54 protein-coding genes and 1 other RNA gene are annotated in these 55,827 nt (G+C 64.7%); 19 read left to right on the forward strand and 36 right to left on the reverse strand.

All coding sequences use genetic code 11. The features are described 5' to 3' along the window. Nucleotides 1–156 precede the first annotated feature (156 nt). The 6 genes from ACJJVR_RS08225 to ACJJVR_RS08250 form a co-directional block, all read right to left on the reverse strand. Nucleotides 157–1,137, reverse strand: coding sequence for an aldo/keto reductase (locus ACJJVR_RS08225; protein WP_405403695.1), 981 nt, complete (start codon nt 1,135–1,137; stop codon nt 157–159). A gap of 35 nt (nt 1,138–1,172) precedes the next feature. Beyond that, on the reverse strand, nt 1,173–2,408 hold the full coding sequence (gene manD / locus ACJJVR_RS08230; protein WP_405403696.1) for a D-mannonate dehydratase ManD: 1,236 nt from the start codon (nt 2,406–2,408) through the stop codon (nt 1,173–1,175). Nucleotides 2,409–2,448: 40 nt separating this feature from the next. Further along, nucleotides 2,449–3,294: a sugar phosphate isomerase/epimerase family protein gene (locus ACJJVR_RS08235; protein WP_405403697.1), complete on the reverse strand. Its 846-nt coding sequence runs from the start codon at nt 3,292–3,294 to the stop codon at nt 2,449–2,451. A 2-nt stretch (nt 3,295–3,296) separates the two neighbouring features. After that, the gene (locus ACJJVR_RS08240) at nt 3,297–4,181 is read right to left on the reverse strand and encodes a carbohydrate ABC transporter permease (RefSeq protein WP_405403698.1); all 885 of its coding nucleotides are present in this window, start codon (nt 4,179–4,181) and stop codon (nt 3,297–3,299) included. Further along, nucleotides 4,181–5,098, reverse strand: coding sequence for a carbohydrate ABC transporter permease (locus tag ACJJVR_RS08245; protein ID WP_405403700.1), 918 nt, complete (start codon nt 5,096–5,098; stop codon nt 4,181–4,183). Before ACJJVR_RS08245 ends, ACJJVR_RS08240 begins: the two co-directional genes overlap by 1 nt. A gap of 67 nt (nt 5,099–5,165) precedes the next feature. After that, complete coding sequence (locus ACJJVR_RS08250; RefSeq protein WP_405403702.1) at nt 5,166–6,470, reverse strand: ABC transporter substrate-binding protein; 1,305 nt, start codon at nt 6,468–6,470, stop codon at nt 5,166–5,168. A gap of 369 nt (nt 6,471–6,839) precedes the next feature. Here ACJJVR_RS08250 and ACJJVR_RS08255 point away from each other — a divergent pair, with 369 nt between their 5' ends. The 5 genes from ACJJVR_RS08255 to ACJJVR_RS08275 are packed head-to-tail and all read left to right on the forward strand — an operon-like array spanning nt 6,840 to nt 11,957. Continuing rightward, nucleotides 6,840–7,913, forward strand: coding sequence for a LacI family DNA-binding transcriptional regulator (locus ACJJVR_RS08255; RefSeq protein WP_405403703.1), 1,074 nt, complete (start codon nt 6,840–6,842; stop codon nt 7,911–7,913). Then, on the forward strand, nt 7,910–8,647 hold the full coding sequence (locus ACJJVR_RS08260; RefSeq protein WP_405403705.1) for an SDR family oxidoreductase: 738 nt from the start codon (nt 7,910–7,912) through the stop codon (nt 8,645–8,647). The genes ACJJVR_RS08255 and ACJJVR_RS08260 overlap by 4 nt, the downstream gene beginning before the upstream one ends. A 9-nt stretch (nt 8,648–8,656) precedes the next feature. After that, nucleotides 8,657–9,673, forward strand: coding sequence for a hydroxyacid dehydrogenase (locus ACJJVR_RS08265; RefSeq protein WP_405403707.1), 1,017 nt, complete (start codon nt 8,657–8,659; stop codon nt 9,671–9,673). 54 nt (nt 9,674–9,727) lie between these two features. Then, nucleotides 9,728–10,798, forward strand: a complete 1,071-nt coding sequence (locus ACJJVR_RS08270; protein ID WP_405403709.1) for an ABC transporter ATP-binding protein — start codon at nt 9,728–9,730, stop codon at nt 10,796–10,798. A gap of 25 nt (nt 10,799–10,823) precedes the next feature. Next, nucleotides 10,824–11,957 (forward strand): Gfo/Idh/MocA family oxidoreductase, encoded by a 1,134-nt coding sequence (locus ACJJVR_RS08275; protein ID WP_405403711.1) that lies wholly within the window; start codon nt 10,824–10,826, stop codon nt 11,955–11,957. A 31-nt stretch (nt 11,958–11,988) separates the two neighbouring features. Here the strand turns inward: ACJJVR_RS08275 and ACJJVR_RS08280 are convergent, their stop codons facing one another. The 4 genes from ACJJVR_RS08280 to ACJJVR_RS08295 all read right to left on the reverse strand — a co-directional run bounded on the left by ACJJVR_RS08280 (nt 11,989) and on the right by ACJJVR_RS08295 (nt 15,682). Further along, the gene (locus tag ACJJVR_RS08280; protein WP_405403712.1) at nt 11,989–12,831 is read right to left on the reverse strand and encodes an ABC transporter permease; all 843 of its coding nucleotides are present in this window, start codon (nt 12,829–12,831) and stop codon (nt 11,989–11,991) included. Continuing rightward, nucleotides 12,831–13,643 (reverse strand): ABC transporter ATP-binding protein, encoded by an 813-nt coding sequence (locus tag ACJJVR_RS08285; RefSeq protein ID WP_405403714.1) that lies wholly within the window; start codon nt 13,641–13,643, stop codon nt 12,831–12,833. Before ACJJVR_RS08285 ends, ACJJVR_RS08280 begins: the two co-directional genes overlap by 1 nt. Then, nucleotides 13,643–14,653, reverse strand: a complete 1,011-nt coding sequence (locus ACJJVR_RS08290; RefSeq protein ID WP_405403715.1) for an ABC transporter substrate-binding protein — start codon at nt 14,651–14,653, stop codon at nt 13,643–13,645. Before ACJJVR_RS08290 ends, ACJJVR_RS08285 begins: the two co-directional genes overlap by 1 nt. 66 nt (nt 14,654–14,719) lie before the next feature. Next, nucleotides 14,720–15,682 (reverse strand): fumarylacetoacetate hydrolase family protein, encoded by a 963-nt coding sequence (locus ACJJVR_RS08295; protein WP_405403717.1) that lies wholly within the window; start codon nt 15,680–15,682, stop codon nt 14,720–14,722. A 76-nt stretch (nt 15,683–15,758) separates the two neighbouring features. Here ACJJVR_RS08295 and ACJJVR_RS08300 point away from each other — a divergent pair, with 76 nt between their 5' ends. Further along, nucleotides 15,759–16,457, forward strand: a complete 699-nt coding sequence (locus tag ACJJVR_RS08300) for a FadR/GntR family transcriptional regulator (RefSeq protein WP_405403718.1) — start codon at nt 15,759–15,761, stop codon at nt 16,455–16,457. 22 nt (nt 16,458–16,479) lie between these two features. On the opposite strand, the gene ACJJVR_RS08305 is transcribed toward ACJJVR_RS08300, so the two are convergent. From ACJJVR_RS08305 to ACJJVR_RS08355, 11 genes are all read right to left on the reverse strand, one after another. Further along, a complete protein-coding gene (locus ACJJVR_RS08305; RefSeq protein WP_405403720.1) occupies nt 16,480–16,716 on the reverse strand; it encodes a hypothetical protein in 237 nt (78 codons plus the stop codon). 122 nt (nt 16,717–16,838) lie between these two features. Further along, nucleotides 16,839–17,024, reverse strand: coding sequence for a hypothetical protein (locus ACJJVR_RS08310; RefSeq protein ID WP_405403722.1), 186 nt, complete (start codon nt 17,022–17,024; stop codon nt 16,839–16,841). Nucleotides 17,025–17,100: 76 nt separating this feature from the next. Beyond that, on the reverse strand, nt 17,101–19,149 hold the full coding sequence (locus tag ACJJVR_RS08315; protein ID WP_405403724.1) for a M10 family metallopeptidase C-terminal domain-containing protein: 2,049 nt from the start codon (nt 19,147–19,149) through the stop codon (nt 17,101–17,103). Nucleotides 19,150–19,212: 63 nt separating this feature from the next. After that, a complete protein-coding gene (locus ACJJVR_RS08320) occupies nt 19,213–19,449 on the reverse strand; it encodes a hypothetical protein (protein WP_405403725.1) in 237 nt (78 codons plus the stop codon). A gap of 229 nt (nt 19,450–19,678) precedes the next feature. Further along, nucleotides 19,679–20,365 carry an ABC transporter ATP-binding protein gene (locus ACJJVR_RS08325; protein WP_405403726.1) on the reverse strand — a complete coding sequence of 229 codons (687 nt, stop codon included), beginning with the start codon at nt 20,363–20,365 and terminating at the stop codon, nt 19,679–19,681. Continuing rightward, nucleotides 20,365–21,105: an ABC transporter ATP-binding protein gene (locus tag ACJJVR_RS08330; protein WP_405403728.1), complete on the reverse strand. Its 741-nt coding sequence runs from the start codon at nt 21,103–21,105 to the stop codon at nt 20,365–20,367. Before ACJJVR_RS08330 ends, ACJJVR_RS08325 begins: the two co-directional genes overlap by 1 nt. Next, complete coding sequence (locus ACJJVR_RS08335; protein WP_405403730.1) at nt 21,102–22,046, reverse strand: branched-chain amino acid ABC transporter permease; 945 nt, start codon at nt 22,044–22,046, stop codon at nt 21,102–21,104. Before ACJJVR_RS08335 ends, ACJJVR_RS08330 begins: the two co-directional genes overlap by 4 nt. Further along, nucleotides 22,043–22,960 (reverse strand): branched-chain amino acid ABC transporter permease, encoded by a 918-nt coding sequence (locus tag ACJJVR_RS08340; protein WP_405403731.1) that lies wholly within the window; start codon nt 22,958–22,960, stop codon nt 22,043–22,045. The genes ACJJVR_RS08335 and ACJJVR_RS08340 overlap by 4 nt, the downstream gene beginning before the upstream one ends. Before the next feature lie 4 nt (nt 22,961–22,964). Further along, complete coding sequence (locus ACJJVR_RS08345; protein ID WP_405403732.1) at nt 22,965–24,128, reverse strand: ABC transporter substrate-binding protein; 1,164 nt, start codon at nt 24,126–24,128, stop codon at nt 22,965–22,967. A 167-nt stretch (nt 24,129–24,295) separates the two neighbouring features. Continuing rightward, nucleotides 24,296–25,036, reverse strand: coding sequence for a MipA/OmpV family protein (locus tag ACJJVR_RS08350; protein WP_405403733.1), 741 nt, complete (start codon nt 25,034–25,036; stop codon nt 24,296–24,298). Between the two features lie 123 nt (nt 25,037–25,159). Next, complete coding sequence (locus ACJJVR_RS08355) at nt 25,160–27,025, reverse strand: ABC-F family ATP-binding cassette domain-containing protein (protein ID WP_405403735.1); 1,866 nt, start codon at nt 27,023–27,025, stop codon at nt 25,160–25,162. Between the two features lie 121 nt (nt 27,026–27,146). Here ACJJVR_RS08355 and ACJJVR_RS08360 point away from each other — a divergent pair, with 121 nt between their 5' ends. From ACJJVR_RS08360 to ACJJVR_RS08375, 4 genes are all read left to right on the forward strand, one after another. Next, nucleotides 27,147–28,364, forward strand: coding sequence for a GTP-binding protein (locus tag ACJJVR_RS08360; RefSeq protein WP_405403737.1), 1,218 nt, complete (start codon nt 27,147–27,149; stop codon nt 28,362–28,364). Further along, complete coding sequence (locus ACJJVR_RS08365; RefSeq protein WP_405403738.1) at nt 28,361–28,981, forward strand: DUF1826 domain-containing protein; 621 nt, start codon at nt 28,361–28,363, stop codon at nt 28,979–28,981. The genes ACJJVR_RS08360 and ACJJVR_RS08365 overlap by 4 nt, the downstream gene beginning before the upstream one ends. After that, nucleotides 28,975–29,244 carry a DUF6525 family protein gene (locus ACJJVR_RS08370; protein WP_405403740.1) on the forward strand — a complete coding sequence of 90 codons (270 nt, stop codon included), beginning with the start codon at nt 28,975–28,977 and terminating at the stop codon, nt 29,242–29,244. Before ACJJVR_RS08365 ends, ACJJVR_RS08370 begins: the two co-directional genes overlap by 7 nt. A gap of 97 nt (nt 29,245–29,341) precedes the next feature. Continuing rightward, nucleotides 29,342–30,319, forward strand: a complete 978-nt coding sequence (locus ACJJVR_RS08375; protein ID WP_405403741.1) for a zinc-binding dehydrogenase — start codon at nt 29,342–29,344, stop codon at nt 30,317–30,319. A gap of 25 nt (nt 30,320–30,344) precedes the next feature. Here ACJJVR_RS08375 and ACJJVR_RS08380 read toward each other — a convergent pair whose 3' ends face one another. Then, nucleotides 30,345–30,701: a YigZ family protein gene (locus ACJJVR_RS08380; protein WP_405403743.1), complete on the reverse strand. Its 357-nt coding sequence runs from the start codon at nt 30,699–30,701 to the stop codon at nt 30,345–30,347. Then, nucleotides 30,701–31,117, reverse strand: coding sequence for a Fur family transcriptional regulator (locus ACJJVR_RS08385; RefSeq protein WP_405403745.1), 417 nt, complete (start codon nt 31,115–31,117; stop codon nt 30,701–30,703). Before ACJJVR_RS08385 ends, ACJJVR_RS08380 begins: the two co-directional genes overlap by 1 nt. A gap of 187 nt (nt 31,118–31,304) precedes the next feature. On the opposite strand from ACJJVR_RS08385, the gene ACJJVR_RS08390 reads away from it, so the two are divergent. Further along, entirely contained in the window at nt 31,305–32,600 is a 1,296-nt protein-coding gene (locus tag ACJJVR_RS08390) for a GH1 family beta-glucosidase (protein WP_405403747.1), read from the forward strand. On the opposite strand, the gene ACJJVR_RS08395 is transcribed toward ACJJVR_RS08390, so the two are convergent. Then, a complete protein-coding gene (locus tag ACJJVR_RS08395) occupies nt 32,597–34,198 on the reverse strand; it encodes a GMC family oxidoreductase (protein WP_405403749.1) in 1,602 nt (533 codons plus the stop codon). The genes ACJJVR_RS08390 and ACJJVR_RS08395 overlap by 4 nt on opposite strands. 124 nt (nt 34,199–34,322) lie before the next feature. Here ACJJVR_RS08395 and ACJJVR_RS08400 point away from each other — a divergent pair, with 124 nt between their 5' ends. The 5 genes from ACJJVR_RS08400 to ACJJVR_RS08420 all read left to right on the forward strand — a co-directional run bounded on the left by ACJJVR_RS08400 (nt 34,323) and on the right by ACJJVR_RS08420 (nt 38,971). Continuing rightward, entirely contained in the window at nt 34,323–34,487 is a 165-nt protein-coding gene (locus tag ACJJVR_RS08400) for a hypothetical protein (RefSeq protein ID WP_405403751.1), read from the forward strand. Beyond that, nucleotides 34,487–35,668, forward strand: a complete 1,182-nt coding sequence (locus tag ACJJVR_RS08405) for a vWA domain-containing protein (protein ID WP_405403752.1) — start codon at nt 34,487–34,489, stop codon at nt 35,666–35,668. Before ACJJVR_RS08400 ends, ACJJVR_RS08405 begins: the two co-directional genes overlap by 1 nt. Before the next feature lie 71 nt (nt 35,669–35,739). Next, a complete protein-coding gene (locus ACJJVR_RS08410) occupies nt 35,740–36,423 on the forward strand; it encodes a M48 family metallopeptidase (protein WP_405403754.1) in 684 nt (227 codons plus the stop codon). 59 nt (nt 36,424–36,482) lie between these two features. Further along, complete coding sequence (locus ACJJVR_RS08415) at nt 36,483–37,646, forward strand: hypothetical protein (protein ID WP_405403756.1); 1,164 nt, start codon at nt 36,483–36,485, stop codon at nt 37,644–37,646. After that, entirely contained in the window at nt 37,643–38,971 is a 1,329-nt protein-coding gene (locus ACJJVR_RS08420; protein WP_405403758.1) for a cytochrome P450, read from the forward strand. Before ACJJVR_RS08415 ends, ACJJVR_RS08420 begins: the two co-directional genes overlap by 4 nt. On the opposite strand, the gene ACJJVR_RS08425 is transcribed toward ACJJVR_RS08420, so the two are convergent. From ACJJVR_RS08425 to ACJJVR_RS08475, 11 genes are all read right to left on the reverse strand, one after another. Beyond that, nucleotides 38,968–40,068, reverse strand: a complete 1,101-nt coding sequence (locus ACJJVR_RS08425; protein WP_405404414.1) for an ABC transporter ATP-binding protein — start codon at nt 40,066–40,068, stop codon at nt 38,968–38,970. The genes ACJJVR_RS08420 and ACJJVR_RS08425 overlap by 4 nt on opposite strands. A 14-nt stretch (nt 40,069–40,082) precedes the next feature. Further along, complete coding sequence (locus tag ACJJVR_RS08430) at nt 40,083–40,895, reverse strand: ABC transporter permease (protein WP_405403760.1); 813 nt, start codon at nt 40,893–40,895, stop codon at nt 40,083–40,085. Beyond that, nucleotides 40,892–41,764, reverse strand: a complete 873-nt coding sequence (locus ACJJVR_RS08435) for an ABC transporter permease (protein WP_405403762.1) — start codon at nt 41,762–41,764, stop codon at nt 40,892–40,894. The genes ACJJVR_RS08430 and ACJJVR_RS08435 overlap by 4 nt, the downstream gene beginning before the upstream one ends. An 84-nt stretch (nt 41,765–41,848) precedes the next feature. After that, nucleotides 41,849–42,619 (reverse strand): squalene/phytoene synthase family protein, encoded by a 771-nt coding sequence (locus ACJJVR_RS08440; RefSeq protein WP_405403764.1) that lies wholly within the window; start codon nt 42,617–42,619, stop codon nt 41,849–41,851. Further along, nucleotides 42,616–44,025 (reverse strand): cysteine--tRNA ligase, encoded by a 1,410-nt coding sequence (gene cysS, locus ACJJVR_RS08445; protein ID WP_405403766.1) that lies wholly within the window; start codon nt 44,023–44,025, stop codon nt 42,616–42,618. The genes ACJJVR_RS08440 and cysS overlap by 4 nt, the downstream gene beginning before the upstream one ends. Nucleotides 44,026–44,058: 33 nt before the next feature. After that, nucleotides 44,059–45,282, reverse strand: a complete 1,224-nt coding sequence (locus ACJJVR_RS08450; protein ID WP_405403769.1) for a glycosyltransferase — start codon at nt 45,280–45,282, stop codon at nt 44,059–44,061. Continuing rightward, nucleotides 45,279–46,913 (reverse strand): ABC transporter ATP-binding protein, encoded by a 1,635-nt coding sequence (locus ACJJVR_RS08455; RefSeq protein ID WP_405404416.1) that lies wholly within the window; start codon nt 46,911–46,913, stop codon nt 45,279–45,281. The genes ACJJVR_RS08450 and ACJJVR_RS08455 overlap by 4 nt, the downstream gene beginning before the upstream one ends. 65 nt (nt 46,914–46,978) lie before the next feature. Beyond that, complete coding sequence (locus ACJJVR_RS08460) at nt 46,979–48,082, reverse strand: ABC transporter permease (protein ID WP_405403771.1); 1,104 nt, start codon at nt 48,080–48,082, stop codon at nt 46,979–46,981. Beyond that, a complete protein-coding gene (locus ACJJVR_RS08465; RefSeq protein WP_405403772.1) occupies nt 48,082–49,164 on the reverse strand; it encodes a microcin C ABC transporter permease YejB in 1,083 nt (360 codons plus the stop codon). Before ACJJVR_RS08465 ends, ACJJVR_RS08460 begins: the two co-directional genes overlap by 1 nt. 102 nt (nt 49,165–49,266) lie before the next feature. Then, the gene (locus tag ACJJVR_RS08470; RefSeq protein WP_405403774.1) at nt 49,267–51,123 is read right to left on the reverse strand and encodes an extracellular solute-binding protein; all 1,857 of its coding nucleotides are present in this window, start codon (nt 51,121–51,123) and stop codon (nt 49,267–49,269) included. Nucleotides 51,124–51,266: 143 nt separating this feature from the next. Next, the gene (locus tag ACJJVR_RS08475) at nt 51,267–51,800 is read right to left on the reverse strand and encodes a c-type cytochrome (protein WP_405403776.1); all 534 of its coding nucleotides are present in this window, start codon (nt 51,798–51,800) and stop codon (nt 51,267–51,269) included. A gap of 120 nt (nt 51,801–51,920) precedes the next feature. Between ACJJVR_RS08475 and ACJJVR_RS08480 the strand changes: the two genes are divergently transcribed. Then, a complete protein-coding gene (locus tag ACJJVR_RS08480) occupies nt 51,921–52,781 on the forward strand; it encodes a prephenate dehydratase (protein WP_405403777.1) in 861 nt (286 codons plus the stop codon). 6 nt (nt 52,782–52,787) lie between these two features. On the opposite strand, the gene ACJJVR_RS08485 is transcribed toward ACJJVR_RS08480, so the two are convergent. After that, entirely contained in the window at nt 52,788–53,246 is a 459-nt protein-coding gene (locus ACJJVR_RS08485) for a hypothetical protein (RefSeq protein ID WP_405403778.1), read from the reverse strand. Nucleotides 53,247–53,578: 332 nt separating this feature from the next. Here ACJJVR_RS08485 and ACJJVR_RS08490 point away from each other — a divergent pair, with 332 nt between their 5' ends. Both ACJJVR_RS08490 and ffs read left to right on the forward strand, forming a co-directional pair. After that, the gene (locus ACJJVR_RS08490; protein WP_405403780.1) at nt 53,579–55,438 is read left to right on the forward strand and encodes a bifunctional 2',3'-cyclic-nucleotide 2'-phosphodiesterase/3'-nucleotidase; all 1,860 of its coding nucleotides are present in this window, start codon (nt 53,579–53,581) and stop codon (nt 55,436–55,438) included. A 50-nt stretch (nt 55,439–55,488) separates the two neighbouring features. Then, nucleotides 55,489–55,587: signal recognition particle sRNA small type (gene ffs, locus ACJJVR_RS08495), an RNA gene on the forward strand. The last annotated feature ends 240 nt before the right edge of the window (nt 55,588–55,827 follow it).

Here is a 55,827-nt window from a genome sequence, read left to right on the forward strand (position 1 = left end):
CGAGGTCCACATCCGCGTCGCACTCATGAACCGCTTCAACGCACTCGGCACCGCCGAGATCAGGCGCGTGGCATGAGATCAGCGGGGTAAGGGGAGCTCACCTCGAAACGTGAATCCTGTAACAACGTCCACCCCGTCGGAACCGATTGATGGCGCTTATCGGGTGCGGCCCTTGCCCCACATGTCGATATCTGCGCCGAGTTCCCACTTGAGGCGATCGGAGGCTTGGTCAAGGGATGCAAGGATGTCATGCGACAGATCGATATCCAGCATTTTCTTGAGACCGCGGCTCTGTTCGCCATTCCGGGTTCCGACAATGACACCGCCGACGGCATCACGTGACTTTAGCCAGCCGACGGCCAGTTCCTCCATCGAAAGGCCGGTCTGGTCCGTCATCTGCCACAGCGCATCCAGCAGTTCCTGGCCCGCCTCTTCTGCGCCCTCTTCTTTGTGGACGACATCTGCCCATTTGCGGTGGTCGAACATCCGCGTGCGAGCTCGATCCACGGGAAAATCCTGAAGCGAACGGTACTTGCCCGCCAGCAGCCCCTGCATCAGCGAGGAATAACACATGATCGGCACGCCAGCGGCAGCACATTTGGGTTGGACCTCGAACTCGATCGCGCGGAAGAACAGGTGATAGGGCAGCTGATCGACGGCAATGTCGCCAAGCGCCATGGCGTCGTCCAGGTCGTCGGATCCGAAATTGGACACCCCGTACCAACGGATCTTGCCTTGTTCCTTCAGCGTCTTCAGCGCGCCGATGCTGTCCTCCAGCGCGACGTTCCGGTTGGGCCAATGCAGCATGTACAGGTCGATGCGATCGGTGCCCAGGTTTTTCAGACTGCGATCGCAGGCCGCCATGATGTCGTCAGGGGCAAGGTTCTGCGCCCCCACCTTGGACGAGATCACAATCTCGTCGCGCTTGTCACCAAGCGCACGGTTCAACAGCTGTTCGGAATAACCGTTGCCATAGGCCTCGGCGGTGTCGAAAAAATTGATACCCACGTCATAAGCGCCGCGCAGGGCGTCGATGGAGTCCTGTTCTTCCTGTGCGCCAAAAGCCCCCGCGCCGCCCATGCAGCCATAGACGATTTTGGTGGTCTCGAGGTCGGTCTTGCCAAATGTCTGTTTCATCTTCTCACCTTTATTGTGTTGCCGTGGCAGAGCTGTCACCAACTCCAGAGCGTTCCGTCTTCCAGACGGCTGACCGGCAGATAGGACCGTTTGTAGGGATGTTTTTCGGCGGCCGTTTCGTTGAAATCCACGCCAAGGCCGGGGCTGTCGCCAATATGGATCATTCCGTCCGTGATCTTCAAGTCATGGGAAAACACCTCGGCGGATGTCGCGTTCCCGAAGCCTACGAATTCCTGAATGCCGAAATTGGGTGCCCAGATATCCACATGCGACTGCGCGGCAAAGCAGATCGGCGACAGATCCGGTGCGCCATGGGGCGCGATGCGGACATGGAACAGGGCCGCGAAATCCGCGATACGGCGCAGACCCGTGATGCCGCCCGCATGGGTCGCGGCGGTACGAATATAGTCGATCCACTGGTTCTGGATCAGTTCCTTGCAATCCCAGATCGTGTTGTAGATCTCGCCTATGGCCAGCGGTGTCGTGGTGTGTTCGCGGATGATGCGATAGCTTTCCTGGTTTTCCGCCGCTACCGCGTCTTCCAGGAACAACAGGTCGTGGGGTTCCAGCATCTTGCCCAGCTTTGCGGCCTCGATGGGTGTCAGGCGGCTGTGGACATCGTGCAGCAGTTGAATGTCCTGACCGTGACGGGCGCGCGCCTCGCGGAACAACTCCTCGATCGAGTTCATATATTTACGGGTCGACCAAGGATGTTCCGGTGGCAGAGGGCGATCGCTTTGCAGTTCAAAGTAATCCTTTTTGTCGCCCAGTACGCCATAACTGCCGTCAAGGCCGGGCACGGCCGTTTGCAGGCGGATCGCCTGAAAGCCCTGCCCCATCAGTTCCTCGGCGCGGGTCAACGTGTCGTCGATCGTATTGCCAGTGGCATGGGCATAGGTGCCAATGGCCCGACGGCTGCGCCCGCCTAGCAATTCATAGACCGGCAGGTCCGCAGCTTTGCCCTTGATGTCCCACAGCGCCATGTCCACGGCACCCACGCATGCCATGTTGATCGGACCGCGCCGCCAATAGACACCCTTGTAGAGGTACTGCCAGATATCTTCGATATCATGGGCGTTGCGGCCAATCAGGCAAGGCGCAACATGTTCGCGCAGATAGGTCGCCACGGCCATTTCACGGCCGTTCACCGTGGCATCGCCAAGGCCATAGATACCGCTTTCGGTCACGATCTTGACCGTGACAAAGTTTCGCCCCGGGCTGCAAAGGATGACCCTGACATCGGTGATGACCAGATTCCTGCCTGTTCTCATGCTTTCTGCCTTCGTATGGTAATCTCGCAGTCGGGGGCCATCATCCGGCGGCCTGCCCGTAATATTCGTCGCGCAGCATCCGCAGATGGGCCAGGTCGCGGCGCAGAAGCGGTATCACGTCGTCGCCCATCCGCTGGCCGTGCTGGCCCGCTTGTTTGTTGTACTCGGCAGGCATGCAAAAACTGCCTCGAAACCCCCGTGCATGCAGCGACGCCACCAGGTCTCTCCAGTCATATCCGCCATGGTCATGGGTGGTCCAATGCACCGCGTATCGGGCCTGTTCCTCGGGGCCGGTCGTGCGCAGATGGCAGGCGGCTTTGAAGTTCACCAACCCATTCAGATGCGGCCATGCAATATCGACGGCCATTTCCACCGGTTCACCGTCGACGGCGCAATGGGCCATATCCAGCACACCGCAAACAAGGCGGGGATCGTAATCGCCCAGCAGATGCGTCAGTCCCACCGCGCTTGCGACATGCACGCCCGAATGGTTCTGGACGCCGATAGCGACGCCTGCGCGGTCCAGCATCGGCAGCACCTTGTCAAAGTTGCGCCGATATTGGTCGACTGACGCGCGATAGCCGATCCCCATGTCGACGGGCGCACAGATGCGGATCATCCGAACCCCGGCTTCGCCACAGGCAGCGATGGTTGTCTCATCGATATCGGCTGCGATACTGGGGACCGCGAGCCCGTGATCGCCCAGCAGGCGGACGGCATCTGGCAGGTCCTGCGCGACCTTTTCGGGCACGACCTGATATCCCGGCCTGACGGCCAGTTCGACGCCGTCGAACCCCATTTTGGCCAGCTTGGGGGCCAGTGCATCCAGCGGTTCGGTCCAGGGCTTGGTAAAGACCGTGATCTTTGGCGCGTCATCTTGTGTCATGGTCATCCTTTCAGCCCCGTGGTCGCGATCCCGTCGATCAGCTTGCGCTGGAAGATGAAGAACACGATGAACATCGGCACTAGCGACAGCAAAGACATCGCCAGCATCGGCCCCCATGAACTGGACCCTCGGGCGGCTTGCAGCAGGCGCAAACCCTGCGGGACCACGTAATTCTCGATCGAGGTCAGATAGATGAGCGGCGACAGGAAATCCTCATACGTCCACAGGAACGAAAACACCGCCGTGGTCACCAGGGCGGGTGACATCAGCGGCAGGATGATCGCAAAATACACGCGGATCGGTCCTGCCCCGTCGATGGCGGCGGCCTCGTCCAGTTCGCGCGGGATACCGCGGATGAACTGGATCATCAGAAAGATGAAGAATGCCTCGACCGCCAGAAACTTAGGCGTGACGATGGGCAGGATCGTGTTGATCCAGCCGAAGGCGTTGAACAGCACGTATTGCGGGATCAGCGTCGCATGAACCGGCAGCATGATGGTCATCAACATCAGTGCGAACAGCGGCTTCTTGAAGCTAAAATCAAGCCGCGCGAACGCATAGGCCACGAACGAACAGGACAGGCAGTTCCCGATCACCGCCAACGCCGAAATGACAAAGCTGTTCAGAAAGAACGTCTTGAAGGGTGCGGCCACGCCGGCCCAGCCCCGTGCATAGTTTTCCCATTCGAAATGGCGTGGGATGATGCTGGTATCGGAAAAGATGATCCCAGATGGCTTGAACGAACTGACGGCCAGCCAGACCAGCGGATACAGCATGATGATCCCGAACAGGACCAGAAAGACGTGCATCCACAGCCCCGACCGCGCCTTTTTGCCGGCGGCGACGTGGTTGACCTGGAACGCCCCAGGGTTGGTCATGTCGCTCATCAGCCCTCATCCCCGTAATGAACCCAGTATTTCGCCGTTAGGAAGGAAATCGACGTGGCACCTGCAATGATCGCGACCAGCACCCATGCAATGGCAGATGCATAGCCCATCTCAAAATTCGTAAAGGCCTGTTCATACAGATAAAGCGTATAGAACAACGTGGAATCCGCCGGTCCGCCCGTACCGTCCGAAATGATGTAGGACGGTGTAAAGGCCTGGAACGCGCCGATCGTCTGCATGACAAAGTTGAAAAAGATGATCGGCGTCAGCAGCGGAATGGTGACAAAAACGAACTGCTGCATGGGACGCGCGCCATCGATGGCGGCGGCGTCGTACATGTCCTGCGGTATCTGCTTCAGCCCTGCCAGAAAGATGACCATCGGGGCCCCGAACTGCCAGGCCGCCAACAGCACCAGCGTCCCAAGCGCATAGTCGGGATTGGTGATCCAGCTGGGCGCGTCATAGCCCAGGTAGTTCCACAGAAACTGGTTGATGATCCCGTCATAGGAAAAGATCTGGCGCCACATCAGCGCGACCGCAACACTGCCCCCCAGCAGCGATGGCAGATAGAAAACCGAGCGGTAGAAGCCCAACCCGCGCAAACCACGGTTCAGGATCAACGCGATGAACAGCGCAAAACCCAGTTTCAGCGGAACCGAGAACACGACATAGTTCAGCGTGACCATCAGCGACTGGATATAGCGTGGATCGCCGCCCACCAATCGGGCGTAATTGTCCAATCCGGCCCATTCAGGTTTGCTGAACAGGTCATAATCGGTGAATGACAGGTAAAGCGATCCCATGATCGGCCCCAATGTCAAAAGCGTAAACCCGATCAGCCAGGGCGACAGGAACAGGAATGCCACCCCGTTTTGCCGCTTCCTGAGGTTCTTGGTGCTGCGCACGCGTTCCTCCATCGTTGTGGCCCCATGAGCCCCCTGCGCGGACCCCTGCGGCTTGAGCCGACAGGGGTGCATGTGCCCGTCAGTTGCTCAACGCCGACAGTTTTTGTTCGATTTCTGTTGCGACGGATTGCGCAGCGTCCAGTGCAGTGGCGTCACCAAAGGCCACGGCCTCGTTGGCGCGCCGGAACATGCCCCCCAGACCACCGACGCCCGGGCGTCGTGACGGCGCGGGGTCCTCGCGCAGCATCCGCAGATAGGCGACCAGCTTCTTTTCGGCATCAGTGCCGTTGGTCCCGAAGTTTTCAAGACCCGCTGTCGATGCCGGGATCATGCCGCTGCCGTTATAGTAAAGCTCGACCCCCTCGGGATCGAAATGCATGAACCGGATGATGTCGACGCACAGATCCTTGTCGGATGCATTGGCCCAGATCCCGGTTGAGTTGCCGGCATAGTCATAGTGGTGATTGCGCATCTGGTCGCCCTCAAAACCGTTGGGCATCATCATCAGCTCCAATGGGTCGTCCATCAGAGCGCCGATGCCCACGAAACTGTCGGTGGTCTGGACCAGCATCGCAGCCCGTCCGCGCACAATGCCAAGCGAGGCAGAGTTGTCGCCCGCCTGAGCCTGGACATCTGCCGGTGGCGATCCGCCCGCCTGGCGCATGTCCTCCCAATACTGGAACCACTCGGCGAGATCTTCGGGGGCGAAACCGATGGTATGTTCAGGGGTGAACAGCGACTTGCCGCGGGCGCGCAGGAAGATGTCGCAGGGCAGGTTGTTGCCACCGCCATCCTCGACGCCCCAAAAGCCTCGGCCATGTTCCTTGCCAAGCGCGACGGCCGTTTCATGCAGCTGTTCCCACGTATAGAACTTGTCGGGGACAGCAACGCCAACCTCCTCGAATTTGGCGGGATTGTAGAACATGGCCGTTGCGATGGCGTCGTTCGGCATCGCAAAAATCTTGTCGTCATAGGTGCAGGAAAAGACGCTGCCATCCTGGTAACCCGACAAATCGAAGGGATCGGGGATCCAGTCAGTCAGCGGCGTCAGAACACCACGCGCGGCATATTCAGCCAGAAGGTCGACGTTGACGCTGAACATGTCGGGCGCATTGCCACCGGCGGCCTCGGTTGCCAGCTTGTCAGTGAACGACCGAAAGCTGGAAAATTCCGGCATGATCCGCACGTCTGGATTCTTGGCCTGATAGGCCTTCAGAACCTTCAGCGTGGTCGCCAACTGCTCCTCGGATTCGACAAACCCACTGAACCGGATATCCGTAGTGCCCTGCGCTGCCGCCCCGCGCGGCCCGACGTAGAGCGCGAACGCCCCGATGGCCGCCGAGCCCTGCGCCAGGAAATGCCTGCGTGTTCGAGATGTCGTCATCGTCCCCTCCCATGGTTGTGATGCACATGTGCCGCAGCGGACGCACAGACCGACCTCCCTCGGGCACATCCTCCGAATCAAAGCCTAGTGCAACGATACACTCATGTCGAACGATTCTAGCGGGATTCTGCAGAACGTGAAAACTAACGAGCAGGCTCTTGTCGACGATCGGGGTTGGTCCATGCAGCCGTGAATGTGTCATTTGATATATTTAGTAGTTTTATTACAGTAATATACGCGAAACATTAGCGATCCGAAAAACGGCACTGGCAGTTCGATGCATAGTCGGACTAGTCTTGTGTAACGTATTACCTTTGATTTGCGGAACTGCGCCATTCACCATCACGACGATATCAAGGACCAATGCCGATGGCAGGGATCAAGGACGTTGCAAAAAGAGCTGGCGTATCCGTCAGCACCGTTTCGAACGTCATAAATGGCAGACATGCCAAGATGGCCGATCAGACACTTCGTCGGGTTCAGGATGCAATCGCGGACCTGAAATATACGCCGAATGCCGTCGCCCGACAGCTGCAATCAGGCCAGATCCGTACATTGGGGCTGATCGTTCCCTCGGTCGCGAACCCGTTCTGGGGCAACGCCTCGCAGATGATCGAAAAAGAGGCCAAGGCGCGCGGCTATCAGGTGCTGATCTGCAATGCCGAGCGCGACCCCGAGGCCGAGGACAGCTATCTGACCTCGCTCCATGGGTCGGGGATCCGGGGCGTGATCTTAGGATCGTCGCCGGTGTCGCTGGACCATCTGCGCCGGCATGCCGAAAAGGGAATGTGCATTGCGGCCTTTGACCGCAACACCCAAGGCATTCAGGACCTGCTGGCCTGTTCAGTCAGTGTCGATCAGGAAGCCGGCGCACGCATGGCGGCCCGCCATCTGATTGGACAGGGCCATCGGCGCATCGGTTTCATCTCGGGGCCGATTGGCACGGCCAGCCGGATCGCCAGGCTTGAGGGCCTGCGCGTCGAACTGGACCGCGCCGGCCTGCAAATAGGCGATGACCTGCTGTGGCTGGGGCGCACCGCGACCGGCTTTGGCGACAGCCAGGCGGCTGAGCTAGGGCGGTCGGCCATCCGCGAGTTGCTGACCCAGGACGATCCGCCGACGGCCGTTTTTTGCGTAAACGACATGTATGCGATCGGTGCGCTGTCTGGGGCGCGGGAACTGGGTTACCGCGTTCCACAGGATCTGTCCGTGGTGGGGTTCGACGACATCTATCTTGCCAAGGTGATGTCGCCGCCTCTGACGACGGTCCAACAGCCGCTGGAAAAAATGGCGCAGCTGGTGGTCGCAAAGCTGATCCGGTCGCTTGAATCCAAAATCGAGGCCCCTGACCGCAATGTCGAGCTGCGCCCCGAGCTGATCGTCCGATCATCGACCGCTCATCCGAACGAAATCCCCCGCAAACAAAAGGTCATTGCGACATGACAAACATCCAGGACATGACCGGGCGCACCATCCTGATCGCCGGGGCCACCAGTGGCATGGGCCATTCAACCGCCGTGGCGGCGGCGGCGGCGGGCGCGAACCTGATCCTGTTGGGGCGAAACGCCGACCGCATGAGCGACGTTGTGGCGCAGATCGCGGAAATGGGGCCGGGCCGCGTCGATGCGATCCTGGCCGATGCTGCTGACGCCCCTGCCCTGTCGCAGGCCTTGGCGGGTCACGCGGACCTGCTGGCAGGGGTCGATACGTTGGTAAATTTCATCGGCATCAACATCGCCCGCCGTTCGTTTGACGAACTTAGTCAGGACAGCTGGTCGGGGATGATCGACGCGAACCTGAACGCGGCCTTTAACCTGGCCAAGGTGGTGGTGCCGGTACTGCGCGATCGCGGGGGCGGTCTTCTGATCAATATATCATCGACCGCGGCGCGGCGCCCCGACCCATCGGGGGCCGCCTATCAGGCGACCAAGGCGGGCGTGATGGCCATGACCCATGCGATCATGGAGGAGGAATGGCAGAACGGCATCCGTGCCACCGTGATCCTGCCGGGCATGACGGACACGCCGCTGCTGGAGAAGCGCCCCTCACCGCCGACCCCCGACATGCGGGCGCGTGCACTGCAACCGCAGGACGTGGCCGATGCATGCATGTTCGTGATGCGTCTTCCGCCACGCGCACATGTCCCGGAACTGACCATTCAACCGTCGAAACGCTGAGGGGGCCCAATGACCGCTGATCGAACGCTGCCCAAGGTTCCCATCCTGATGCCCCAGATCATGCGTCTCCGCGTGATGCCCCCTCCCGTCATGGATGCGCTGTCGCTTTTTGCGACTCCGGTGCTCGTCCCCGACGACGCGCTTGCCGGCGATCTTGCACCCTGGTTGCGTGACGCCCCCGCCGCGATCACCGGCTGGCGCAGCCCGGTCATTCCGGCCGCCGCACTGACACCGCATGGCAGTTTGGGCCTTGTGTCGCATTCGGCAGGCTCTGTCCGCCGATTGGGCATCGACGACGCGCTGCAATCGGGCGCGATACGCGTCAGCCACGCCGCCCCCGTCATCGCAAGGGCCGTGGCCGAATTTACGCTGACACAGATGCTGGCACATCTGCGCCGTCATCGCGATATGGATGCGGGCCTGCGCGACGACACGGGCTGGGACCCACTGCGCGACGGCAAGCTGGGCGGTCTGTTGGCGGCGCAGCAGGTCGGCATCGTGGGGTTGGGCTATGTCGGACGGCTGGTGCTGGACCTGCTGCGCCCGTTTGGCTGCCGGATCGCGGCATACGACCCGCTGCTGAACCCCGATCAAGCGCGGGCGATTGGCGTGACCCCGATGGACCTGGACACGCTGTTTCGGGAATGCAGCATCGTCACGCTGCATGCGGCGGATCTGCCCGCGACCAAGGGCATGATTACCGGCACCTACCTGCAATCCATGCCCGATGGCGGCCTGTTGGTGAACACCGCTCGCGCGGGACTGATCCAGCCAGGGGCGATGGTCGCGGCGCTGCGTCAGGGGCGGATCTTTGCCGCGCTGGACACATTCGATGCCGAACCCCTGCCGATGACAGACGAATTGCGCGATATGCCCAACGTCTATCTTTCGCCTCATTGCGCAGGTCACACGCGCGATACCTATGTGATGCAAGGGTTGTCCGCAGTCGAGGAGGTTCGCCGCTTTCTGGCTGGTCAGCCTCTGCTTCAGGAAATTAGACCGGAACGGGCCGCGCAGCTTGCCTGAGGAGGACAAGCCGACCCGACATGCGTTGAAAATGCATTAGAAAAGGGAGGGAACATGGCTTCTGTTGAGATTACCGGCCTGAAAAAGGCCTTTGGTGCCGTCGAGGTCATCCACGGCATCGACCTCAAGATCGAGGATGGCGAATTCGTGGCCCTCGTCGGACCGTCGGGATGTGGCAAATCCACCCTGCTGCGCATCATATCGGGGCTGGAACCCGCCAGCGACGGCGAGATCAGGATAGACGGCAAGATCGTCAACCACATGACCCCCCGCGAACGCAACATCGCAATGGTGTTTCAGAACTATGCGCTTTATCCGCATATGACCGTGGCGCGGAACATGGGCTTCAACCTGAAACTGTCGGGGCTGGGGCGCAAGGAAATCGACGCCAAGGTCGAAGACGTCGCCCGCCTGCTGGAACTGGACAAGCTGTTAGACCGCAAGCCTGGTCAGCTGTCGGGCGGCCAACGTCAGCGCGTCGCCATGGGCCGGGCCATCGTGCGCGATCCGGCCGCGTTCCTGTTCGACGAGCCGCTATCCAACCTGGATGCCAAGCTGCGCGTTCAGATGCGGTCGGAGATCAAGACGTTACACCAGCGGGTCAAGACGACTTCGATCTATGTCACTCATGACCAGATCGAAGCGATGACATTGGCCGACCGCGTCGTGATCCTCAGCGGTGGCACGATCGAACAGGTCGGCCGCCCGATCGAGCTGTACAACAAGCCTGACAACCTGTTCGTCGCGGGCTTTATCGGCACGCCGTCGATCAACATGGCAGACGCGGTCATCGTCAATTCCGATACCGGCCCGACAGCGCAGCTGACCGGGGGACAGGTTTTGCCACTTGGGGCCGGTCATACGCTACGTGAAGGGCAGCCTGTCGTCGTCGGCCTGCGCCCTGAACATCTGAGGCTGGGGCCGGGTGCGGCCATGCTGCCCGGCCGCATCACATTGGTCGAACCGACCGGCGCGCAGACCCATGTCACTTTCGACATGGAAAGCATCACCATGATGGCCGTGCTGGAAGGGGGGCTGGATCTACAAGCGGGGCAGGATATCCAAGTGTCGATCGATCCCGACCAGATCCACGTCTTCGACAAGGCCAGCGGGCAGCGCGCGTGAATCCGATGGGACCGATGCAGGGGGAATGGAATTGAAGGTACTTATCGCAGGAACGGGCTTTGCCGCCGAAGGTCACGCACAGGCATTTCGTGCGGCGGGCGCTGAAATCACGGGCATTGTGGGGCGCACCCCCCATGTGGTGGCCGAGGTCGCGCAAAAGCTGAGCATTCCTCATGCCGGCACCGATTGGCAGCACGCGCTGAGAGAATGCCTGCCCGACATCGTGTCCATCGCGACACCCGGTGGGGCGCATTATGAACCGATCAAACAGGCGATCGCCCATGGTGCGCATGTCTTTTGCGACAAGCCGATGACCGCGACCAGCGACACCGCGATCGAATTGCATCGCCTTGCCCAGCAGGCGGGCGTCAAGACCGCCTACGCCGCCAGTTTCCGCTATGCTCCCGGCGTGCTTCACGCGAAAAAACTGGTGGCCGAAGGAGTGATAGGTGAACCCACCGAGGTCGAGTGCATATCGCATTTCAATCTGGAACGCGGCATTCCCTTTGGATGGTCGCATCGCCGCGAAGATGGCGGCGGGCGGCTGAACAACAATTTCACCCATACGCTGTCCATCGTGACTTCGGTTCTGGGCGACCGCATCTTGTCGGTGATGGGCGAGGTGCGCGACGATCTGGGCCGGGCGCCTATCGTCTCGGGTGTCCATAACTTTGCCACCCGCCGCGATTTCATGCCTACGGATCTGAACGACCCGTCCCTGGAATGGGGCAAAAGTGATGTCGAGTGGTCCTATACAGTGCTGGCCCGGATCGAAAGCCAGAAGGCGTCCAAGCCGGTCTCGGTCCTGTTCAAGCATGGCGGCCTGGTCCCCCGCTTTCACGAGGATCACATCGTCTTTTATGGCCGCGAGGGCGCAATTTATATCGAAGGCCATTACGGCAGCGGCCAGCTGCATCTGTTCGACAGGTCCGGCCAGTGGCGTGCCCTGCCCCTGCCGGATGATGTCGCCGCCCGGATCCCCGCCATCAAGGGCGAGACCGAGCAGTGCTGGCACTATCTTGCCCGCGAATTCATCCGCGATATTCTCGGTGAGGCGCATGAGGCCTATCCCACCTTCCGGGAGGGGGCCGAATACCAGCAGATCATCGACATGATCCGAAGCGAGGGCAACTGGACCAAGGTTGCCGAGCCTGCCTGACACATGGCCGCTATGGGCTCGCCAACCGAGCCTATTCGCCCATGGCGCGTTCCTTGTGCCAGAAAATCAGCACGCGCTGCGCCCAAGCCGTCGCCGCGAACAGCGCCAGCCCGATCAAGCTCAGAAAGAGGATCAGCGAAAACACCCGTGGCGTGTTCAGCTGGGATGCAGCCACACGGATCAGTTCGCCGAACCCGTTGCCACCGCCTAGAAACTCGCCCGTGATGGCACCTGCCATGACGCCGACCGACCCGATCTTGAGGCCGGTGAATATCTGCGGCAGCCCGGTCGGGATCTTCATTTTGTAAAGCGTCTGCCACCGCGACGCGCCCATGGTCTTGAACAGCATCCGGGCATTTGCATCGGGCGCATGCAGCCCCGCCGCCGTGCCCACGACAATTGGAAAGGTGGCGATGAATGCGGCCAATGCCACCTTGCTGTCGATGTCAAAGCCCAGCCAAGCGACGAACAGCGGCGCAAAAGCCACCTTGGGCATCGTGTCGATCGCCACCAGATAGGGCATCAATGCGCGCTCTCCAAAGGACGTCTCGCCCACGATGATGCCAAGGGTCAGACCGATGGTTATGGCCAGCGCGTATCCGTAAAGCACGGTCTTGACCGTCGTCCACAGCGACACGGCCATGTAATCGCCCGACAGGATGTTGCGACCCACGAAGATCATGTCATACAACGTCTCCAGCGGCGTCGGCAGGATGATCGGGGGCACCAGGTCGGACATCGTCAGCATCTGCCAGATGCCGATAAAGACCACGGCGACGAAGATAAGCTGGACCGGGCGTGGAATGTAATCGATAAAGCTGACTTTTTCCTGCCAGACGGTATCGGTGACCTGTTGGCTGTCCATATCGGTCATCAGAAATCCCCCTTATCCAGACGGGTGCGGATGCGCTCGACCAGCGCGCCAAATCTGGGCGTGGTGATCATGTCCAGCGTGCGGGGCCGGGGAAGGTCGATTTCGATCACCTCGGCGATGCGACCGGGGCGCGGGGCCAGAACATAGACATGGTCCGATAGGATCACCGCCTCCGCGATGGAATGCGTGACCAGAAAGGCCGTTGCGTTGGTTCCCATGCAGATGCGCTGCAGTTCCATATTCATGAAATCACGGGAAATCTCATCCAGCGCGGAAAACGGCTCGTCCAGCAAAATCATGTCGGGTTCGGTGACCAGCATTCGACAGATCGCCGCGCGTTGTGCCATGCCGCCCGACAATTCGTTTGGGTAGACGGTCTCGAACCCCTCCAAGCCGACCAGCTTCAGCAATGCCGCGCCGCGGTCGCGGGCCTTGCGGGCGGCAGCCTTGCCGTCGCGGATCTCAATCGGCAGCAGCACGTTTTCCAGCGTCGTGCGCCATGGAAACAGGGTCGCTTGCTGAAACATCATGCCGATATCGCGGCGCGGGCCCATCACGGGCTCACCGTTGATCGTCACCCGACCGGCGGAAGGCGGGGTCAGTCCCGCCATGATCTTGAGCAGGGTCGATTTCCCGCAGCCCGACGACCCGATCACTGATGAAAAGCTGCCACGGTGCAGGGATAGCGATATCCCCTCCAGCGCGTGGACACGGTTGCGGGCATAGGTCTTGCCTACACCCGTCAGTTCATAGACCGTCCGTGCATCAGGCGATCCGCGCAACGGCGCCACCTTTCTCGCAAGCGCGGCCATCACTCCATCTCCGCGCTGATCTGCTCGACGAACTGGTTGGTAAAGACCGCGTCCAGATCGTCCAACGGTTCGGACAGGTCACCATTGGCGATCAGGCTGTCCTGCCATTCCGACCAGACGGCGGCCGGAATATAGCCATAGCTGGAATCCGGATCGATTGGGATGGATTTGGAGCGCACAGCGGTGAACAGCGCTGACGCAAAGTCGCGATCCTCGATTTCCTGCGGGAAACCGGCGGCAAAGTGATCAAGGCTGGTTTCGCGGTTCGCCTCGTCCATAGCAAAGATCATGCCGCGATGAACGCCGCGCAAGAATTTCTGGACCAGTTCGGGGTCGGTCTGGATTGTCTCGTTCATGGTGACAATGCCATTGCCGAAAAAGCGCGCGAACTCGTCCGGGGTCAAGTCGCGCAACGCGACGCCGCGCTGGACCAGGGTGGCGGCATCTGCGACCGATGCAGAGTATGCGGCGATTTCGTCGCGCAGGAAAGCCGCCGTGGCAGGGCCGCCATCACCCACTGTCATCAGGGTATAGTCATCGCCGGCCTCAAGGCCCGACCCGCTCATGACGTTACGGGCAAAGCCGACCTCGGCGCCGTCGGCGGTGCCCGATCCGATCACCTGTCCCGCAAGGTCTTTGGGCGTCTGATAGGGGCTGTCTTCCTGAACCATCAGGCCGAAATTGGCGCGCGCGGCGGTGTTGTAGATAAAGACCGCATCCACCCCCCGAGACCGCGCCGTCAACAGGGGACCGGGGCCTGGGCGCCCGAAATCGGCCTGACCGGCAGCCAACGCCTGCAGGACCGAACCCGATCCGTTCACGGTCTCGACGTTGACCTCGATACCCTCCTCGGCGAAATATCCCTCGCCAATGGCGATAAATACGGGAAACGAGTTGATGGCCGATGCGCTTGGCTGCGCGAATGTGACCTGTTGCATATCATCGGCCATGGCGCCCGTGGCCGTCATGGCAATCACGGCGGCGGTGCACAGAATTCTGGTCGTGAACATGGTTTTCCTCCCTTTTGGCTGTATGGTCTGTCGATTGCGCCTCCTCCGCGCGGTCGGCAGGCTGGTTCAGGCGACGCTGCGCTTTGACTGGACCTCTTGTTGCATGGTGTTGGTCAAGCGCCCGATCCCGTCGATCTCACAGGTCACGCTGTCGCCGTCGCGCAGATATTGGGGCGGGTCCATCGCATAGCCCACACCCGAGGGCGTCCCGGTGGCGATAATATCGCCCGGTTCCAGCGTCATCCCCGCCGAAAGCGAGGCGATCAGCGTCGGGATGTCGAACACCATGTCGCGGGTATTGCCGTCCTGGCGGATCTCACCATTGACGGAACAGCGAATGCCGAGGTCATGGGGATCGCCGATCTGATCGGCTGTGACAATCCACGGCCCCATTGGGGCGGAACCGTCCAGACCCTTGCCCTTGAAATACTGCCCACCATGCAGGCGCTGGATGTCACGCGCGCTGATATCGTTCAGGATGGTATAGCCGAAAACGTGGTCCATCGCGTTCTCGCGCGAAATATCACGGCCGGACTTTCCAATGATGACCGCCAGCTCTACCTCGTAATCGATGTTCGTGGAAACATGCGGAAAGATCGGTATCACCCCGTCAGGATCCGTGATCGCGGTGGGGGGCTTGGTAAAATAGACCGGCACTTCGGTCACGCCGACATCGCGCTTTTGCGCACGATCCCCTTCGGCGATATGTTCCATATAATTGCGCCCGACACAGAAGATGTTCTTTGCAGGTGCCGGGATCGGGGCGGCAAGGGTGTATTGCCCCGCAGGCACCATCCGCAGGTCCGACAGATTCCCGACCCGTCCGCCCGCGATCACATCCATGACCGACATGCCGATCAGATAGGCGTTGCCGTCATCCGTGATCACGGCCCCTTGCAGATCGCGCCCCATCCTGATTGTCGCCAATTGCATCATACCCTCCATGGCAAAACTGTGCTTGGTCCCCAACTTAGACAGGTTCAGTGTGGACACGGCAAAACCAATCCTTGCATTGGTTTCAATTTGCATGCTGGATGCAGATGCGACTCTGACGAAATTGTGGCGATCGTGCTGTTTTTTCGCGCCAGGAGATTTGGAGAAACCAATGGCCGAATTGGTCAAGACATTGCACAATGGGCGAACCGCAGGCTTGGTCCAGCAACTGCGTCGCTTTCTGACCCAGGGAGGTTTTTCGCACAGCGATCGCTTGCCGCCGGAACGCGCGCTGATCGCGACCTTTGGTGTTTCACGATCAGAATTGCGCAAGGCGCTGGACGTGCTGGAGGGGGACGGCCTGATCTGGCGCCATGTCGGACGCGGCACGTTCGTGGGTGCGCGGCCGGTTCACAACCTTGGCGACCTGACCTATCTGCGCGATCTGGCGCGGCCCGTCCAACTGCTGGAAGCCCGCACCGCCATCGAGCCTGAAATCGCAAGGCTTGCCGCATTGCACGCGACCCCCTTTTATCATGAAAGGCTGCGACATTGGGCCGATCGGGCAAGGCAGGCCGCCGATTGGCGCATCTATGAGGCGGCGGACACGAACCTGCACAACGCGATTGCCCAAGCTGCGCATAACAAGCTGTTGATGCATCTGTTCAACGAATTGAACACCGTGAAACGCGCCGTTTTATGGAATGTCGAACGAAAATCGCCTTGCCCACCCCGGGACCATTTCGCCTTTCCCGAACATGACGCGATCATTGATGCCATCATTCGCCGTGATCCCGACACCGCCGGGCGGCAGATGGAGTTGCATCTTGCCTCGGTCCGAAACAACCTGCCCAAAGGCGCCACCAGATAGCGGGTTCAAGACCCCGTCAGCGTCATTTCCAGCAGCTTCGCGATCCTGATATCAAAGCTGACGGTCCGCTCGCAGCCGCCCCCCGGCCCACCAGTGCCACCATCTGATCGACAAAACCGGGACCGCCATGGCGATAGCGCTTGGCCGCAACGGCGACACGGTCGGCAATCCCCAAAGTCAGTTCGCGGGCCTCCAACAGACCGTCCAGCGTCTCGCAGATATCGGCACGGCCCACTTCATAGATGAAGAAAATACCCAATTCCCTGTTCGTAGTGGGCGTGAGCAGGGGGAAGCCTGTTCAGTTTGCTAATCGCCAAATGACCGCCTATTGCGCAACTGGCAGGCTTGGGCGGCGCGGTACGAGGAGAAGACGGTTGCGGCTCATCTTTGTGCCATTCGCCAGTCCGAGGTCTTTTGCGGCCATAAATCCTTCGCGTTCGTGACAATCGACGATGCTCCCGCTTGGTTGATCGCCAGCGCGATGGTGCCCAGCACCAGAACGAACAGCGCTCCCGCTTCGGCAAAACCCAGTCCGGGGCGCGGTGTCAGGGTCTGTGCATAGGCCATGGCAGGCCCCTGTCATTGATGCCGGCGGGCAGATCGACCCGGTGGTGCGTGATATGCAAACCCAGCCTGCGCCCGGTCACAACAGGAAGCTGTCGGCATCCAGTTGCAGCCTGCCTGTCAGGCGGATCAACATGTCCGGCAGGCGGTCGCCGTCCACGTCGATCAGGATGCGGGTCATGCCGCCAGAATGGTCCCACCGCACGGACCCGTCACTGGAAAACAGCCTGTTTCCGACGAAATCCACATCCAACGCGCGCAGGTCGATCACGTCCTGATCGGGGTTGAAATCGACGATCACATCGGACCGTGCCACGGTACTGTCGGCAGCAGAAAAGAACCGGAACGTGTCAGCCCCCAGCCCGCCCGCCATCGCATCGGCACCCAGTCCGCCGACCATCGTGTCGTTGCCCGGTTGGCCGAACAGGCGGTCATTGCCCCAGCCGCCATCAACGATGTCGTTGCCCCATCCCCCCTCTGCACGGTCGTTGCCGGCGCCCGCGCGGATCGTGTCAAAGCCCGTGTTGCCTTGGATCAGGTCGTCGCCGGCACCGGCCAGTATGAGGTCGGCACCGTCATTGCCGTACAGGCTATCGCGTCCCGCCCCCGCGGTCAGGGTGTCGTTGCCGTAGCCGCCCGCCATCGCGTTGTCGCCGTACAGGTCGGTCAGCGTATCATTGCCCTGGTTTCCGGACAGCCGGTCGGCCCCGACATCCCCAAACAACGTGTCATTCCCCAGACCGCCATGCAGAATGTCGTTGCCCCATCCGCCCGACAGGCGATCGTTTCCGCCCATGCCACGCAGCACATTGGCAAATGCGTTGCCGTGAACCGCATCGTTGCCAGACCCGGCGACATAACCCTCGATCACCGTGTTATGGGCAATCTGCAGATTGCCCCGCAGGCCATAAATGTCGGACGCCGCCCCGGCGCGCAGATCGACCCGCTGCGCCTGCCCGTCGTTGCCGAAGTTCAGCATGTCATAGCCGCCCGCGTCATAGATGGTCATCGCCACCGCACGGGCATCCTGGACGGTGGGCTGCCCCGCCCCGTTATGGGCCAAAAAGACGCGCCCCAGCCAGCTGTTCCCCAAGGTGTGGCCGACACCATAGACTGTGTTGCCCGCCGTCAGCGACCCCGCACCGGCGGCACCGTACAGGCGCTGGATGGCAATGATGTCGGCGGGCATCAACGATGCAGCATAGGCAAGGCTTGCCGCGATGTTCGGGTTCTCGTCCTGCGCGAAATAGGACATCACTGACGCTTGCCAGCTGTCGTTCATGAAACGCGCGTCGTCAGCAAAGCTGCCGCTGCCGTTGTAAGGCCCCTGATGGCCAAGGCCCAATGCGTGACCGATCTCATGGACATAGGTCTGGTACGAATAGGTGCCGATGCCCGTGCCGTTCCGCATGATCCAATCGGTGTCGACATTGACCGACGACCGGATGATCTGCCCGTCCATCATGGTCGCTTGGGCAAAAGCCCCTTCCTGATCATCGTCAAAGGTGATGTCGGCATTGCCGCTGCGCTGGACGAACCGCAGATCGGCAACCGCGGACCAGGCCTGCATCGCATCGCGTGCCAATGCCCGCCCCTGGGCCGTCAGACCACTGAAATCATAGGTGATGATACTGTCGCGTGATGTGTCGAACGACCGCGGGGCCTGCCCGGTTTCGGCCCAGAAACCGTCGGTCAGATAGGTGGCCAGTTCTGCCATCGGTGCGGGCTGCGGGGGACGCGCTTCGGCCACGACCAGCTGATAGCTGCCTGTGCCAGAGGAATACGCACCTGCGTTCGCGTAATAGGTGCCGGTCTGAAGGGGCGTCACGGTGATCAGGCTGTTGTACCCCGGCCCGCCGTCGTCATCCATGTCGACCAGCCCGCCGTCAGGGCCGCGCAGTTCCAGCAACGGGTCTGCCAGGCTGATACCGTTCAATTCGATCCGATAGGTCGTCCCGGCCTCCAGCCGGACGGCCACCCAATCATCGTCCTCGGAATAGCCTATCGTTCCGTTGAACACATCCCCGGGCGCCATGCGATACGGTGTGGCCCGGCCGGCCGGCGCATCTGTCGTTTCGCGCAGCGTCGCGCGAAGAACGTCAACAGTGGTGCCGGCAAACTCTGCCATCGGGCAAAATTTGTCAGAGGGACGCAGTTGGGCACAGATCTGGCACATGCAGTCGGCTCTTTCCTAATCGGGCAACCCGTAGCGCAGCAGATCGCGGGCAAATCTGGTGAAATCGTCGGGTTGCAGGGTCCGGTCCATGACGTTGAAATCCATCCGGGCACCAGGTTGGTCGCCCTGGCCCGTCACGCGGTCCAGTTGGGCCGACACCGTCGCAGGCCCCGTCGCCAAGACCCGCAGTCTAAGGCCACCGCCCGGTGCCTCGGCGCGCAGTGCGGCGCACAGCGCATCGGCCTGCGCCATGTCGACGCCTTTTTCCGGTACGCATCGAACGCCCGAGACATCGGTCCCGCCATTGGCATCGACACTGCACGCGGCCACCATAAGTGGCGCGAAAGCCAAACCAAGCGTCAAGATACGCGCAAAGCGCCGCATGCAGGGGTTCCTGATGAAAAACGCGGCACAGGTGGTCCGCAATGTGGTGTCACAATACGCCCCCGCGACCCCACAGGTAAAGAGGTTTGCCAGCCGCTCAGACGCCCAGATAGCCCTCTACCACCGTTGGATCCTTCAAAAGCTGTGCATTGCTGCCCGACCAGACCGTGCGCCCCTTTTCGATGACGATATGCCGATCGGCAACGCGGGTCAGCGCGGAGAGGTTCTTATCCACGATCAGAATCGCCTCTCCCTGTGATTTCAGGCGGGTCAGGCAGGACCAGATCTCGTCCCGGATCAGCGGGGCCAGGCCCTCTGTCGCCTCGTCCAGCACGGTCAGACGCGGGTTGGTCATCAGCGCGCGGCCGATGGCCAGCATCTGCTGTTCGCCCCCCGACAGCTGGCTGCCCTTGTGGCCCATGCGTTCGCCCAGACGCGGAAACAGGTCCAGAACGCGGGCCATCGTCCAGGGCCCAGGGCGCGCAGTGGCCAGCAGGTTTTCCCGCACGTCCAGCGTGGGAAAGACCTGCCGTCCCTCGGGGACCAGCCCCAGCCCGGCGCGCGCAACCCGGTGCGGCGCGGCCCGTGTCATGTCGCGCCCGTCAATGGTCACACGCCCCGCGAGGGTGGGCAGCAGGCCGAATATCGTGCTGATCGTCGTGGTCTTGCCCATGCCGTTGCGGCCCAGCAGGGTCACGACCTGTCCAGCCTCTACCGACAGATGGATGTCGTGCAGGACCTGCGCCTCTCCGTATCCGGCCTGCAGCCCATCGACGACCAGCATCACGCGTCCCCCAGATAGGCGGCGCGCACGGCCCGGTCGGCGCGGACCTGTTCGGGCGTTCCCGTCGCGATGATCCGGCCATAGACCAGCACGCTGATCCGGTCGGCCAGCGCGAACACCGCATCCATGTCATGTTCGATCAGCACCAGCGTCACCTGCCCCTTGAGGTCCGCCATGACCTGAACCAGACGCTCGGCCTCGGCCCCGCTGGTCCCGGCCAGCGGTTCGTCCAGCAACAGCATCCGCGGCCGCGTGGCCAGGGCGATGGCCAGTTCCAGCGCGCGCTTCTCTCCGTGCGACAGGCTGCCTGCACGGGTCTGGGCGCGGTCGGACAGGCCGACGCGAGCCAGCGCCTCCAGCGCCTGCGCATTCAGGTCCGCGTCCCGCGCGACGGGCGCAAAGAACCGGAAACTGCTGCCCGCATGCGCCTGCACGGCGGTAGCGACATTCTCCAGCACGGTGAAACCGGGCAGGATCGAGGTGATCTGGAAACTGCGCGACATGCCCGCCCGCACCCGCGCAGGCATGGACCGGCCCATCATCTGAGCCCCCGCAAAGCGCACGGACCCGGCATCGGATCCCACCTGCCCCGACAGCTGTGCGATCAGCGTGGATTTGCCCGCACCGTTCGGGCCGATGATGGCGTGCAGCGCGCCCTCGGCAACATCCAGGTCCAGATCGTCGGTGACCGTCAGCGCGCCATAGGATTTGCGCAACCCGCGCACGGACAACAGGCTCATTTCCCGCGCCCTTGGAACAGCCCGGTCAGCCCGTCGCGCGAAAACAGCACGACGAGGATCAAAAGCGTGCCAAAGATCAGCCGCCAGTGGTCGGTGAACAGGGCCAGCCACTCTTCCAGCAGCAGCGCCAGCGTGGCCCCGGCAATGGCGCCCAAAAGGTTGCCGACGCCGCCCAGCACGACCATCACCACCAGTTCCCCCGACCGGTGCCAGTTCATATAGGCCGGAGAGACAAAGCTGGCCTGATTGGCCAGCACAACCCCCGCGATCGCCGTCATCGCGCCGGACATGACGAATGCGGTCAGCTGGAACCGGAACGGGGTGAAACCCACCGCCTGCATCCGCACCGGATTTTCCCGCGCGCCTGTCAGCACGCGCCCGAACCGCGACCCGGTGATCGCCACGCACAGCAGGTACAGCCCCGCCAGCATCGCCAGCGCCGCGTAGTACAGTGCCCGGTCATCGGCCAGCCACGGCTGCCCCAGCACCGTGGACCGCGCCGCCAGCGTCACCCCGTCATCGCCGCCATAGGCCGACAGCGACACAAAGAAGAAATAGGCCATCTGCGCAAAGGCCAGCGTGATCATGATGAAATAAATGCCCCGCGTGCGCAGGCTGATCGCCCCGGTCACCAGCGCGAATGCCGACCCCGCCACCACCGCCGCGCCCAGATGCGCGCCCAGATCGGTGATGCCCGCGCGGGACAGGATCGCCACCGCATAGGCACCGATCCCCAGATAGGCCGCGTGGCCGAAACTCACCATGCCGCCATAGCCCAGGATCAGGTCCAGCGCCAAGGCGGCGATGGCGAATGCCAGAATGCGTGTCGCCACCACCACCAGATAGGGATCGCCCGTCAACGCCGCGATCAGCGGCAGCGCCGCGAACCCGCCAAAGATCGCCCACGCCGCGACCCGGCGGCGCATCAACCAGCGCGTCATGGCCGCGCCCCGAACAGCCCCTGCGGGCGGGCGGCCAGGATCGCGGCCATCAGCACATAGACCAGCATCGGCGCCAGCACGCGCCCGGTCTGGGCGGCGGCGGACGGCTCCATCACCGCGCGCAGGATGATCGGGCCAAAGCTGCGGCCAAGCGTGTCGACGATGCCCACCAGCAGCGCGCCGGCGAACGCGCCCTTGATCGACCCGATGCCGCCGATGACGATCACCACAAAGGTCAGGATCAGCACGCTTTCCCCCATGCCCGGATCGACCGACAGAATGGGGGCCACCATCGCCCCCGCGAACCCCGCCAGCATCGCGCCGAATGCAAAGATCACCGTGAACAGCCGCCCGATATCGACGCCCAAAGCGCCGACCATCGCGCGATTGCTGGCGCCTGCGCGCAGCTGCATGCCGATGCGGGTGCGCGTGATGACCAGCCACAGCCCCACGGCCACCGCCAGCCCCGCCCCGATCACCACCAGCCGGAACACCGGATAGCGCAGCGCACCCACCAGCGGCACCGATCCCGACAGCGCGTCGGGCGGCAGCACCGACAGCGGCGACTGGCCCCAGATGATCTTGACCAGTTCGGTCACCACCATGACCAGCCCGAACGTCGCCAGAACCTGATCCAGATGCGGCCGGTCATAGAGCCTGCGAAAGATCAACGCCTCGAGCACCAGCCCGATGACCAGCGTCGCGGGCAGGGTCAACGCCAGCCCCAGCGCGTAACTGCCGGTCAGGCCCGCGAACATGACCACCAGATAGGCGCCGACCATATAGTTCACGCCATGCGCCAGGTTCACGAAATCCATGATTCCAAAGACCAGCGTCAGCCCGGCGGCGATCAGGAACAAAAGGACCCCCAGCTGCACCCCGTTCAGCAGCTGCAGCAGGAACAGGCTGGTCATCGGCTCAGTTCATCTGGCAGTCGGCGGCGTAATTGTCCTGATAGTCGTCAAAGATCTTTTCGACGACCGATGTCGCAAATTTGCCGTCTTCGCGCTGGACGACCTTGGTCAGGTAAAAATCCTGGATCGGAAAGTGGTTGGGACCAAAGCTGAAATCGCCGCGGACCGAGGTAAAGGGCGCATCCGCCAGCGCCGCGATCAGCGCGTCGCGGTCGGTGCCACCTGCCTGACGCAGGGCGCCGTCGATCAGGCGGGCCGTGTCATAGCCCTGCATCGCATAGACGCCGGGCACATGACCGTACTTTTCCTCATACGCCGCGACAAAGGCGGCGTTTTCCGGCGTGTCCAGATCGGGTGCCCAGTTCGACCCGGCAAAGAACCCCAACGCCGCCTCGGCCTGCGCAGGCAGGGTCGCCTCGTCCACGGTAAAGGCCGACAGGAAGGGTATCCCCTCCAGCCCCGCCTGCCGGTACTGGCGCACCAAATTCACACCCATGCCCCCCGGCATGAAGGCGAACACGGCATCGGGCTGCATCGCGGCGATCTGGGCCAGTTCGGCGGAATAGTCCAGCTGACCCATCTGGGTGAAGATTTCCCCCGCGACGCCGCCGGTATAGCTCTTCTGGAACCCCGCCAGCGCATCCTGTCCGGCCTGATAGTTCGGGGCCAGCAGAAAGACGTTCTGGAACCCCTGCGCCTGCGCGTGCGCGCCCATGACCTCGTGCATCTGGTCGTTCTGGTAGGACGTCGCGAAAAAGGCCGGGTTGCACTCGGCCCCGGCCAGGTTCGACGGGCCGGCGTTCGGGCTGATCAGGATGCCGCCGCCTTGGGTCACCGGCTGGACGATGGCGCCGGCGATGTTGGAAAAGATCGGGCCGACCACGATGTCGGCACCGTTGCGTTCAACCAGCTCGCGGGCCTTGTTGGCGGCGACATCGGGTTTCTGTTCGTCGTCCACGACGACGATTTCCGTCCTCATGCCGCCCAGATCGCTGATTTCCTCTGCGGCCAGCAGAAATCCGTCGCGCGCCATCTCTCCCAGAACCGCGCCGGGGCCGGACAGGGTCAGCAGCACGCCCACGGTCAGCGTGTCGTCCTGTGCCATGGCGGGGGCGGCAAAAGCAGTTGTGGCGGCAAGCGCCGCGATCAGCGATCGGGTGTGGGTCATGGTGCGGTCTTTCCCTGTTGGCAGGGACCGCGTTGGCCGCGGCCCGGTTCGGATGCCTTGGCACCAGAACGCAACGGGCCAGCGCAACCTGTCAAGAAATTATGTCAGGCTAAAAAGTCTGGTACGGGAAACGGGCCGCGTCCTGCGCGACCCCGGCCCCACGGTGATCAGAACCCGAACGAGAACCGGCGCGTCACGCCGAGGCGCAGCGAGGGCTGGTATTCTTCCTGCACGACGGGCGAATCGGCGGCGTCGCCGATCAGTTTGCCATAGCGCACTTCGCCCAGAACGGCGGTAGTGTCGTTGATGGCATAGCGCGCCTCGAAGGTCAGTGCCGCCTCGTTCAGGCCACCGCCGACCGTGGACGCGGACAGGCCGCTGGTCACGCTTTCAGCCGCTGTGACGCCGAAATACGTGTCGTTGAAGTCATCGTTGCCATAGACCAGCTCGGCCCCGGACCACAGGGTGACGCGGTCGCTCAGCTCGGTGCGGTATTTTGCGCCGACCTCGCCGGTGATGCCCTCATGACCGTCAAACGCGCGGCGCACGCTGCCATAGGCGGTCACGGGACCCGCGCCATAGCTGACCCGCAGGCCCAGCTCATAGGCGCGGTCGATGTCGTCCAGCCCGGTCAGGCCCGCATCATCACCGCTTTCGCGTGGGCCGACGATGCCAAAGGACGGTGCGATCGAAAAGCCCTGCGCGGGTGCCGTGCCCACCGGACCAAAGCCCGCATTGCGCCAGATGATCCATGGCGAAACCTCGGCATCCTCGGCACCGGGATAAGTCGGCGCAAGCGTCGCGCCCAGTCCCAGATCGACGGAAAAGGTTCGCCCCCCGGTCACCCCGAAATCCTGCGCGTGGGCGGGAACGGCAAAGAAAACGGCAAGGGCCAAGGCATATTTCATGGGGCGATTCCGCGCAAAAAGGGCTTTCGGGATATCTATGGCCGGGCCCTGCAAGGCACAACCACTCCGCGTGTCATCCTGTGGGATGCGCCACATTTTCGCAACAGCGCGATGGTCGCACCGTCAGCCCTTTTCGGCGGCGTCCAGCTTTTCCAGTGCGGCCATCCACAGCTCTTCGGCGAATGCCAGGGCGCGCACGGCCTCGGCCCGCTTCTTGCCCCATTTCTCGGCCTCATAGGGGTCGTTGTACAGGCCCGGATCGGCCAGCTTGACGTCCAGCTTGCCCATCATCTCGGTCAGCTTCTGGACCCGCTCCTCGGACTTGCGCACGTCCGATCGCAGGGCCAGCACCGCATCGCGGCTTGGTTTCTTGGGGGCGGCGGGCTTGGGCGCCTCGGGCGTCTTTTCGCCGGACTTCTCGGCGGGCGCGTCGCCTGACAACAGGAACTTGCGATAGTCGTCCAGATCACCCTCATAGGGGGCGACGGCGCCGTCCTTGACCAGCCACAGCCGATCCGCGACCAGCCCCAGCAGGTGCATGTCGTGGCTGACCAGCACCACCGCGCCGGTATAATCGTTCAGCGCCTCGGACAGGGCCTCGCGGCTCTCGATGTCCAGGTGGTTGGTCGGTTCGTCCAGGATCAGCAGATGCGGCGCATCAATCGTGGCCAGCAACAGCGACAGGCGCGCCTTCTGCCCGCCGGACAGGGCGCGTACCTTGGTCTCGACCTGCGCCTCCATCAGGCCGAACCCGGCCAGACGCGCGCGCTGGCGGGCCTGCATCTCGTTCGGGCGCACGGCGCGGATATGGTCCAGCGGCGTGTCGTCCAGCGACAGCTCATCGACCTGATGCTGGGCGAAATAGCCCACGCGCAGCTTGTTCGACTGCACCACCTTGCCGGCCATCGGCGTCAGGCGCCCGGCCAGCAGCTTCGACAGCGTCGACTTGCCCTGACCGTTGCGGCCCAACAGGGCAATGCGGTCGTCCTGATCGATGCGCAGCCCCAACCGTGACAGCACGGCGCGGTCGCCATAGCCGACATTGACCCCCTCCATCGCGACGATGGGGGGCGACAGCTCCTCGGGTTGGGGAAAGCTGAAGCGAAAGAACTTGGCCTCTTCGGGCGCGGTGATCGGCTCCATCTTGGCCAGCGCCTTGACGCGGGCCCGGGCCTGGCGGGCCTTGCTGGCCTTGGCGCCGAAGCGGTCGACAAAGCTCTGCAGATGCGCGCGGCGTTCGGTCTGTTTCTTGGCCTCGGCGGCCTGCAGTGCGCGCTTTTCGGCGCGGATGCGGGTAAAGCTGTCATAACCGCCGGTATACAGCGTCAGCTTCTTGTCTTCGACATGCAGGATGTGACCGACAGCACGGTTCAGCAATCCGCGGTCGTGGCTGATGATGATGACCGTGTGCGGATAGCGGGCCAGATAGGTCTCCAGCCACAGCGCGCCTTCCAGGTCCAGATAGTTGGTCGGTTCGTCCAGCAGCAGCAGGTCGGGCTGTGCGAACAGCACGCCCGCCAATGCCACGCGCATCCGCCAGCCGCCGCTGAAATCGCTGGTCGGACGCTGCTGGTCGGCGGTGTCAAAGCCCAAGCCGTCCAGGATCGTCGCGGCACGGGCCTCGGCCGACCAGGCGTCGATGTCGGTCAGACGGGTCTGAATGTCTGCGATGCGGTGGGCGTCGGTGGCGGTGGCCGACTCGGCCATCAGGGCGGTGCGCTCCTGATCGGCCTCCAGCACGGTCTCCAGCACGGACAGCGCGGTCGCGGCCGATTCTTGGGCCACGCCGCCAATGCGGGCGCGCGTCGGCAGGCTGATCGCGCCGCCGTCCAGGCCCAGTTCGCCGCGGATCAGCTTGAACAGCGTGGTCTTGCCCGCGCCGTTGGGGCCGACAAGGCCGACCTTGTGCCCCTCGGGCACGGACGCCGAGGCGCCGGCAAACAGCGGGCGACCCTGGATGGAATAGGAGATGTCATCGATATGCAGCATCCGCGCGGCATGGCCCATCGGCGGCGGGGCGTCAATGGGGCGGACAAGGCGTGCTGCAGGATTGTCATCAGTTATGTTATACTATAACTATTATTACCAGACATCGCACTGAGGACCCGCCATGACCCAAGACCCCCGCCTGCCCGTCACCGTCCTGTCCGGATTCCTGGGCGCCGGAAAGACGACCCTGCTGAACGCCGTCCTGAACAATCGCTGTGGCCTGCGCGTCGCCGTCATCGTCAACGACATGTCCGAGGTGAACATCGATGCCGACCTGATCCGGGCCGAGGGCGGCATGTCGCAGACGCAGGAGACGCTGGTCGAAATGTCGAACGGCTGCATCTGCTGCACCCTGCGCGAGGATCTGTTATTGGAGGTGCGCCGCCTGGCCCAGGCCGGGCGGTTCGACTATCTGCTGATCGAATCGACCGGCATCAGCGAACCCCTGCCCGTCGCCACGACCTTTGAATTCGCCGATGAGACCGGCGCCAGCCTGTCGGACGTCGCGCGGCTGGACACGATGGCGACGGTGGTCGATGCGGTGAACCTGACGGCCGATTTCTCCTGCCATGATTTCCTGTCCGACCGCGGCGAGGTCATGGGCGAGGGCGATGCGCGCACCTTGATTGACCTGCTGACCGACCAGATGGAGTTCGCCGATGTGATCGTGCTGAACAAATGCACCGACGCCGGCCCCGCCCGTGTCGACGCCGCGCGCAAGATCATCCGCGCCCTGAACGCCGATGCCCGCATCATCGAAACCGATCACAGCCGCGTCGGGCCGCGCGACATCCTGGACACCGGCCTGTTCGATTTCGACCGCGCCCACACCCACCCGACCTGGGCCAAAGAGCTGTACGGCCACGCCGACCACACCCCCGAAACCGAGGAATACGGCATCGCCAGTTTCGTCTATCGCGCCCGCCACCCGTTCGAGCCGCGCAAGATCCACGAACTGCTGAACGGCCCCCTGCCCGGCGTGATCCGCGCCAAGGGGCATTTCTGGGTCGCCACGCGCCCCGATTGGGTGGCCGAATTTTCACTGGCCGGGGCGCTGTCCTCGGTTCGGCCGCTTGGTCAATGGTGGGCCTCTCTTCCGCGCGACCGCTGGCCCACGCACCCCGAGGGCCGCGCCTATCTGGACGCGCATTGGTCCGAACCCTTTGGCGACCGGCGGCAGGAACTGGTGTTCATCGGCACCGGCATGGACGAGGACCGCATCCGCGCCCGTCTGGATGCCTGCCTGCTGGGCGAGGAATGGGGTGACAACCCGGCGGGCTGGACCGCCCTGCCCGACCCCTTTCCGGCATGGCGCCGCGCCGCAGAGGTCGCGGCATGAACGAACGTGTCGCCCTGCACCCGGCCACGGCGATGAACAGCGGCCACGACGCCCGCGTGCTGGGGGCCATCGCCCTGCCCGGCGTCGCGGTCGCGCTGTGGCAGCGGACCCCCGACGCGGCGTGGCAGGAGTGGCTGGACGCGCTGTCGCCCGACCGCCTGCCGCGCCTGCGCCAGACCCTGCGTCCACAGGATGCGGCGGCGGCCCTGCATGCGGCCTGCGACGCGGCGGGCATGGCCGATTGCGACCGTCGCCGCGCGCTGGTCGACCAGATCACCGAGCTGACACATCACGCGGCGCGGCACATGGGCGCGTTGCTGGTGACCCTGCGGGTCGAGGTCACGAACGGGCAGTCCTGTCCGAAATGGCACCTGGATGCCGTGCGTGCACGGCTGCTGTGCACGCTGCGCGGGGCGGGGACGCAATTCGGGCCGACCAACGGACCGGCCCAGGTCGCCCGCGTCCAGCAGATGCCCACCGGTGCCGCGGCCCTGTTTCGCGGCCGCAACTGGGGGGCCGAACCGACCGGCATCCTGCACCGGTCGCCGCCCGCCATTCCGGGTCAGACGCGGCTGTTGGTGGTGGTCGATCCGGTAGACGAGGCCGCGTCATGCTGATGCGCCGATGTGCCAATCTGGGCCAGACCGCACAGCGCCAGCGGCGGCGCACACGCGACCCGATGGCCGCCTATGACGCGCTGCCGGCGCCGCTGCGCGCGTGGCTGGCGCGTGCCGCCCTGCCGTGGTCGCCCCTGTCCTGCCTGCGCATCTGGCACAGGCAGCGGGCGCGGGGTGCCACGATCGACCAGATCCTGACCGCGCTGGACCGGGCCGAGGCCCGGGCGCTGATACGCGAAGGGTCCGCCGACCGCGCCGCCTGACGCCGAGTCACCCTGACCAAGTTGGCGTCCCGGCACTGGCAACGGCGGCGGGCAGTGCCTAGGTCCTGTCCAACGAACACGACCGAAAGGATATTTCATGCGCAGCGTCACCCATGACCGCTTTGGCGAACCCGCCAGCGTCCTGCAATCGACCGAGACCGACCGTCCCACCCCGCAGGACGGAGAATTGCTGGTCCGCATCGTCCTGTCGCCCATCCACAATCACGACCTGTGGACCATCCGCGGCAATTACGGCGTCCGCCCCGACCTGCCCGCCATCGCCGGCAGCGAGGCCGTGGGCATCGTCGAGCAAACCGGTCCCGGCGTCGACCCCGCCCTCAAGGGCCGTCGCGTCGCCGTCGCGGGCGTCAAGGGTTCGTGGGCGGAATACACCATCGCGCAGGCCGCGGGCGCCATTCCCGTCCCCGACGACATGCCCGACGCGGCCGCCGCCCAGCTGATCTCCATGCCCTTCAGCGCGATCACGCTTATGGAGTTCCTGCACGTGTCGCGCGGTGACTGGGTGATCCAGACCGCCGCCAATGGCGCGGTGGGCAAGATCATGGCGGTGCTGGCCCAATCGCGCGGCGTGCGTCTGTTGAACCTGGTCCGCCGTCCCGAGGCCGTCGAGGAGCTGACCGCGATCGGCATGACCGACGTCATCTCGACCAGCGATCCTGAATGGGTGGCCAAGGCCCGCGCGATCGTGGGCAAAGACGGTGCCCGCGCAGCGGTCGATTCGGTGGGCGGCGCGGTCGCCGCCGGGCTGGTCGACCTGCTGGGAACCGAGGGCCTGCTGGTCACCTTTGGGTCAACCACCGGAGAGGACCTGCAGCTGCCCGCCGGGCCGATCATCTTCAAGCACCTGTCCGTCAAGGGCTTCTGGGGTGCCAAGGTCATGCCCGCCACCCCGGCCGAGGATCGCCAACGTATGTTCGGCGAACTGATCGGGCTGGTGATGGAGGGCAAGCTGGACCTGACCGCCGGTGGCACCTTCGGGCTGGACGAACCAACCCAGGCCGTCACGGCCGCCCTGACGCCGGGCCGCACCGGCAAGGTGATGTTCCGGCCCTGATCACGTGGGTTGACCCGGTACCGGGTCAGCCCGCCCCCGTCGCGCGCAGGTAATGGCGCACCGCATCGGCCACGTGCCGGAACCGGTCCCCGCCCAGATGCTTGCCACCGTACCAGCGCGTGACGATGACCACGTGATCGTGCAGGCCGGCGCGTTCCAGCATCTGCAGGATCAGCTGGCCCGCACCGCTTTCGCCATCGTCGTCCTTGACCCCCTCGCCGCCCAGGATGGCGGCCCAGCTGTGGTGGGTGGCCTTTTGGAACCGCTTGGAGCGCGTCAGCTCCGCCAGCATCGCGGCCACGGCGGCGCGGTCCGCCGCAGGCCCGCCCGATACCGCATAGCGCGACCCGCGATCGCTGATGATCTTGTCAAAGACCTGCATCAGCGGCGGCGCACATACAGCTCCAGCCGGTGATGGACGATGTCATAGCCCATTCTGGCGGCGATTTCCGCCTGCAGGCGCTCTATCTGGTCATTGGTAAACTCGACCACTTCGCCGCTGTCGACGTCGATCATGTGGTCGTGGTGGCGCTGATCGGCGGCCTCCCACCGGGCCGGCTCACCCTGGAATTCGCGTTTTTCGATAACGCCCTGCGCCTGCAGCGTCGTCAGCGTGCGATAGACGGTGGCCAGCGACACCCCCGCCCCGACGGTTACCGCGCGCGCGTGCAGTTCGGCCGCATCGGGGTGATCCTCGGCGGCGGCGATGATGCGCAACAGGGCCGCCCGCTGGCGCGTGACGCGCACGCCAGCGTCCCGCAGGGCCTGTTCCAAATTCTCTGAACGGTCGTCTTTCATGACGGATAATCTGCCACGGCAGCCAGCCAGTTGCAACTGGCTCGCATCGCACGGACCGGCATTACCACAGGCACTTCATGCTGCGTCCGACCCCTGCGCCGATCCACAGCCGGTCGCCGCGCGCCTGACCCCTTTTCCGACCGGCGCGGACATGCCAATCTTGGTCGCGCCACCAAGAGGATCCCGCATGCTGCCGCCCCGCACCGACTTTCCCGCAGGCTTTGCCTTTGGCGCCGCCACCTCGGCCTATCAGATCGAGGGCACGGCGGGCGCGGGCCTGACGCATTGGGACACGTTTGCCGCGACGCCCGGCAATATCATGGACGACAGCAACGGCAGCCGCGCCTGCGATCACCTGACGCTGTGGCCGCAGGACCTGGACCTGGTCCGCGATGCGGGGTTCGATGCCTATCGCTTTTCAACGTCCTGGGCGCGGGTGATGCCGGACGGGGTGACGGTGAACCCCGAGGGGCTGGATTTCTATGACAGGCTGGTCGACGGAATGCTGGAGCGCGGACTGAAGCCATTCCTGACCTATCACCACTGGGACCTGCCCGCGGCACTGGCGGCGCAGGGCGGCTGGCAGAACCGCGACGTGGCACAGCATTTCGCGAACCTGTGCACCACGATCAACGCCTGCATCGGCGACCGCGTGGCATCGGCCGCCACCCTGAACGAGCCGTGGTGCATCGCCTGGCTGTCGCATTTCATCGGGGCCCACGCCCCCGGCCTGCGCGACATCCGCGCCGCCAGCCGCGCCATGCACCACGTCCTGCTGGCCCATGGCACCGCGATGCAGGCGCTGCGCGCGGATGGCGCATCGAACCTGGGGATCGTCCTGAATTTCGAGACCAGCCATACAGCCGACGCCACCCCCGAGGCCGAACAGGCGGCCGAGACGCACGACGCGATCTATAACCAGTGGTTCATTCGGGCGCTGATGGGTCAGGGCTATCCCGACGCTGCGCTGGCGGGAATCGGGCCACATCTGCCGGACCGTTGGCAGGACGACATGGACCTGATCGCGCAGCCGCTGGATTGGCTGGGCGTCAATTACTACACCCGCCGGCAGTATACCGGCAATAACGGCCTGTGGCCCCACGCCTCCGAGGCCCCCGGCCCCCTGCCCAAGACCCAGATGGACTGGGAGATCCGCCCCGAGGGCCTGACAGAGTTCCTGACCCGGCTGGCCCGCGACCATACCGGCAACCTGCCCCTGTATGTCACCGAAAACGGCATGGCCTCCGAGGTGCCTGCCGACGATCAGGCACGCATCAGTTTCATCGGCGACCACCTGCGCGCGACCAAGGCCGCGATGGATCAGGGCGTGGACGTGCGCGGGTTTTTCTACTGGTCGCTGCTGGACAATTACGAATGGGGCTGGGGCTATGGCCCGCGCTTTGGTCTGGTCCATGTCGATTATGAAACGATGGTGCGAACCCCCAAGGCCAGCTGGCACGCGTTCCGCGCGATGCTGACCTAGGCCGCGCCCAGGATCATTGCGGCCGCCTTGTCCGCGATCATCGTGACCGGCGCATGGGTGTTGCCCGACACGATGGCGGGCATCACCCCCGCATCGGCGATGCGCAGCCCCGACACCCCGTGCACGCGCAGTTGCGCGTCGACCACCGCCATCGGGTCCGACCCCATCCGGGTCGTGCCGACGGGGTGAAAGATCGTGGTGCCCACGTCCCCCGCCGCCTGCGCCAGATCGGCGTCGCTTTGCAGATGGGCGCCGGGCTTATGCTCCTGGGGCGTGAATTCTGCCATGCGGGCGGTGGCCATCAGGCGGCGCGCGTGGCGCAGGCTGTCGATCGCCACGTGCCGGTCGCCTTCGGTGGTCAGATAACGCGGCGCGATGGCGGGGGCGGCGCGGGGATCGGGCGCGGTGATGTGGACGGACCCGGTGCTTTCGGGCCGCAGGTTGCAGACCGACACGGTCAGCCCGGAAAAATCGTCCAGCGGGTCGCCGAACGTGCCCAGGGACAGCGGCTGCACGTGATATTCGATGTTGGGCGTGTCGAACGCATCCGACGATTTCGCGAATATTCCCAACTGGCTTGGTGCCATCGCCATCGGCCCGGTCCGGCGCAGCGCATATTCCAGCGCGATGCCCGCGCGGCCCCACAGGCTGCGCGCGCGGTCGTTCAGCGTCCGCGCGCCGGTGATGCGGAACACCGTGCGCAGCTGCAGGTGGTCCTGCAGGTTCTCTCCGACACCCGGCAGGGCATGGACCGGCGCGATGCCTAGGGCCGCCAAACGTTCCGGCTGACCGATGCCCGACAGCTCCAGCAGCGCGGGCGAATTGATCGCCCCGGCCGCCAGGATCACCTCGCCCCGGGCGCGGGCCAAACGGCGGTGGCCATGCTGGTCGAACAGCACGCCCGTGACGCGGCGACCGTCCATCTGCAGGCGCATGACCTGTGCATCGGTTTCGATCCGCAGGTTGGGGCGGCCACGGACGGGGTTCAGGAACGCCTTGCGCGCGTTCCAGCGGATGCCCTTGCGCTGTGTCACCGGGAAATAGCCGACGCCCAGATTGTCGCCCCGGTTGAAGTCCGGATTCGCGGGCAGGCCCAGCTCCTGTGCGGCCTGGGCCACCGCGTCCAGAACCGGCCAGTGCAGACGCTGCTGTTCGACCCGCAATTCGCCCTGATCGCCATGGATGTCGCAGGCCGGTTCGTAATGGCGTTCCGTCGCGCGGAAATGCGGCAGCACGTCGGACCATGACCAGCCCGCGTTGCCCATCTGCCGCCAGCGGTCGTAATCGGCCGCCTGCCCGCGCATATAGATCATGCCGTTGATCGACGAACACCCGCCCAGCACCCGCCCCCGCGGATAGTTCAGGCGGCGACCGTTCAGCCCCGGTTCCGGTTCGGTCCGATAGCACCAGTCCAGCGTCGGGTTGCCCATCGCGTACAGATATCCGACCGGCACATGCACCCACAGGCGATTGTCATGCCCCCCCGCCTCCAGCAGCAGGACCCGGTTCGCCGGATTGGCCGACAGACGGTTCGCCAGAACGCACCCCCCCGACCCTGCGCCCACGATGATATAGTCGTAATCCCCGAAATCCTGCATGCCGTTCCTCCGTCCCCGGGGCAAAGGCTAGTGGGACCGCCGTGCGGGGACAAGCGGTCGCGGTTGCGGGCGGTGCCGGGGCGGGGTATCTGCTGGGGCCTTGGGTGCCATGGGAAGGACCATCATGATCGTCATCGCAGCCCTTATCATCGGGGCCATCCTGGGCTGGCGCCGCGCCGGCCAACTGGGCGGCACCCGCGCGGACCGGGTTCAGTACGCCGCGGCCTTCGGGATCGGCCTGGCCATGATCGGCGTGCTGGCCACGATCATCCTGCACCGGATGGCGTGATGTTCCTGCCCTTTCTGGACAGTCTGCGCAGGCACGGGGTTCCCGTGTCGCTGCGGGAATGGCTGGATCTGATGGAGGGCATGGGCGCGGGTCTGTACGGCATGACGGTCGAGGGGTTCCACGGTCTGGCGCGGCTGGTGCTGGTCAAGGACGAACGCCATATCGACCGGTTCGACCGCGCGTTTTCGGAAACGTTTTCCGGGTTGGAACAGGTCGATGTCGGCGATCTGCTGGACCCCCGGGCCCTGCCCGAAGGGTGGCTGGAAAAGCTGGCCGAAAAGCTGCTGTCCGACGACGAAAAGGCCCAGGTTCAGGGCCTTGGCAGCCTGCAGGTGCTGATGGACACGCTGCGCAAGCGGCTGGCCGAACAGCAGGGTCGCCATCAGGGCGGCAGCAAATGGGTCGGCACGGCGGGCACATCGCCCTTTGGCGCCTATGGCTACAACCCCGAGGGTGTGCGGATCGGACAGGACGGCAGCCGCCACAGGCGGGCCGTCAAGGTCTGGGACAAGCGCGAGTTCCGCGATTTCGACGACAGCGCCGAACTGGGCACCCGCAACATCAAGGTCGCGCTGAAGCGCCTGCGCCAATGGGCGCGACATGGCGCTGCGGACGAACTGGACCTGCCCGGTACGATCCGTGCGACCGCCGATCACGGCTATATCGACGTGCAGACCCGGCCCGAACGCCGCAACGCGGTCAAGGTCCTGCTGTTTCTGGATGTCGGCGGCAGCATGGACGACCACATCCGCGTGGTGGACGAACTGTTCAGCGCCGCACGCGCCGAATTCAAGCACATGCAGCATTTCTATTTCCACAACTGCCTCTACGAAGGGGTGTGGACCGACAATCACCGCCGGTGGGACGCGCAGACGCCCACATGGGACGTGCTGCACCGCTATGGCCGCGACTATAAATGCATCGTGGTGGGCGATGCGTCCATGTCGCCCTATGAAATTGCGGTGCCGGGCGGGGCCAACGAACATTGGAACCCCGAATCCGGGCAGGTCTGGTTGCAACGGCTGGCCGGGGCCTGGCCCGACCATGTCTGGCTGAACCCGGTCCCCGAGGGGCATTGGGGCCATACCCAGTCCATCGGCATGGTCCGCGACGTCTTTGCCGACCGGATGCTGCCCCTGACATTGGACGGGCTGACCCGCGCCATGCGGCTGCTGGGCTGAACGCCGGCTGCGACGATGCGGACCGCGCCACGGCACTGGCATCGCGGGTCGGGTGCGACCATATTGGGACGATGATGCGTTATTTGCCCTTTATCCTGCTGGCGCTGTATCTGGTCGCGATGTGGTTCTTTTCCGCATGGCGCCTGCGGCAGGAGCTGAACCAGAAGGCCACGCCCCTGACCCATCCGCGTCTGGTGCCGATGCTGGACCGGCTGGGCCGCGCGATGGACCTGCCCCCGATCCGCGCGCATGTCTATGAGATCGACCCCGTGAACGGCCTTGCCGCCCCGGACGGACGCATCTTTCTGACGCGGGGTTTCCTGCGCAAGCTGGATGCGGACGAGGTCACCCCCGAGGAACTGGCCAGCGTCATCGCGCATGAGCTGGGCCATGTCAGCCTGGGCCATTCGCGCCGCCGGATGATCGATTTCGCGGGCCAGAACGCGATCCGCATGGCGTTGGCCGGGGTGCTGGGGCGGTTCCTGCCCGGCATCGGCACCTGGATCGCCAACATGATCGCCACCGCCGTCGCCGCCCGTCTGTCGCGCCAGGACGAGTTCGAGGCCGACCGTTTCGCCAGCGCGCTGATGATCAAGGCGGGCCTTGGCACCGCGCCCCAGAAATCGCTGTTTCTCAAGCTGGACCGCCTGACGGGCAGCGGCGGTGCCGGTGCGCCCGCATGGTTCCTGTCCCACCCCCCCGCGGCCCGCCGCATCGCCGCGATCGAGGCGCACGAAGCCCGCTGGCGCGACTGACCGGGTCTTGCCGCCGCGGCATTTCCACCTAATGTGGTGCGCGACAGTCAAGGGCCCCCATGACCGCACCATTCCGCCGCCACGTCCTGTACCTGCCGGGTTTCGACCCCATCCCGCCACGCCGCTATCGCGAGCTGTATCGGCGCGAGGCGGCCGACCAGTCCCGCATCTCCGGCCACCGCCTGCGCATCACCAAGGCGCAGGCGCAGGGCTTTGCCTGGGCCGTCCATGGCAGGGTCGAGGGTCGCGACACCACCACCGTGATCGAGGTCGCATTGTGGTCCGACATCGTTCAGGCCTCCATGCAACAGGGCATCGTGGGGACGTTTGCACAGCTGGCGCGCACGTCCTGGACCTATATCGCGACGGGCACCCTGTCGCGGCTGATGCGGCTGCGGCGCGGGCCTGTCATCGCGGCGCTGTACCCCATCGCAGTGCTGCTGGCACAACTGGCGCTGGCGTTGCTGACCGGGGCGCTGGCGGCGTGGGTGGTCGGCGGCTGGCCGGGCCTGCCCGTCGGGCTGGCGGTGGTCTGGGGCGTACTGGTGCTGGGGCGGCGGCTGGATCACCGGCTGTTCGCCTATTATCTGATGCATGATTACGCCTTTACGGCGCGGCATCGCGGTGCCTATCCCCCCGCGCTGGAGGATCGGCTGGACCAGTTCCGCGCCCGCCTGAACGCCATCCTGGACGACGGCCCCGACGAGGTTCTGGTCGTCGGCCATTCCTCGGGCGCCTATCTGGCGGTGTCGCTGCTGGCGGACCTGCTGCGCGACCGGCCCGACCCCGGCCCGGCGCTGTCGCTGCTGACGCTTGGGCATGTGGTGCCGATGGCGGCGTTCCTGCCCGATGCAGGGCGGCTGCGCGACGATCTGGACTGGCTGTCGCGCAGCGACGGGCTGTTCTGGCTGGACGTGACCGCGCCGGGGGACGCCTGCTGTTTCGCGCTGTGCGATCCGGTGGCGGTCTGCGGGGCGGGCGGACCGGACCAGCGGTGGCCGTTGGTGATTTCGGCGGCCTTCACGCACACCCTGTCACCCGAACGGCTGGCGACGCTCAAGAACCGCTGGTTCAAGCTGCACTTTCAGTACCTGTGCGCGTTCGACCGGCCCGGCGATTACGATTATTTCGCCATCACCGCCGGGCCGCAGACGCTGGCGCAGCGGTTCGCAGGGCGCAAGCCGTCGCCGGGGCGGATCACCCGTCCGGTGGGCGCACGGTGACGCCCCGCCCGCAAGGCGCACAGGGGCGTGGTACGCTGCGCGGGCTGATCCGCGGGTTTCGACGCGACCTGCTGGGCGCACTGCCGGAACGGCTGTACGGCGCGTGGATGGCCGAATTCCGCAACCCGCTGATCCACAGCTTTTTCTGCAACGATCCCGCGCTGATCCGGCTGATCCTGCAGGATCGCCCCGGCGATTTCCCGAAATCGAACCGCATGCGCGAGGGGTTGGCCCCGCTGCTGGGCAACGGGGTCTTTATTTCCAACGGCGCGGAGTGGGCGCGACAGCGGCGCATCATCGACCCCGCGTTCGAGGGCGGTCGCCTGCGCGACAGCTTTCCCGCCGTGTTGGACGCCGCGCGCGCCGCCAGCCTGCGTCTGGAACCCGGTGTGCAGGACATTGAACCCCACGCCGCCCATGCCGCGGCCGACGTGATCTTTCGCACGTTGTTCTCCCTGCCCGTCGAACATCGCATCGCGTCCGACGTGTTCGCGGCGTTCCGCGACCATCAGGCAGCGCAACCGCTGGTCAACCTGGCCGCCCTGTTGCCCCTGCCCGTATGGATGCCGCGACCCCATTCGCGCCGCACGCGTGCCACAGCCGGGCGTATCCGCGGGCTGATCGGGGGTCTGGTCCATGACCGCGCACGCGCCATCGCGGCGGGAACCGCGCCCGACGATCTGGCCACCCGGATCATGACCACCCCCGACCCCGACACCGGCACGCTGTTTTCCGAAGCCGAGATGATCGATCAGGTCGCCGTGATGTTTCTGGCGGGCCATGAGACCAGTGCATCGGTCCTGGGCTGGGCGCTGTGGCTGTTGGCCGCGCACCCCGACTGGCAGGACCGCGTCGCCGCAGAAGCCGCAACCCTGGACGATTTCGCCAGCATCAGCGGCTTGCGCATCACCCGCGCCGTGTTCCGCGAGGCGCTGCGCCTTTACCCCGCCGTCGCGATGTTCGTCCGCGAGGCCACGGCCCCCGAGACGTTTCGCGAGCGTCCCGTGCCGCGCGGCTCGCAGTTGGTGATCTCTCCGTGGCACCTGCACCGGCATAACCGGCTCTGGGACCGGCCCGACGATTTCGACCCCGCCCGGTGGGACACGCCCGAAGGCAAAACCAGCGCCCGCGCGGCCTTTCTGCCGTTTTCGGCCGGACCGCGCGCCTGCCCCGGCGCGGGGCTGGCGATGGTCGAGGGGGTGGTGATGTTGGCCGCCATCACCGCACGCTGGCGGCTGCAGGTGACCGACCGCCAGCCGATGCCCATGGCCCGGCTGACGATCCGGGCGCGCGACGGCATCTGGGTCAGCCTGACGCCGCGCTAACGGAACAGCATCAGCGATCCGGGTGACCATGCCAGGCGGGTGCGGGTGCCGACCTCCTGCACGTCGCGGCCGAACACGTTGCGCATGGAAATGCGGACCGTGCGCGGCTTGCCGTCGCCACGCGCCACGCCGTCCAGGCGCAGATCGTAATAGGTCATGTCGCCGTAATAGACGACCTCGTCGATGGTGGCGTTGGTTTCGCGCGGCTGCGTATGGGTCGCGCCCGCGCCGACCAGCGTCATGGTTTCGGGACGGAACCCGATCACCACGCCCTCGTCGTCGGGGTTGGCGCGGCTGACCTGGCGTTCGGGCAGATCGACCTGGCCCAGACCCGCGACATCGACCGTGACCGTGCCGCCGGCCTCGGACAGGATCGTGGCGGGCAGGAAATTCATCACGCCGATGAAATCCGCGACGCGGCGCGTGGCCGGGCGGGCGTACAGCGCCTCGGGGCCGTCCAGTTGAGCGATCTCTCCGTCGAACATGACGGCAATGCGGTCGGACATGACCAACGCCTCTTCCTGGTCATGGGTGACCAGGACAAAGGTGATGCCGACCTGACGCTGCAGCTTGATCAGTTCGACCTGCATCTGTTCGCGCATCTTGCGGTCCAGCGCAGACAACGGCTCGTCCAGCAGCAGGACCTTGGGTTTCAGGATCAGCGCGCGGGCCAGGGCCACCCGCTGTCGCTGGCCGCCCGACAGGGCGTGGGCGGACCGCGCGCCGTATCCCCGCAGGCCGACCATCGCCAGCGCCTCGTCGACAGCGGCGGCCTTGTCAGCCTTGCTGCGCGGATCGCGGCGCAGGCCAAAGGCCACGTTCTCCGCCACCGTCAGGTGGGGAAAGATGGCATAGGACTGAAACACCATGTTGGTGGGCCGCTTGTTCGCGGGCACATCCTCCATGCGCTTTTCGGCGATCAGGATCGCACCGTCGCCGATATCCTCGAACCCGGCGATGGTGCGCAACAGCGTGGTCTTGCCACAGCCGGACGGGCCCAGCAGGGAAAAGAACTCTCCGGCCCGGATGGTCAGGTCGATCCCGCGCAGGGCGTGATAGTCGCCGTAATACTTGTGGACGCCCTGACATTGGATCATCGGCTTGGCTTCGGTCACATCAACCCTCCGGTGGGCTTGCCGCCGATGCGGGCATTGCCCCGGCGGCGGAAATATTCGCCGATCGCCAGCAGAACGATCGACAGGATCACCAGCACCGTACCCAACGCCATGATGACGGGAATGGCGCGCGGAAAGCGCAGCTGGCTGAAGATATAGGTGGGCAGCGTGGGTTCGTTCCCCGCCAGAAAGAACGCCAGGATGAATTCGTCCAGGCTGATGGTGAAACTGATCAACAGCGCGCTGATGATGCCGGGCATGACCAGCGGCAGCGTGACCAACCGGAACGCGCCCCATTTGCTTTCGCCCAGGTCATAGGCTGCCTCCTCGAGGCTCCGGTCCAGTGACGAAAATGCCGTGGTCAGCACCGCGATGGCATAGGGCATGCACATCAGCGTGTGCCCGGCGATGACTGTCATCAGCGACAGCTGAACCCCCATGCCCAGCAGCACGACCAACAGCGACATGGCCACGATGATTTCGGGCAGAACCATGGGCAGCATGATGAAGCCCATCATCCCGCCCTTGCCCGGAAACGTGAACCGGGTCGAGGCCCGCGCCGCAAAGACGCCGAAACAGGTGGCAAGGACAGACGACGCCACCGCCACCGTCAGCGAATTGGTCAGCGCACGCCGCAGCGTCGCGTCGCCCCACATCTGGCGGAACCAGTCGGTCGTCACCCCCTGCAGCGGAAAGGCGATGATCGTGCCCGAATTAAACGCGAACATCGGCAACAGGATGATCGGCGCATAGAGAAACAGCAGATAGAGGATGGCATAGGCCTGCAGGCCGCGTCCCTGTCGGTTCATTGGCGCACCTTGAGGAAACGGCGGTTGAGGAACAGGAACACCAGGCTGACCACCGCCACGATGGCCATCGCCGTCACCGCCAGCGCCGACCCCAGGGGCCGGTTGTCCAGCGCCAGCATCTGGACCTGGATCAGGTTGGCGATCATCGGGATCTTGCCGCCGCCGATTACCTCGGGGGTGACATAGTCGCCGATGGTCGGGATGAACACGATCAGCACCGCCGCGATGACGCCCGGCATCGCCAGCGGCAGCGTGACCCGCCAAAAGGTCATCAGCCGGCTCTCGCCCAGATCGCGCCCCGCCTCCAGCAGAGAGCGGTCGATCTTTTCCAGCGCCACAAAGATCGGCAGGATCGCAAAGGGCGCATAGGCATGCGCCAGCGTCAGCACGATCGCATTGGTGTTGTACAGGATGAAGGTCAGCGGTTCGTCGATGATGCCCAGCCCGGTCAGGGACGAATTGATGACGCCGTTATATCCCAGGATCACCTTCCACAGAAACACCCGGATCAGATAGCTGGTCCAGAAGGGAATCGTGATCAGGAACAGCCACATGGCCTTTTTTTCGGGCCGCACGCAGAAACTGACGTAATAGGCGACCGGAAAGGCCGTCACAACGGTCGCCAGCGTGACCACCGCCGCCACCACCAGCGACCGCAGCATCACGGTGCGCACGATCGGGTCGGTCAGCACCTGTGCATAGTTCGTCAGCGTGACATCACGCACGATCTCAAGATACCCGTCGGTCAGGAAACTGTAGGCAAGGATGGTCAGCAATGGCGCGGCCAGGATCACCAACGCATACAGGAACGGCGGTGCGATCAGCGACAACCCGGCCCGAGCCTCGTCGTCGAACTTGGCCTTTGCCATGGCGATCCCCTTTCGTCCGCCCCGCCGGGCTTTTCGCAATTGCTGTCACAGGCCGCGCGCAAGGAAAAGCGGTTTCTGGCCCGCCTAGCGCCACCAATGCCCGGTCAGCGCCAGCCGCGCAAGCGAGGCGCGCCGCTGAAACGGCGTGATCCCCGCGGTGGCCTCGAACGGGTCCGTGCGCCCCGCCATGATTTCGGACAGCAGGCGCGGCACGCGAGGGCCGGGATACAGCGCCGCCGCCGCACGGCGCGGCAGCTTGCGGTGCATCCGCGCGGCCATGCGCAACCCGTCGCGCGCGCGTTCGGCCAGCGCCTGCGCGTCCTCGGGGCGGGCCGGTTCCAGCCCCAGACGGACTGCCTGCAATTGCGGCAGCGCGCGCAGCCAACCGGCCAGACCGGCACCGCGCGCCTGATGGGCCACGGTCTCTCGCGCCCCCTCGGGCGCGCCACAGCGACGCGCGGCGGCCCATATCAGCGCGCCCGCCGTCGCATCGACATAGGCCACGACCGCCTGCGGTCCGTCGAACGGCTGGCGCTCGCAATCCCTGCGCCGTGCCTCGCCCAGCGCCGACAGCGCGCCTGCCTCAGGCCCCCAGGCCTCCCACAGGGGCGTCAGCACGTCATGCAGCGGCGGCGCGGTGCCCTGCCCCATCTGGTCCAGCCGGTCGATCCACCATTGCAGCCGCATCTCGGCCAGCATCGGTTCGGCCGACTGGAACGGCGCGCGGGCGATCTCCAGGTTCAGCGCATACAGCGTGACCAGCGCCGGGCGGTCCGCCGCCTCGGCCACCAACACCGCGCCGAACCGGTCGGGGTCATGCTGGCGCAGGGTTTCGGTGCAGGCCTCCAGGGTCATGTGCCGTGCGTCCGCGCCAGATCGGCCAGCCGCGCCGGATCGAACCCTGTGGCCAGCGACCATTCCGGGCCCATGGCCGTGTCCTTAACCTCGACGCCCGCCGCCGCGAACCCATCGCGGATCGCATCCGCACGCGCGAAATCGCGGGCCTGGCGCGCCGCCAGCCGCGCCGCCAGCAGCGCCTCGATCTGGCCTGCCGCCCTGGCATCGGCCTGTGCCCAATCCTCCATGCCCGGCAGCAGCAGCCCCAGCATCCGGGCAGACGTCAGCAAGGTCGCCGCATCCCCCCGGCCCGCCAGGTCGTGCAACACCGCGATGGCACCCGCAGCGTTCAGATCATCGGCAAGCGCCTCGATCAGCGCGGGTGCCGGGCTTGTTGCGGGTTCGATGCCCGCAACAAGCCCATGCCACCGCCGAAGCACGGCTTCGGCCTCCTGCGCCTTTGCCTCGGTCCAGTCCATCGGCTTGCGGTAATGGGTGGACAGCATCACGAATCGGATCACCTCTCCGGGCACGCCGCGGTCCAGCAGGTCGCGGACGGTAAAGAAGTTGCCAAGCGACTTGGACATCTTCTTGCCCTCGACCTGCAGCATCTCGTTGTGCAGCCAGACATTGGCGAAACCCGCGCCGGGATGGGCGCAGCAGCTCTGCGCGATCTCGTTCTCGTGGTGCGGGAACTGCAGGTCGATGCCGCCGCCGTGGATGTCGAAATGCGGGCCCAGCAGCGCCGCAGACATGGCCGAACATTCGATATGCCAGCCCGGCCGCCCCCGCCCCCACGGACTGTCCCAGCCCGGCAGGTCGTCCGACGACGGCTTCCACAGCACGAAATCCATCGGATCGCGCTTGAAGGGCGCGACCTCGACCCGGGCGCCGGCGATCATGTCGTCGACCGACCGGCCCGACAGCGTGCCGTATTCCGGGAACGACCGCACGTCGAACAGCACATGCCCCTCGGCCTCATAGGCGTTGCCCTTGGCAATCAGGTCGGCGGTCATCGCGATCATCTGACCGACAAAGGCGGTCGCGCGCGGTTCGTGGTCGGGGCGCAGCGCCCCAAGCGCGTCCATGTCAGCGTGATACCAGCCGATCGTCTCCTCGGTCCGCTCGGCGATCAGTGCCTCCAGCGACAGGTCCGACCCGGCCGCGCGACGGCGCTGCGCCTCGGCGTTGATCTTGTCGTCCACGTCGGTAAAGTTGCGCACATAGGTGACCGCCCCGTCGCCATATTCGTGCCGCAGCAGCCGCACCAGCAGATCGAACACCAGCACGGGCCGGGCGTTTCCCAGATGCGCGCGGTCATAGACGGTGGGCCCGCACAGATACAGACGCACATTGGCCGGATCGATGGGGACAAAGTCCTCCTTGCGGCGGGTGCGGGTGTTGGTCAGCCTGATCTGCGTCATGATGCGGCCCTTTTGGCAAGCGTGGCCAAGGGTCTATCGCATCGCGCCCTGGCTTTCCACCCAGGCAATCTGCCGCGGCAGCGATTGCGACACCAGATCATAGCCCCCCAGGATCGTGGCCCGCGCGGCCTTGCGGATCGCATCGGCCTGGGGGTCGCCGGCCAGCCCGTGGATCAGCGCCGCCGACAGCGCGGCCCCGTCAAAGAACGGCACCAGCCGCCCGTTCACCCCGTCGGTGATCAGTTCGCGCACCGGGTCGGTGTCAGAGGCCACGACATAGGCCCCCGCCGCCATCGCCTCGGTCAGCGACCATGACAGCACAAAGGGATAGGTCAGATAGCAATGCACCCGCGCGACCTGCATCAGCGACAGGTAATCGGCATAGGGCACGCGGCCCAGGAAATGCACCCGCGACAGGTCCAGCCGGCCCCCGACCTCTGCCAACAGCTTGTCCTTCCAGCTGTTGGCATCGCGCGGCTTGGCACCATAGCTGATGCCCTCTCCTCCGACCAGAACGACCTGAGCATCGGGCCGGGCCGCCAGCACCTCGGGCAGCGCCCGCATCAGCACGTGAAACCCGCGATAGGGCTCCAGCGATCGGGACACAAAGGACAGCACCTCGTCCCCCGCGCGCAGGGTCGGGCCGTCCGGCAGGGTCAGGCGGGCCGCGGGGTCCGGGGCCACGCGGCCAGTATCGATGCCGTCATGGATGACGGTGATCTTGCCGCGCAGCTCGAGGGGAAAGCTGTCGGACTGATAGCGGGTCGGCGCGATGGCGGCATCAGCCTGCACCATCGCCTGGACCAGATGCGCGGACCGCGCGACGGTCATGAAGCGCACCTCGTCACGGTCGGGGCTGATCTCGGGGTCGAAACCCACGTCATGGCCGCGGGTGCGGTACATCAGCTCGGCATAGACCAGCAGGCGGGCGTGCGGCCAGATCTCCTTGAGGAACAGGGTCTCTCCCCAGCCCGGATGGCCGATGATGATGTCGGGATGAAACCCGTGCCGGTCGCGCAACGCGCGCGCGCCACGCGCCGCCAGCAACCCGCGTTCCACGTGCTCGGCATAGGTCCGGCCCAGAGCGCTGTCGGTCTGGACCGGTCCCGGCGCCTTGTAGCGCAGGGTCCTGATCGGGCTGGCACGCTGATTGTTTTCGTCCGTCAGGGCCAGCACCTGATGCCCCCGCGCGGCCAGCGCCGGGGCCAGATGCGGGAACTGGCCTGGAAAATTCTGGTGGACGAACAGGATCTTCATTCTTGGGTCGGAAATGCCGCGTGCAGCAGGGCGCGGGTGTAATCCTGCCGGGGCGCATCGAATATCTGCGCGACGCTGCCGTGTTCCACGACCTCTCCAGCGCGCATGACCATGATCTTGTGCGCCATCGCACGCACCACGCGCAGGTCGTGGCTGATGAACAAATAGGCCAGACCGTATTTCCGTTGCAGGTCGCGCAGCAGATCGACGATCTGCACCTGCACCGTCATGTCCAGCGCGCTGGTCGGTTCGTCCAGCACCACGACCTTGGGGCGCAGGATCATCGCGCGGGCGATGGCGATGCGCTGGCGCTGGCCACCGCTGAATTCGTGGGGATAGCGGTGCATCATGTCGGGGTTCAATCCGACCTCGGCCATGATCCCGGTGACCAGCTCGCGGCGGTCGCGGCCGGGTTCCACGCCGTGCACGCCCAGACCCTCGGTGATGATCTGTTCGATCGTCATGCGGGGCGACAGGCTGCCATAGGGGTCCTGGAACACGATCTGCATGTCGCGGCGCAGGCGGCGCAACTGGCCGCTGGTCCAGGTCTGGATGTCCTGACCCAGATACAGGATCGGCCCGTCGCTCTCGATCAGCCGCATGATCGCCAGCGCCAGCGTGGTCTTGCCCGATCCCGATTCGCCGACGACGCCCAGGGTTTCGCCCGCGCGCAGCGACAGGGTCGCGCCATTGACGGCCTTGACGTGACCCGTCACCCGCCGCATCAGGCCGCGCTTGACGGGAAACCAGACCTTGAGGTCGCGCGTCTCGACCAGCACCGGCGCGTCGGGGGCGACCGGATCGGCCTGACCGGTGGGTTCGGCGCCCAGCAGCATCCGGGTATAGGGGTGCTGCGGGCGGGCAAAGATGTCCTCGACCGCGCCCTGTTCGACGATCTCTCCGTCCTTCATCACGCAGACGCGGTCGGCGATGCGCCGCACGATGCCCAGGTCGTGGCTTATGAACAGCATCGACAGCCCCTCGTCCGCCTTGAGTTCGGCCAGCAGGGACAGGATCTGGGCTTGGATCGTCACGTCAAGCGCGGTGGTCGGTTCGTCCGCGATCAGCAGGTCGGGACCGTTGGCCAGCGCCATCGCGATCATCACCCGCTGACGCTGTCCGCCCGACAGCTGGTGGGGATAATCGGCCAGCCGGGTTTCCGGGTCGCGGATGCCCACGCGGGTCAACAGCGCGATGATGCGCGCGCGCGCCTTGGCCCCCGTCAGCCCCTGGTGCAGCGCCAGGCTCTCCGACAATTGCTTTTCCAGCGTGTGCAGCGGGTTCAGCGAGGTCATCGGCTCCTGAAAGATGAAACTGATGTCGTTGCCCCGGATCTCCCGCAGGGTGCGGTCGGATGCGCCGACCATCTCGCGGCCCGCGTATTGAACCGAGCCCTGCACCTCGGCCGACGCGCCCAGCAACTGCACGGTCGACAGGGCGGTGATCGACTTGCCCGACCCGGATTCGCCGACCAGGGCCACCGTTTCACCGCGGTTGATGTGAAAGCTGACGCCCTTGACTGCGGCGGTCAGCACGCCCTCGGACCGGAACCCGATGCGCAGGTCGCGCACGGCCAGCACCGCGTCACTGGAGGGCGCAGGCGCGGGTTGCGCCTGCGATGCGCCGGGCATCGAGCCGCCATGGCTCTCGGCCACCGCCGCGGGGGCGCCGGGGGCGGGACGGACGGGCTGATCGCTCATCGAAAGGTCTTTCGGGGGTCAAAGGCATCGCGGATGCCCTCGAAGATGAACACCAGCAGCGACAGCATGATCGCAAAGGTGAAAAAGGACGTGAAGGCCAGCCATGGCGCCTGCAGGTTCTGTTTCGCCTGCAGTGCCATCTCGCCCAGGGACGCCGACCCGGCGGGCAGGCCGTAACCCAGGTAATCCAACGCGGCCAGACCGCTGATCGTGCCGGTCACGACAAAGGGCATCATCGTCAGCGTGGCGACCATCGCGTTGGGCAGGATGTGGCGGAACATGATCTTGCGGTCGCTGACGCCCAGGGCACGCGCCGCGCGGACATATTCGAAATTGCGCGCCCGCAGGAATTCCGCCCGGACCACGCCCACCAGCGCCGGCCAGCCGAACAGGATGGTCACGAACACCAACAGCCAGAAGCTGCGCCCCAGGATCGCGAACAGGATGATGATGACGTACAGGCTGGGCGTCGATGCCCAGATCTCCAGCACGCGTTGGAAAACCAGATCGGTGCGGCCCCCGAAATACCCCTGAATTGCGCCCGCCGTGATGCCGATCACGGATGCCACCACCGTCACGATCAGCGTGAACAGGATCGACGTCCGGAACCCATAGATCACCCGCGCCAGCACATCGCGCGCGGTGTCGTCCGTGCCCAGCAGATGCGCGCTGTCGGGTGCAGAGGGCGCGGTGCCCACGTTGTTGATGGTGCGATAATGATAGGGGACCGGCGGCCAGATCATCCAGCCCTGTTCCGCGTCGGGGACGTCGCTGGCGCCGGTCCGGATGGCCTGCATGAACCCTTCGGGGTCGTCCCAGCATGCCTCGCGGCCGCCGGACACGATCAGGCATTGCACAGCCTCGTCGCGATAGATCGCCTCGGTCCCGAAATCGCCGCCGAACGCCGTTTCAGGATAGAAATTATACGCGGGCCAGTACAGTTCGCCCTGATAGCGGACGACGATGGGTTTGTCGTTGGCCACGATCTCGGCAAACATCGCGGTCACGAACAGGATCGTGAAAATCACCAGCGACCAAAAGGCGCGCCCGTTCCGGCGGAAATTGCGCCAGCGACGGCGGTTCAGCTCCGACATCGCCATCAGCCGGCCCTTTTCTCGAAATCGATGCGCGGATCGACAAAGACGTACATCAGGTCCGACAGGATGCCGACCACCAGGCTCATCAGGCCAAAGACATAAAGCGTGCCAAAGATCACCGGATAATCGCGCTGGACCGCGGCCTCAAAGCCCAGGCGCCCCAGCCCGTCCAGCGAAAAGATCGTCTCGATCAGGATCGACGACCCAAAGAACACGCCCAGGAACATCGCCGGAAAGCCCGCGATCACGATCAGCATCGCGTTGCGGAACACGTGGCCGTACAGCACGCGCCGTTCGGTCAGGCCCTTGGCGCGGGCGGTCATCACGTACTGTTTGTTGATCTCGTCCAGAAAGCTGTTCTTGGTCAGCAGGGTCAGCGTGGCAAAGCTGCTGATGGTGGCCGCGATCACCGGCAGGGCGGCGTGCCAGGCATAGTCCCTGACCTTGCCCCAGACCGTCAGGTCCGCGAAATTGTCCGATGTCAGGCCGCGCAGCGGAAAGATCTGCCAATAGCTGCCGCCCGCGAACAGCACCATCAGGATGACCGCGAACAGAAAGGCGGGCACTGCATAGGCCATGATGATGACGCCCGACGTCCAGGTATCGAACCGCGATCCGTCGCGCATCGCCTTGCGGATGCCCAACGGGATCGAGATCACATAGGCGATCAGCGTCGACCACAGCCCCAGCGTGATCGACACCGGCATCTTTTCCACGACCAGGTCCATAACGCTGATCGACCGGAACCAGCTGGTCCCGAAGTCGAACCGGATATAGTTCCACAGCATCGAAAAGAACCGCTCGACCGGGGGTTTGTCGAAACCGAATTCCTTTTCCAGCTGGGCGATGAATTCGGGCGGCAGACCGCGCGCGCCTTCGTACCCGGCATCGCCGCCCATCTGTTCGGCGCTGTCGGCGGTGGCGCCGGCCAGGTTGCCCAGCACGTCGCCCTCGCCCCGGACCTGGGCCGCGATCTGTTCGATCGGGCCGCCGGGGACGAATTGCGTCAGGGTAAAGTTCACCACCATGATCCCGATCAGGGTCGGAATGATCAGCAGCAGTCGCCGCAAGATATAGGCGCCCATCAGCGCATGCCCTTCCCCGTTCGGTGCAGGCCCCTTGGTGGGGCCTTGTCGTTGTCTGGGCTTGTCGGCAATCCACGCCGGGAAATCAAGCGCATCGCGGTCTCAGCGCAACTGGCCCGCCGCGCGCAGTTCGTCGGCGCGGTCCTGATCGTACCACCAGAAATCGGACACCCCCAACCCATAGGGCGGCAGGCTTTCGGGCCGGTCATAGACGTCCCAATAGGCGACGGTATGAACCGGTTTGTACCATTGCGGGATCCAGAACCGCATGCTGCGCAGCGCACGGTCCAGCGCGCGAATCGCCACGGCGCTCTCGTCCAGCGTCGATGCGGCGCTGCCGATCTCGATCAGGCGATCGATTGCGGGGTTGGCCAGCCCCATCGGGTTGAACACGTCGTCGCTGTGTTCGGACCCAAAGACCTGTCCGGTGCCGCCGCCGATGCCGTATCCATTGCCCAGACTGTCGCGCACGATGTCGAAATCGTGGCTGCGGGTGCGGGTGGTCAGTTCCGACGGATCGACCCGCGACAGGACCGCATCCACGCCGATGGCGCGCAGGTTCTCGACATAGGGGTTCACGATGCGGTCATAGCTTTGGTTGAAATCCAGGAACTCGACCCGCAGCGTCTGGCCGGCGGCGTTGCGGCGGATGCCGTCGGTGCCGGTCGTCCAGCCCGCCTCGTCCAGCAGGGCCGCGGCGCGGCGCGCGTTGCCCCGATCCAGCTGGCGTTCGCCGCTGACGGGGGTGGTGACCGGGTCGTCGGTCAGGATGCCGGGCGGCAGGTCGGCCGCGACAGGTTCCAGCAGGGCCAGTTCCTGGGGCGTGGGCGGGCCTTCGGCCTTCAGCTCGCTGTTGTCCCAGAAACTGTCCAGCCGGGTGTTCATGCCATAGAACAGCGCTTGGTTGGACCATTCGAAATTGAACATCAGCCCGATCGCCTCGCGCACGCGAATGTCCTGAAACTTGTCGCGCCGCAGGTTGAACACCCAGGCATCGCCGGACGCGATCACGCCGTCGGGGATCTCTTCCTTGATGACGGCACCGGCGGCGACGGCCGGAAAGCCGTATCCGGTCGACCACAGCTGTTCGGACGGCTCGACCCGAAAGGTATAGATGCCGGCCTTGAACGCCTCGAACGCAGCATCGAAATCGCCGAAATATTCGAACTTCAGCGTGTCGAAATTGTGCCGCCCCTGATTGATCGGCAGATCCTTGCCCCAGTAATCGGGGTTGCGCCGCATGGTGATCGACCGCCCGAAATCGGCACTGTCGAACATGTAGGGGCCGGACCCCAGGAACGGCGTGGTGCTGGTCTGCTGGATGTCGCGGCCTGTGGCCTCGAACTCGGCCCGCGAAAAGATCGACTGATTGCCCATCAGGCCCAGCACGTCGCGGCGTTCGATGTCGGGCATGAAATCGAACCGGATGCGATGCGTGTCCAGCACGGTCGCACTGGCGACGCGGGTCCGAAGTGCCTCGCTGTAGGACGGAAAGCCCTTGTCGCGCAGCAGTTCGAACGTGAACAGCACGTCGTCCGCGGTCAGGGGGCTGCCGTCGCTGAACCGCGCCTCGGGGCGCAGGTTGAAGATGATCCAGTCGCGGCTTTCGGGATATTCCACCGTCTCGCACAGCAGGCAGTACATTGAATAGGGATCGTCCAGCACCGGTTCCATCAGCGATTCCAGCATCATCACCGACGGTGCCGTCGCCCGCCCGCGAAAGGTATAGGGGTTATAGCTGTCAAAGGTGCCGATGCCGTGCTGGGACATCTCACCGCCCTTGGGCGCGTCGGGGTTCACATAGGGCAGGTGCGGAAAATCGGCGGGCAGCGCGGGTTCGCCGAACGTGGCGATGCCATGCGTCCTGATGACCGTCGGATCACCTGCCGCATCCTGCGCCCACGCAGGGACCACCGCGAATCCAAGAAGCAGCGTGGCAAGATGTGCGGCATGGCGCATGTATTCTCTCCCGGTCTGGACCGAACAGAGGCTAGGCCAGAGGGGGTCCGGGCTTCAAGCCGCGATTTCGTGAACGCGGGCCATGAAAAAACCCCGGCGCGGGGCCGGGGTTCTGGGCATGCCGTACGGTCGGGCAGGACCGGTCAGGGATTGGTCTGCAGATAGGTGATCAGGTTGGCACGGGCCTGCGGATCGCGCAGTCCGGCAAAGCTCATGGCAGTGCCCGACACCAGGCCGCGCGGGTTTTCCAGGAACGTTTGCAGGTGGTCGGGATCCCAGGTGGGGTTTTCGGCCGCGTGCCCGGTCATGGCGCTGCTGTAGCCAAAGCCGTCAATGCTGGCGACCGCGCGTCCCACAACGCCGTTCAGGTGCGGGCCGACGCCGTCGCTGCCGTCCAGGGCATGGCACGACCGGCATTTCGCCCATTCGCGTTCGCCCGCGGCCGCATCGGCCGAGGCCATCAGCGCGCCAAAGTCCAACGGCTCTTCTTCCTCGCCTGCGGGGACGGTTTCGGGGACCGGGATCGTATAGGCCTGCGCGATTTCCTCGTCGCCGTGATGACCGCCGCCATGTCCAACGGTGAACAGGCCGCTGGCCGCCCAGTTGGCCAGCATCAGGAACAGCAGCGCGCCGATGAGGGCGCCGGCTGCCTTGGTCAGGGTCATCGTATTGAACATCGCGTGCGGTCCCGCCTTGGTAAGCTCGTCAGGTCGAGCGGTATGTATCCGCTTTCGCTTTCAAGGATCAAGGTATAGTTACCCCAGCACGCTCAAATTTCGGATAGCGGGGGCCCGGCCATGACCACGAATCGCATCGCCTTTCAGGGAGAACTGGGCGCCTACAGCCATGAGGCCTGCCAAAGCGCGCGCCCCGGCATGGAGGCCCTGCCCTGTCGCACATTCGAGGACGTGATCGATGCCGTGCGCGCAGGCGACGCCGATCTGGCCATGCTGCCGGTCGAAAATTCGACCTATGGCCGGGTTGCGGATATCCATCACCTGCTGCCCGAATCCGGCCTGCGCATCATCGATGAGGCGTTCGTACGCGTCCATATCAGCCTGCTGGCAGTGCCCGGCACGACGCTGGACCAGGTCCGCGAGGCGATGAGCCACACCGTCCTGCTGGGCCAGTGCCGCGGCTTTTTGCGCAGGAACGACATCCGCGCGATCACCGGCGCCGACACTGCAGGTTCGGCCAAGGAGGTCGCGGCGCGCGGCATTCCGTCGCTGGCGGCTCTGGCAGCCCCCCTGGCGGGAGAAATCTATGGTCTGGACCGCCTTGCCGACCAGATCGAGGACCGCCAGAACAACACGACCCGATTCCTGATTATGTCGCGCACTGGCGACGACACCCGCCGGTCGGACCGGATGCTGACCAGCTTTGTCTTTCGGGTGCGCAACATTCCGGCGGCGCTCTACAAGGCGATGGGCGGGTTCGCTACGAACGGCGTGAACATGACCAAGCTGGAAAGCTACATGGTCGACGGGGTGTTCACCGCAACCCAGTTCTATGCCGACATCGAAGGCCACCCCGAGGATGCGAACGTCGCCCGCGCGCTGGACGAGCTGGGCTATTTCACGTCCACCCTGGACATTCTGGGGGTCTATCCCGCCGATCCGCTGCGCGAGGCGCAACGCCGGGCGGCGCTGGCGGACTGATCCATCCTAGTTCGCGAAACTGCGCATCTGCTGCACGAAATCCTCGATCCGGCGTTGATAGCGGCGGTCCAGCTGCGCCTTGCCCAGCTTGGCCGTCTGTAGCATCAGCCGGGCCTTCATGTTGCGCGGCCTGACGTCGGTCTCAAAGAGCAGGCGCGACTTGACCCGGCTCAGCGCCACGACAGTCGCGATCACCGACAGATCCAGCGCGTCGGAATGACCGGCCATCGTGATCTGTTCGGGGCGGTCGAATCGGGTGACGGCCAACCGCAACTGTCGCGCCTTGCCCCGCCAATCAAACCCGATGTTCCAACCCAGCCCGATTCCGGGTTCGTTGGACGGATCGATGCGCGCCACAGTTGCACCGCGACCGATCACCATCCGTTCCAGCGCATCGAAATTTCCGACCACCTCGAACAGGCGTTCCGCCGGAAGGTCAGTGTCGATCCGCGTGGAAAACTTCATTTGAAACGACCCAATGACTCATCTGGGACGGGCCACACCGCCGACCCTTTGGGGATCAGATAATCCGGATAACACAGCAGGTTCAACCGGGGGATTACCATTACGGGCCGATCGCGTCCGAAAAGCCCGCGCCACCCTTATCCGCCCGTCTCATCAGCACCGGTGGGAGTTTGTGCCACAATGCTCTGAAAGAGCGCCCCTTATTCAATCTTTGGTTGTGCGAACTGACCTGTATACAGTACCTGTTGAATCGGTATGTCGCCATTGCCCGGACTGGACATGACGGCATCTGCAACGCGGCGTCGGGCGATCTCATGTTTGACAGGAAGACGATGCAACTGACCGCCACCGCTGCGGATGATCCGCCCCCGGATGGCATGACCCTGCGCATTCTGGCCACCAGTGACTTGCATATGCACCTGCTGCCCTATGACTATCTGGCCGACCGCCCGTCGGACCGGATCGGATTGGCGCGCACCGCATCGTTGATCGAGGCCCGCCGGAACGGACCCCATGCCAGCGTGCTGTTGGACAACGGCGATTTTCTGCAGGGCGGTCCGATGGGCGATCTGGTCGCCCGGCGCAGCGGGTCCTTTGGGAGCATCCATCCGGCCATCGCGGCAATGAATGCGCTTGGCTATGATGCGGCAGCGCTTGGAAACCACGATTTCAACTTTGGGCTGCCCTTTCTGCGGCGGGCTGTGGCACAGGCGCGCTTTCCGATGCTGGCGGCGAACCTGACGGTGCGGCGCGGCGCCGACTTTGCCACCACCTGCGTGATCACGCGTCATCTGACCGATCCGCACGGCCAGCGCGTGCCGGTGCGGATCGGGGTGATCGGCTTTCTGCCCCCCCAGACCGAGGAATGGGACCAGGATCTGCGCAACGTCATGCGCAGTGACGACATCCTGGACTGTGCCCGCCGGATGGTGCCGCGGTTGCGCGCCCAGGGCGTCGATCTGGTGGTCGCGCTGGCCCATAGCGGCATCGGCACGCCCGATCCCCTGCCCCGTATGGAGCATGCGGCGCATGCGCTGGCCGCCCTGCCGGGGGTCGACGTCCTGATCGCGGGGCACACCCACGAGGTCTTTCCCGGCCCCCGGTGGCGCGATCGCCCCGGCATCGACGCCGACCGTGGGACGCTTGCGGGGAAACCTGCGGTCATGCCGGGGTTCGGCGGATCCCATCTGGGGGTCATAGACCTGCGCTTTGCGGTCGATGCTGACGGCGGTCTAAGCATCGACCGGTTTTCCGTGCGCGCCGAATCGGTGACACCCACAACCCCGACCGCCGTCCTGGTCGCACGAGAGGTCGCGACCGCCCACAAGGCCACCCTGCGCCAGCTGTCCACGCGCATCGGCCGCACGGCACAGCCCCTCAACAGCCATTTCTCGGTCATCGGGCATGATTGCGGCCTGCGGCTGGTCAACCTTGCGCAGCGCTGGCACGTTCGCCAGCGGTTGGCGGGCACACCCGACGCAGCCCTGCCTGTCCTGTCGGCCTCGGCGCCCTATCGGGCCGGGGGGCGCGGCGGACCGCAGCATTACACCGATGTGCCAGAGGGCATGCTCAGCCTGCGCCACCTGGCCGATCTCTATTCCTTTCCGAACCGCATCACCGCGATCCGGCTGAGCGGGGCGCAACTGCGCGGCTGGCTGGAACGCTCGGCCAGTATGTTCAATCGCATCGATCACGGCGCAACCGACGCGCCGCTGTTGAACCCGGATTTTCCCGCCTATAATTTCGATGTCATCGACGGGGTCAGCTGGCGGATCGATCTGTCGGCTGCCGCCCGCTTCCACCCCGACGGACGCCTTGCCGATCCGCAGGCCAGCCGCATCCGTGATCTGACATGGCAGACCCGGCCGATTCCAGACGACAAGATTTTCGTGCTGGCGACCAATTCGTATCGCCTGGCCGGCTGTGGCCTGTTCAGTCCGCTGGTGTCGCGCAACACGATCATCCTTGACCGTGACGCGCTGACGCGGGACGTGCTGCGCCGCTATGTCCGCCAGCTGCGGCGCGTGCGTATTCCCGCAAGGCCGAACTGGGGATTTACGGCGCAGCCGGGCACATCGGTCCTGTTCGAAACCGCGCCGACCGCGCTGAACCGGCCCCTGCCGGACCCCGACCGGCTGCAAGGCGCGGGACTGAACGACGACGGCTTTGCGGTCATGCGCCTGACGCTGTAAGCTGCGCGCATGGGCTTGCATCCGCCGCGCGACCGCCCTATTTGTGCGCCCGAGGGGTTGGCGCGGGCAAGCGCCTCGCCAAATCGGTCAGGTCCGGAAGGAAGCAGCCGTAACGAGTCCCGCATGGGTCGTTGTCCAGCCTCTCACCCTCTCCCAATCCACCCGGATACGGTTACGCGACACATAGGGCGCAAAGCCTGATGTTTCCGACCCTGCAAAGACCGTGCCCGTTCCACATGGCCTGATTGCCGTTGGATACCAATCTGGCACCGGCACCTCCGGGGGGCCGGACGATGGCCGCTGGCACCATGATGACGCGCAACCCCGGCAAACCGGCTGAACGCCAGATCGATCCGCATTGAAGGTCAAAGCGATTCCGGGAACAAACC

Source organism: Paracoccus sp. Ld10 (assembly GCF_045064235.1).
GTDB lineage: Bacteria > Pseudomonadota > Alphaproteobacteria > Rhodobacterales > Rhodobacteraceae > Paracoccus.

Bases quoted from the DNA above. Each gene is read 5' to 3' on its own strand.
- ACJJVR_RS08475 (WP_405403776.1), bottom strand. From the start codon at position 51,800: ATGTTCAATACGATGACCCTGACCAAGGCAGCCGGCGCCCTCATCGGC.
- ACJJVR_RS08375 (WP_405403741.1), top strand. From the start codon at position 29,342: ATGCGCAGCGTCACCCATGACCGCTTTGGCGAACCCGCCAGCGTCCTG.
- ACJJVR_RS08410 (WP_405403754.1), top strand. From the start codon at position 35,740: ATGATGCGTTATTTGCCCTTTATCCTGCTGGCGCTGTATCTGGTCGCG.
- ACJJVR_RS08270 (WP_405403709.1), top strand. From the start codon at position 9,728: ATGGCTTCTGTTGAGATTACCGGCCTGAAAAAGGCCTTTGGTGCCGTC.
- ACJJVR_RS08325 (WP_405403726.1), bottom strand. From the start codon at position 20,365: ATGCTGGTCGTCGATGGGCTGCAGGCCGGATACGGAGAGGCGCAGGTC.
- ACJJVR_RS08490 (WP_405403780.1), top strand. From the start codon at position 53,579: ATGCAACTGACCGCCACCGCTGCGGATGATCCGCCCCCGGATGGCATG.
- ACJJVR_RS08415 (WP_405403756.1), top strand. From the start codon at position 36,483: ATGACCGCACCATTCCGCCGCCACGTCCTGTACCTGCCGGGTTTCGAC.
- ACJJVR_RS08265 (WP_405403707.1), top strand. From the start codon at position 8,657: ATGACCGCTGATCGAACGCTGCCCAAGGTTCCCATCCTGATGCCCCAG.
- ACJJVR_RS08425 (WP_405404414.1), bottom strand. From the start codon at position 40,068: ATGATCCAATGTCAGGGCGTCCACAAGTATTACGGCGACTATCACGCC.
- ACJJVR_RS08255 (WP_405403703.1), top strand. From the start codon at position 6,840: ATGGCAGGGATCAAGGACGTTGCAAAAAGAGCTGGCGTATCCGTCAGC.
- ACJJVR_RS08340 (WP_405403731.1), bottom strand. From the start codon at position 22,960: ATGACCAGCCTGTTCCTGCTGCAGCTGCTGAACGGGGTGCAGCTGGGG.
- ACJJVR_RS08465 (WP_405403772.1), bottom strand. From the start codon at position 49,164: ATGGGCGCCTATATCTTGCGGCGACTGCTGCTGATCATTCCGACCCTG.
- ACJJVR_RS08345 (WP_405403732.1), bottom strand. From the start codon at position 24,128: ATGACCCACACCCGATCGCTGATCGCGGCGCTTGCCGCCACAACTGCT.
- ACJJVR_RS08390 (WP_405403747.1), top strand. From the start codon at position 31,305: ATGCTGCCGCCCCGCACCGACTTTCCCGCAGGCTTTGCCTTTGGCGCC.
- ACJJVR_RS08430 (WP_405403760.1), bottom strand. From the start codon at position 40,895: ATGAACCGACAGGGACGCGGCCTGCAGGCCTATGCCATCCTCTATCTG.
- ACJJVR_RS08455 (WP_405404416.1), bottom strand. From the start codon at position 46,913: ATGCCCGGCGCATCGCAGGCGCAACCCGCGCCTGCGCCCTCCAGTGAC.
- ACJJVR_RS08385 (WP_405403745.1), bottom strand. From the start codon at position 31,117: ATGAAAGACGACCGTTCAGAGAATTTGGAACAGGCCCTGCGGGACGCT.
- ACJJVR_RS08395 (WP_405403749.1), bottom strand. From the start codon at position 34,198: ATGCAGGATTTCGGGGATTACGACTATATCATCGTGGGCGCAGGGTCG.
- ACJJVR_RS08235 (WP_405403697.1), bottom strand. From the start codon at position 3,294: ATGACACAAGATGACGCGCCAAAGATCACGGTCTTTACCAAGCCCTGG.
- ACJJVR_RS08260 (WP_405403705.1), top strand. From the start codon at position 7,910: ATGACAAACATCCAGGACATGACCGGGCGCACCATCCTGATCGCCGGG.
- ACJJVR_RS08335 (WP_405403730.1), bottom strand. From the start codon at position 22,046: ATGACGCGCTGGTTGATGCGCCGCCGGGTCGCGGCGTGGGCGATCTTT.
- cysS (WP_405403766.1), bottom strand. From the start codon at position 44,025: ATGACGCAGATCAGGCTGACCAACACCCGCACCCGCCGCAAGGAGGAC.
- ACJJVR_RS08240 (WP_405403698.1), bottom strand. From the start codon at position 4,181: ATGAGCGACATGACCAACCCTGGGGCGTTCCAGGTCAACCACGTCGCC.
- ACJJVR_RS08320 (WP_405403725.1), bottom strand. From the start codon at position 19,449: ATGGCGCAGGCCGATGCGCTGTGCGCCGCACTGCGCGCCGAGGCACCG.
- ACJJVR_RS08285 (WP_405403714.1), bottom strand. From the start codon at position 13,643: ATGGCCGCGCTTGCGAGAAAGGTGGCGCCGTTGCGCGGATCGCCTGAT.
- ACJJVR_RS08250 (WP_405403702.1), bottom strand. From the start codon at position 6,470: ATGACGACATCTCGAACACGCAGGCATTTCCTGGCGCAGGGCTCGGCG.
- manD (WP_405403696.1), bottom strand. From the start codon at position 2,408: ATGAGAACAGGCAGGAATCTGGTCATCACCGATGTCAGGGTCATCCTT.
- ACJJVR_RS08485 (WP_405403778.1), bottom strand. From the start codon at position 53,246: ATGAAGTTTTCCACGCGGATCGACACTGACCTTCCGGCGGAACGCCTG.
- ACJJVR_RS08300 (WP_405403718.1), top strand. From the start codon at position 15,759: ATGGCCGAATTGGTCAAGACATTGCACAATGGGCGAACCGCAGGCTTG.
- ACJJVR_RS08330 (WP_405403728.1), bottom strand. From the start codon at position 21,105: ATGAGCCTGTTGTCCGTGCGCGGGTTGCGCAAATCCTATGGCGCGCTG.
- ACJJVR_RS08290 (WP_405403715.1), bottom strand. From the start codon at position 14,653: ATGTTCACGACCAGAATTCTGTGCACCGCCGCCGTGATTGCCATGACG.
- ACJJVR_RS08355 (WP_405403735.1), bottom strand. From the start codon at position 27,025: ATGCTGCATATCGATGACATCTCCTATTCCATCCAGGGTCGCCCGCTG.
- ACJJVR_RS08225 (WP_405403695.1), bottom strand. From the start codon at position 1,137: ATGAAACAGACATTTGGCAAGACCGACCTCGAGACCACCAAAATCGTC.
- ACJJVR_RS08450 (WP_405403769.1), bottom strand. From the start codon at position 45,282: ATGAAGATCCTGTTCGTCCACCAGAATTTTCCAGGCCAGTTCCCGCAT.
- ACJJVR_RS08400 (WP_405403751.1), top strand. From the start codon at position 34,323: ATGATCGTCATCGCAGCCCTTATCATCGGGGCCATCCTGGGCTGGCGC.
- ACJJVR_RS08435 (WP_405403762.1), bottom strand. From the start codon at position 41,764: ATGGCAAAGGCCAAGTTCGACGACGAGGCTCGGGCCGGGTTGTCGCTG.
- ACJJVR_RS08315 (WP_405403724.1), bottom strand. From the start codon at position 19,149: ATGGCAGAGTTTGCCGGCACCACTGTTGACGTTCTTCGCGCGACGCTG.
- ACJJVR_RS08245 (WP_405403700.1), bottom strand. From the start codon at position 5,098: ATGGAGGAACGCGTGCGCAGCACCAAGAACCTCAGGAAGCGGCAAAAC.
- ACJJVR_RS08460 (WP_405403771.1), bottom strand. From the start codon at position 48,082: ATGGCGATGTCGGAGCTGAACCGCCGTCGCTGGCGCAATTTCCGCCGG.
- ACJJVR_RS08480 (WP_405403777.1), top strand. From the start codon at position 51,921: ATGACCACGAATCGCATCGCCTTTCAGGGAGAACTGGGCGCCTACAGC.
- ACJJVR_RS08295 (WP_405403717.1), bottom strand. From the start codon at position 15,682: ATGCAAATTGAAACCAATGCAAGGATTGGTTTTGCCGTGTCCACACTG.
- ACJJVR_RS08310 (WP_405403722.1), bottom strand. From the start codon at position 17,024: ATGGCCTATGCACAGACCCTGACACCGCGCCCCGGACTGGGTTTTGCC.
- ACJJVR_RS08405 (WP_405403752.1), top strand. From the start codon at position 34,487: ATGTTCCTGCCCTTTCTGGACAGTCTGCGCAGGCACGGGGTTCCCGTG.
- ACJJVR_RS08470 (WP_405403774.1), bottom strand. From the start codon at position 51,123: ATGCGCCATGCCGCACATCTTGCCACGCTGCTTCTTGGATTCGCGGTG.
- ACJJVR_RS08280 (WP_405403712.1), bottom strand. From the start codon at position 12,831: ATGACCGATATGGACAGCCAACAGGTCACCGATACCGTCTGGCAGGAA.
- ACJJVR_RS08350 (WP_405403733.1), bottom strand. From the start codon at position 25,036: ATGAAATATGCCTTGGCCCTTGCCGTTTTCTTTGCCGTTCCCGCCCAC.
- ACJJVR_RS08275 (WP_405403711.1), top strand. From the start codon at position 10,824: ATGGAATTGAAGGTACTTATCGCAGGAACGGGCTTTGCCGCCGAAGGT.
- ACJJVR_RS08360 (WP_405403737.1), top strand. From the start codon at position 27,147: ATGACCCAAGACCCCCGCCTGCCCGTCACCGTCCTGTCCGGATTCCTG.
- ACJJVR_RS08370 (WP_405403740.1), top strand. From the start codon at position 28,975: ATGCTGATGCGCCGATGTGCCAATCTGGGCCAGACCGCACAGCGCCAG.
- ACJJVR_RS08440 (WP_405403764.1), bottom strand. From the start codon at position 42,619: ATGACCCTGGAGGCCTGCACCGAAACCCTGCGCCAGCATGACCCCGAC.
- ACJJVR_RS08365 (WP_405403738.1), top strand. From the start codon at position 28,361: ATGAACGAACGTGTCGCCCTGCACCCGGCCACGGCGATGAACAGCGGC.
- ACJJVR_RS08380 (WP_405403743.1), bottom strand. From the start codon at position 30,701: ATGCAGGTCTTTGACAAGATCATCAGCGATCGCGGGTCGCGCTATGCG.